This window comes from Rhodoblastus acidophilus (assembly GCF_009720655.1).
Classification (GTDB): domain Bacteria; phylum Pseudomonadota; class Alphaproteobacteria; order Rhizobiales; family Beijerinckiaceae; genus Rhodoblastus; species Rhodoblastus acidophilus_A.
Map to the genome: position 1 here is coordinate 166,822 of NZ_WNKS01000005.1, position 56,655 is coordinate 223,476.

General features: G+C 65.3%; 51 protein-coding genes (1 of these 51 only partly in view). 24 read left to right on the forward strand and 27 right to left on the reverse strand.

Translation table 11 applies throughout. From position 1 onward, the window contains the following. Positions 1-51: 51 nt before the first annotated feature. The 3 genes from GJ654_RS08350 to surE form a co-directional block, all read right to left on the reverse strand. A complete protein-coding gene (locus GJ654_RS08350) occupies positions 52-1,722 on the reverse strand; it encodes a LysM peptidoglycan-binding domain-containing M23 family metallopeptidase (RefSeq protein ID WP_155445694.1) in 1,671 nt (556 codons plus the stop codon). Positions 1,723-1,974: 252 nt separating this feature from the next. Next, positions 1,975-2,664 carry a protein-L-isoaspartate O-methyltransferase family protein gene (locus GJ654_RS08355; protein ID WP_155445695.1) on the reverse strand — a complete coding sequence of 230 codons (690 nt, stop codon included), beginning with the start codon at positions 2,662-2,664 and terminating at the stop codon, positions 1,975-1,977. Next, positions 2,665-3,417, reverse strand: coding sequence for a 5'/3'-nucleotidase SurE (gene surE / locus GJ654_RS08360; RefSeq protein ID WP_155445696.1), 753 nt, complete (start codon positions 3,415-3,417; stop codon positions 2,665-2,667). A 489-nt stretch (positions 3,418-3,906) separates the two neighbouring features. Here surE and GJ654_RS08365 point away from each other — a divergent pair, with 489 nt between their 5' ends. After that, positions 3,907-4,149, forward strand: coding sequence for a hypothetical protein (locus tag GJ654_RS08365; RefSeq protein WP_155445697.1), 243 nt, complete (start codon positions 3,907-3,909; stop codon positions 4,147-4,149). Between the two features lie 122 nt (positions 4,150-4,271). Here the strand turns inward: GJ654_RS08365 and serS are convergent, their stop codons facing one another. The 4 genes from serS to GJ654_RS08385 all read right to left on the reverse strand — a co-directional run bounded on the left by serS (position 4,272) and on the right by GJ654_RS08385 (position 7,186). Beyond that, positions 4,272-5,672, reverse strand: a complete 1,401-nt coding sequence (serS, locus tag GJ654_RS08370; RefSeq protein ID WP_155445698.1) for a serine--tRNA ligase — start codon at positions 5,670-5,672, stop codon at positions 4,272-4,274. 83 nt (positions 5,673-5,755) lie between these two features. Beyond that, positions 5,756-6,532, reverse strand: coding sequence for a twin-arginine translocase subunit TatC (gene tatC / locus GJ654_RS08375; RefSeq protein ID WP_155445699.1), 777 nt, complete (start codon positions 6,530-6,532; stop codon positions 5,756-5,758). Further along, positions 6,529-6,894 carry a Sec-independent protein translocase protein TatB gene (tatB, locus tag GJ654_RS08380; RefSeq protein WP_155445700.1) on the reverse strand — a complete coding sequence of 122 codons (366 nt, stop codon included), beginning with the start codon at positions 6,892-6,894 and terminating at the stop codon, positions 6,529-6,531. The genes tatC and tatB overlap by 4 nt, the downstream gene beginning before the upstream one ends. A gap of 46 nt (positions 6,895-6,940) precedes the next feature. After that, the gene (locus GJ654_RS08385; RefSeq protein ID WP_155445701.1) at positions 6,941-7,186 is read right to left on the reverse strand and encodes a twin-arginine translocase TatA/TatE family subunit; all 246 of its coding nucleotides are present in this window, start codon (positions 7,184-7,186) and stop codon (positions 6,941-6,943) included. 222 nt (positions 7,187-7,408) lie between these two features. Between GJ654_RS08385 and accB the strand changes: the two genes are divergently transcribed. From accB to GJ654_RS08405, 4 genes are all read left to right on the forward strand, one after another. Further along, a complete protein-coding gene (accB, locus tag GJ654_RS08390) occupies positions 7,409-7,897 on the forward strand; it encodes an acetyl-CoA carboxylase biotin carboxyl carrier protein (protein ID WP_155445702.1) in 489 nt (162 codons plus the stop codon). Next, on the forward strand, positions 7,898-9,256 hold the full coding sequence (accC, locus tag GJ654_RS08395) for an acetyl-CoA carboxylase biotin carboxylase subunit (protein ID WP_155445703.1): 1,359 nt from the start codon (positions 7,898-7,900) through the stop codon (positions 9,254-9,256). Between the two features lie 3 nt (positions 9,257-9,259). Then, a complete protein-coding gene (locus GJ654_RS08400) occupies positions 9,260-9,685 on the forward strand; it encodes a hypothetical protein (protein ID WP_155445704.1) in 426 nt (141 codons plus the stop codon). 190 nt (positions 9,686-9,875) lie between these two features. Beyond that, positions 9,876-10,079: a hypothetical protein gene (locus GJ654_RS08405; RefSeq protein ID WP_155445705.1), complete on the forward strand. Its 204-nt coding sequence runs from the start codon at positions 9,876-9,878 to the stop codon at positions 10,077-10,079. A 27-nt stretch (positions 10,080-10,106) separates the two neighbouring features. Here GJ654_RS08405 and GJ654_RS08410 read toward each other — a convergent pair whose 3' ends face one another. Beyond that, positions 10,107-11,777, reverse strand: a complete 1,671-nt coding sequence (locus tag GJ654_RS08410; RefSeq protein ID WP_155445706.1) for a tetratricopeptide repeat protein — start codon at positions 11,775-11,777, stop codon at positions 10,107-10,109. 201 nt (positions 11,778-11,978) lie between these two features. Between GJ654_RS08410 and aat the strand changes: the two genes are divergently transcribed. Next, complete coding sequence (aat, locus tag GJ654_RS08415) at positions 11,979-12,641, forward strand: leucyl/phenylalanyl-tRNA--protein transferase (protein WP_155445707.1); 663 nt, start codon at positions 11,979-11,981, stop codon at positions 12,639-12,641. Positions 12,642-12,710: 69 nt separating this feature from the next. Here the strand turns inward: aat and GJ654_RS08420 are convergent, their stop codons facing one another. The 3 genes from GJ654_RS08420 to GJ654_RS08430 form a co-directional block, all read right to left on the reverse strand. Beyond that, positions 12,711-14,906 carry a methyl-accepting chemotaxis protein gene (locus GJ654_RS08420; RefSeq protein WP_155445708.1) on the reverse strand — a complete coding sequence of 732 codons (2,196 nt, stop codon included), beginning with the start codon at positions 14,904-14,906 and terminating at the stop codon, positions 12,711-12,713. 105 nt (positions 14,907-15,011) lie between these two features. After that, a complete protein-coding gene (locus tag GJ654_RS08425) occupies positions 15,012-15,794 on the reverse strand; it encodes a DUF2155 domain-containing protein (protein WP_155445709.1) in 783 nt (260 codons plus the stop codon). A 7-nt stretch (positions 15,795-15,801) separates the two neighbouring features. Beyond that, positions 15,802-16,206 (reverse strand): NADH:ubiquinone oxidoreductase subunit NDUFA12, encoded by a 405-nt coding sequence (locus GJ654_RS08430; RefSeq protein WP_155445710.1) that lies wholly within the window; start codon positions 16,204-16,206, stop codon positions 15,802-15,804. A gap of 287 nt (positions 16,207-16,493) precedes the next feature. On the opposite strand from GJ654_RS08430, the gene GJ654_RS08435 reads away from it, so the two are divergent. From GJ654_RS08435 to GJ654_RS08460, 6 genes are all read left to right on the forward strand, one after another. Then, positions 16,494-16,850: a CidA/LrgA family protein gene (locus GJ654_RS08435; protein WP_155445711.1), complete on the forward strand. Its 357-nt coding sequence runs from the start codon at positions 16,494-16,496 to the stop codon at positions 16,848-16,850. Beyond that, complete coding sequence (locus tag GJ654_RS08440; protein WP_264586142.1) at positions 16,847-17,581, forward strand: LrgB family protein; 735 nt, start codon at positions 16,847-16,849, stop codon at positions 17,579-17,581. Before GJ654_RS08435 ends, GJ654_RS08440 begins: the two co-directional genes overlap by 4 nt. A gap of 384 nt (positions 17,582-17,965) precedes the next feature. Then, the gene (locus GJ654_RS08445) at positions 17,966-21,661 is read left to right on the forward strand and encodes a vitamin B12-dependent ribonucleotide reductase (protein ID WP_155445712.1); all 3,696 of its coding nucleotides are present in this window, start codon (positions 17,966-17,968) and stop codon (positions 21,659-21,661) included. 228 nt (positions 21,662-21,889) lie between these two features. Further along, entirely contained in the window at positions 21,890-22,528 is a 639-nt protein-coding gene (locus tag GJ654_RS08450) for an ImmA/IrrE family metallo-endopeptidase (RefSeq protein WP_155445713.1), read from the forward strand. A 180-nt stretch (positions 22,529-22,708) separates the two neighbouring features. After that, entirely contained in the window at positions 22,709-23,740 is a 1,032-nt protein-coding gene (locus tag GJ654_RS08455; protein ID WP_155445714.1) for a hypothetical protein, read from the forward strand. Positions 23,741-25,294: 1,554 nt separating this feature from the next. Beyond that, positions 25,295-25,567 carry a hypothetical protein gene (locus GJ654_RS08460; protein ID WP_246664663.1) on the forward strand — a complete coding sequence of 91 codons (273 nt, stop codon included), beginning with the start codon at positions 25,295-25,297 and terminating at the stop codon, positions 25,565-25,567. 231 nt (positions 25,568-25,798) lie between these two features. Here the strand turns inward: GJ654_RS08460 and GJ654_RS08465 are convergent, their stop codons facing one another. From GJ654_RS08465 to GJ654_RS08480, 4 genes are all read right to left on the reverse strand, one after another. After that, complete coding sequence (locus GJ654_RS08465) at positions 25,799-27,178, reverse strand: carbohydrate porin (RefSeq protein ID WP_155445715.1); 1,380 nt, start codon at positions 27,176-27,178, stop codon at positions 25,799-25,801. Positions 27,179-27,500: 322 nt separating this feature from the next. After that, the gene (locus GJ654_RS08470; protein WP_155445716.1) at positions 27,501-28,070 is read right to left on the reverse strand and encodes a hypothetical protein; all 570 of its coding nucleotides are present in this window, start codon (positions 28,068-28,070) and stop codon (positions 27,501-27,503) included. 138 nt (positions 28,071-28,208) lie between these two features. Then, positions 28,209-29,210: a hydroxyacid dehydrogenase gene (locus tag GJ654_RS08475; protein WP_155445717.1), complete on the reverse strand. Its 1,002-nt coding sequence runs from the start codon at positions 29,208-29,210 to the stop codon at positions 28,209-28,211. Positions 29,211-29,586: 376 nt separating this feature from the next. Next, positions 29,587-31,413 (reverse strand): PHA/PHB synthase family protein, encoded by a 1,827-nt coding sequence (locus GJ654_RS08480; protein WP_264586141.1) that lies wholly within the window; start codon positions 31,411-31,413, stop codon positions 29,587-29,589. A 353-nt stretch (positions 31,414-31,766) separates the two neighbouring features. Here GJ654_RS08480 and cydD point away from each other — a divergent pair, with 353 nt between their 5' ends. From cydD to GJ654_RS08510, 6 genes are all read left to right on the forward strand, one after another. Beyond that, positions 31,767-33,494, forward strand: coding sequence for a thiol reductant ABC exporter subunit CydD (cydD, locus tag GJ654_RS08485; protein WP_155445718.1), 1,728 nt, complete (start codon positions 31,767-31,769; stop codon positions 33,492-33,494). Then, entirely contained in the window at positions 33,491-35,170 is a 1,680-nt protein-coding gene (cydC, locus tag GJ654_RS08490) for a thiol reductant ABC exporter subunit CydC (protein ID WP_155445719.1), read from the forward strand. The genes cydD and cydC overlap by 4 nt, the downstream gene beginning before the upstream one ends. 413 nt (positions 35,171-35,583) lie before the next feature. Further along, a complete protein-coding gene (gene tyrS / locus GJ654_RS08495) occupies positions 35,584-36,840 on the forward strand; it encodes a tyrosine--tRNA ligase (RefSeq protein WP_155445720.1) in 1,257 nt (418 codons plus the stop codon). Further along, entirely contained in the window at positions 36,837-37,262 is a 426-nt protein-coding gene (arfB, locus tag GJ654_RS08500) for an alternative ribosome rescue aminoacyl-tRNA hydrolase ArfB (protein WP_425540379.1), read from the forward strand. The genes tyrS and arfB overlap by 4 nt, the downstream gene beginning before the upstream one ends. Positions 37,263-37,280: 18 nt before the next feature. Further along, the gene (locus GJ654_RS08505; protein WP_264586140.1) at positions 37,281-37,640 is read left to right on the forward strand and encodes a response regulator; all 360 of its coding nucleotides are present in this window, start codon (positions 37,281-37,283) and stop codon (positions 37,638-37,640) included. A 192-nt stretch (positions 37,641-37,832) separates the two neighbouring features. After that, complete coding sequence (locus tag GJ654_RS08510; protein ID WP_196305475.1) at positions 37,833-38,180, forward strand: response regulator; 348 nt, start codon at positions 37,833-37,835, stop codon at positions 38,178-38,180. A 91-nt stretch (positions 38,181-38,271) separates the two neighbouring features. Here the strand turns inward: GJ654_RS08510 and recQ are convergent, their stop codons facing one another. Together recQ and recF are read right to left on the reverse strand one after the other, a co-directional pair. Further along, positions 38,272-40,086, reverse strand: coding sequence for a DNA helicase RecQ (gene recQ / locus GJ654_RS08515; RefSeq protein WP_155445722.1), 1,815 nt, complete (start codon positions 40,084-40,086; stop codon positions 38,272-38,274). After that, positions 40,083-41,264, reverse strand: coding sequence for a DNA replication/repair protein RecF (gene recF, locus GJ654_RS08520; RefSeq protein ID WP_155445768.1), 1,182 nt, complete (start codon positions 41,262-41,264; stop codon positions 40,083-40,085). Before recF ends, recQ begins: the two co-directional genes overlap by 4 nt. A gap of 155 nt (positions 41,265-41,419) precedes the next feature. Between recF and GJ654_RS08525 the strand changes: the two genes are divergently transcribed. Then, positions 41,420-41,602 carry a hypothetical protein gene (locus GJ654_RS08525; RefSeq protein ID WP_155445723.1) on the forward strand — a complete coding sequence of 61 codons (183 nt, stop codon included), beginning with the start codon at positions 41,420-41,422 and terminating at the stop codon, positions 41,600-41,602. Positions 41,603-41,606: 4 nt separating this feature from the next. Here the strand turns inward: GJ654_RS08525 and GJ654_RS08530 are convergent, their stop codons facing one another. From GJ654_RS08530 to ychF, 4 genes are all read right to left on the reverse strand, one after another. Continuing rightward, the gene (locus tag GJ654_RS08530; RefSeq protein ID WP_155445724.1) at positions 41,607-42,674 is read right to left on the reverse strand and encodes an extracellular catalytic domain type 1 short-chain-length polyhydroxyalkanoate depolymerase; all 1,068 of its coding nucleotides are present in this window, start codon (positions 42,672-42,674) and stop codon (positions 41,607-41,609) included. Between the two features lie 19 nt (positions 42,675-42,693). Then, the gene (locus tag GJ654_RS08535; protein WP_155445725.1) at positions 42,694-43,110 is read right to left on the reverse strand and encodes a CopG family transcriptional regulator; all 417 of its coding nucleotides are present in this window, start codon (positions 43,108-43,110) and stop codon (positions 42,694-42,696) included. Between the two features lie 316 nt (positions 43,111-43,426). Next, positions 43,427-43,684 carry a GIY-YIG nuclease family protein gene (locus tag GJ654_RS08540; RefSeq protein WP_425540380.1) on the reverse strand — a complete coding sequence of 86 codons (258 nt, stop codon included), beginning with the start codon at positions 43,682-43,684 and terminating at the stop codon, positions 43,427-43,429. Positions 43,685-43,801: 117 nt separating this feature from the next. Continuing rightward, on the reverse strand, positions 43,802-44,899 hold the full coding sequence (ychF, locus tag GJ654_RS08545; RefSeq protein ID WP_155445727.1) for a redox-regulated ATPase YchF: 1,098 nt from the start codon (positions 44,897-44,899) through the stop codon (positions 43,802-43,804). 114 nt (positions 44,900-45,013) lie between these two features. On the opposite strand from ychF, the gene GJ654_RS08550 reads away from it, so the two are divergent. Together GJ654_RS08550 and GJ654_RS08555 are read left to right on the forward strand one after the other, a co-directional pair. Then, entirely contained in the window at positions 45,014-45,484 is a 471-nt protein-coding gene (locus GJ654_RS08550) for a hypothetical protein (protein ID WP_155445728.1), read from the forward strand. A 45-nt stretch (positions 45,485-45,529) separates the two neighbouring features. Beyond that, the gene (locus tag GJ654_RS08555; protein ID WP_155445729.1) at positions 45,530-46,042 is read left to right on the forward strand and encodes a YchJ family protein; all 513 of its coding nucleotides are present in this window, start codon (positions 45,530-45,532) and stop codon (positions 46,040-46,042) included. Positions 46,043-46,198: 156 nt separating this feature from the next. On the opposite strand, the gene GJ654_RS08560 is transcribed toward GJ654_RS08555, so the two are convergent. From GJ654_RS08560 to GJ654_RS08575, 4 genes are all read right to left on the reverse strand, one after another. Continuing rightward, on the reverse strand, positions 46,199-47,446 hold the full coding sequence (locus GJ654_RS08560) for a response regulator (RefSeq protein WP_155445730.1): 1,248 nt from the start codon (positions 47,444-47,446) through the stop codon (positions 46,199-46,201). 75 nt (positions 47,447-47,521) lie between these two features. Then, complete coding sequence (locus GJ654_RS08565; protein ID WP_155445731.1) at positions 47,522-48,505, reverse strand: NUDIX hydrolase; 984 nt, start codon at positions 48,503-48,505, stop codon at positions 47,522-47,524. Between the two features lie 242 nt (positions 48,506-48,747). After that, a complete protein-coding gene (locus GJ654_RS08570; RefSeq protein ID WP_155445732.1) occupies positions 48,748-49,314 on the reverse strand; it encodes a YfbR-like 5'-deoxynucleotidase in 567 nt (188 codons plus the stop codon). A gap of 29 nt (positions 49,315-49,343) precedes the next feature. Beyond that, entirely contained in the window at positions 49,344-49,949 is a 606-nt protein-coding gene (locus tag GJ654_RS08575) for a DNA-3-methyladenine glycosylase I (RefSeq protein ID WP_155445733.1), read from the reverse strand. Positions 49,950-50,149: 200 nt separating this feature from the next. On the opposite strand from GJ654_RS08575, the gene GJ654_RS08580 reads away from it, so the two are divergent. Next, on the forward strand, positions 50,150-50,506 hold the full coding sequence (locus GJ654_RS08580; RefSeq protein ID WP_155445734.1) for a carboxymuconolactone decarboxylase family protein: 357 nt from the start codon (positions 50,150-50,152) through the stop codon (positions 50,504-50,506). A gap of 145 nt (positions 50,507-50,651) precedes the next feature. Here the strand turns inward: GJ654_RS08580 and GJ654_RS08585 are convergent, their stop codons facing one another. Continuing rightward, entirely contained in the window at positions 50,652-51,467 is an 816-nt protein-coding gene (locus GJ654_RS08585) for a YgfZ/GcvT domain-containing protein (protein ID WP_155445735.1), read from the reverse strand. A gap of 120 nt (positions 51,468-51,587) precedes the next feature. Between GJ654_RS08585 and GJ654_RS08590 the strand changes: the two genes are divergently transcribed. Continuing rightward, positions 51,588-52,910: a dihydroorotase gene (locus GJ654_RS08590; protein WP_155445736.1), complete on the forward strand. Its 1,323-nt coding sequence runs from the start codon at positions 51,588-51,590 to the stop codon at positions 52,908-52,910. A gap of 210 nt (positions 52,911-53,120) precedes the next feature. On the opposite strand, the gene GJ654_RS08595 is transcribed toward GJ654_RS08590, so the two are convergent. Beyond that, positions 53,121-55,451, reverse strand: a complete 2,331-nt coding sequence (locus tag GJ654_RS08595) for an MASE3 domain-containing protein (RefSeq protein WP_155445737.1) — start codon at positions 55,449-55,451, stop codon at positions 53,121-53,123. Positions 55,452-55,653: 202 nt separating this feature from the next. On the opposite strand from GJ654_RS08595, the gene GJ654_RS08600 reads away from it, so the two are divergent. Further along, on the forward strand, positions 55,654-56,655 hold the 5' portion of the coding sequence (locus GJ654_RS08600) for an Nramp family divalent metal transporter (RefSeq protein ID WP_246664664.1). The gene runs 288 nt beyond the window's last position; the window shows 1,002 of its 1,290 coding nt (coding positions 1-1,002); its start codon is at positions 55,654-55,656; its stop codon lies off the right edge, out of view.

Genomic DNA, 56,655 nt, shown 5'->3' on the forward strand with positions numbered 1-56,655 from the left:
ACCCGCCGCTTCTTTCTTCCCGCTAGCCGTGTCTCGCGGTTAGGGAACTTTTTACAATCCCGCCAGGAAATTGGTGGGATCGACGGGCTTGTGGCCCTTGCGCAGCTCGAAGTGCAGCTGCGGCGAGGCGACGTTGCCGCTTTGGCCGGAGACCGCGATGACCTGACCGCGCTTGACCTTGTCGCCGCGCTTGACGTTCAGCGCGCTGTTGTTGGCGTAAACGCTGTCGAAGCCGTTGGGATGGTGGATCAGAACCAGATTGCCGTAGCCCTTCAGCTCGCTGCCGGCATAGGTGACCTCGCCGGCCTCCGCCGCCTTGACCGCCGTGCCTTCGGGCACCGCGATGTTGATGCCGTCATTGCCGCCGCCGCCATAGCCGCCGATCACCCGGCCGCGCGCCGGCCAGCGGAATTCCGGATTGGCGCTGTCGCCCTCGGGCGTGGTGCGCGCGGTGGGAACGTCCTCGGACGCCGGCGACTTCGGCTTGACGGATTCGGGCGCGGCTTCCGCGACCTTGGTCTTTTCAACCTTTTCGACCGCCGGCGCGGCTTGCGCCTGCTGCTGCGCCTTGGCCTGCGCCTTGGCGAGCTGTTCCGCCTTTTTCGCGTCGGCGGCGGTTTTCGCTTCGGCGACGGCCGCGTTCTTGGCCTCAGCGGCGGCTGTCTTTTTCGCCTCGGCGGCGGTCATTTTCTTTGCCTCAGCGGCGGTGATTTTCTTTGCCTCGGCAGCGGCCTGGACCTCCTGCGCCTTTTTCTTCTCGATGGTGGCGGCGGCCTCCTTGATCGCGGCGGCGCGGGCCTCGGCGATCTTCGCCTTGCGCTCGGCGACAGGATCGACCTTCGGCTTGGCGGGCGCGGCCGGCTTCGCGTCCTCTTCCTCCGCGGCGACGAGCGGTTGCGGGCCGGGCTTCATCACCATGCGGGGTTCGGGTTTTTTGGGCGCGGGCGCGGCCTGTTCGGCGTCGTCGCGCGGCCGGATCGGCTGCGCCTTGGCGAACTGCGGGGCCGGCGCCGCCTGGGGCGCGACCGGACGCGGCGCTTCGGCGCGCGCGTGGGCGCTGTAGACCGGGATCGTCAGGCGCGCTCCCGGCTGCACCTGCGCGGGCGAGCGATAGCCGTTCAGTTGCAGAAGGGTGTCGGTGGGCACGCCATAGCGGTTGGCGATCGCGGCGGCGGTCTCGCCCTGGGCGACCGTGACGGGTGCGCCCCCTTCGACCGACCAGCCGCCAACGCGGCCGGCGACGGCGCGAGGCGCAGGCGCGGCCACAGCTCTGACCGGCGCGGCTTGGATGGGCGCGGGCGCGGCCAGGACCGGCGCAGGCGCGGCCTGAATCGGCGCGGGCGCGGCGACTTGCGGCGGCGGCAGCGGCTGGCTGGTGATCGGCGCGACGGGAGCGGCGCGGCTCTGGAGCGGCAACGGCGCGACGGGGCGCGGCGCGGCGGAGCGGCGCAGGTCCGCGGCGGAATCGGTGCTCGGCGCGGGATCGTCGAAGGTGCGAAACGCTTCGGAGAAAAAGCCCTTGTTCTCGCCGGAGTCCGCGTATTTCGTCACTGGCGGCAGGGTCGAACCCGTCGGCGTTCGGTCATAGCGCGACGCGGAAGCCTTGAACGGATTGGACAAGGGATCATCGACCCGGGAGGAGTCGGCGCAGCCCGACAAGGCCAGGGCCGCAACGCCGGCCAGCAACAGGCCGAATTCTTTCCGCTTCAGCGCTTGCACCATGACTCAACTCACAAACCGAACATCAACACGTCGATTTAGAGCCATGTGGGTTAAAGGAGCGTTTAAGATGAATCGCTGTTCACCCTTTTTCGCTACGGCAGGGGGACAGACGTGCTTAACAAGGGCTTATACGGGTTCCGAACGATCCGTTCGGAACCCGTATTCCGCTCGCGCGGCAATCCGCCCCTCGCCTGGAGGATTTCCGCGCGATTTCGTTTTCGCGGATCGCGGAGCGATCTTGCGGAAACCGTATCAGACGTTGGCGAACAGGCCGCTCAGCAGAGTTTGCGCGCGGCAAGGCCCAAGCACGGTGGTTTCGATCCTGTCGCCGGCGGCGCGGCGGTAAAGCACCCGCTCCGTCCGCTCCCCATAAGCGCGGGCGGCGATGAGCGCCCCGCCCTCCCCCAAGGCGCCCAGAAGATGCGGCGGCGGGGTGTCGATGGCGGCGTGGACGATGATGCGGTCGAACAGGCCGAGCTCGGGCGAAATGTCATTGCCGTCGGCCCAGAGCGCCGCCACATTGGCGATCTTCAGCCGCTCCAGCCGCTCGCGGGCGGCGCGGGCCAGCGAATCGAAACATTCGAGCGTGACCACGCGGTTCGCCAGCCCCGACAGCACCGCCGCCGACCAGCCCGAGCCCGTCCCGACCTCCAGCACGCGCATATGCGGGGCGACGCCGAGCGCCGCCAGCGCCAGCGCCATCTCGGAGGGGCTTTCGATGGTCTGGCCGCAGGGCAGCGGCAAAGCGATGTCGCGCAGCGCCCGTTCGACCTGGGCCGCGCCGACAAAATTTTCGCGCGGCGCGTTCTCCATGGCGCGCAGAAGGTTGAGATCGTTAAAACCTTTTGAGCGCAGGCTCAGGAGCAGGCGCGCCGCCGCGAGTTTTTGCAATTCCACCCGCGCCAGGGCGGCGGCCGAGGGGAATGGCGGCTGATAGGCCATTCAGCCGAAGACGCTGGCGAAATGGGCCAGTCCCGGCTCGTCGGTGAGGTCGAGGCGCAGCGGCGTGACGGAAATGCGGTTCTGCGCCACGGCTTCGAGGTCCGTGCCCTCCCCCGCGATAAAGCGCGGGCGCTCGAAGGCGATCCAGTAATAGGGATTGCCGCGCCCGTCGTGGCGGGCGTCGATCTTCATCAATTCCTGCTCGCGCCGCCCCTGGCGGGTGAGGCTCACGCCCTGCACCTCGTCGGGCGGACAGGCGGGGAAATTGAGGTTGACGAGAACGCCCGGCGGAAAGCCGTGCGCCACGATCTTTTCGATCAGCCCGGCGGCGTGGGCCTCCGCGCATTCCCAAAAGGAATTCTCGCCCGCATAGCATTGCGACAGGGCGATGGAAGGGAAGCCCAGCAGCGTGCCCTCCATGGCGCCGGCGATGGTGCCGGAATAGGTGACGTCCTCGGCGACATTTTGGCCGCGATTGACGCCGGACAGGATGAGGTCGGGCGGGTTGTCCAGCATGATTTTGCGCACGCCCATGATGATGCAGTCGGTGGGCGTGCCTTTGACGGCGAAATGATTGCCAGAAATTTTGCGCAGGCGCAGCGGATCGGACAGGGAGAGCGAATGCGCGACGCCGGACTGGTCGCTTTCCGGGGCGACGACGACGACCTCGTCGGCGAGGTTTTGGGCGATCCGCTCCAGCACGCCGAGGCCGGGGGCATGGATGCCGTCGTCATTGGTGATGAGAATGCGCATGCTTTTGGCGCCCACGATTCGGATGAGAAAGATTGCGGGGGTTATAGCGTTTATCAACGGCGCGGACAGCCCCGGTGAGCGGAGGCAACGCCGCGTCATTGGCGTCGCCGTCCGAACTGCGCGTTCGTTCCAAGAGCCCAGAGCCTTTTCGAGCGAAGTGGATGCCGGTTCGCGTGAAGAAAATGCGTCAATACAAAAAGTTGGAGCCCGTTCGGTGAACGGGCTCTGGACCTGAAAATTGGCGAACCTTGAACTGATCGCCGCGCAACAGCGTTTTGGGTGAGCGCGCGGCGACCGGCGCGCCCATCGGAAACCGAAGCCGTTGCGCAACAGCAACAGCGCTTAGTCCTGCAGTATTTGGCCGAAAGGTGAGTCCTCATGCCGACAACCATCACGCAATCCTATCCCTCGGAAATACAGGCCCGCGAGGCCGCAGCCGCCCTCAGGAAAACGTTCAGAGACGATCTCGTCAAAATGGAAAGAAAATCCATGGGAAAAGCGACTGTGACCGTCGAAGCGGAACCGGACAAGGCGATGACGGCGATCCGCATCCTCAACGAACCCGGCGCGGCCACGAATTCGAACCCAACCAGCCTGCTTTACGACCCCGCGCCCTTGTCCAGACTTCTTCGACTCCCAGTTCTGTCGAACAGAACGCCTCGCGTAACCCTGATCGACGAACCGGCGCCCTTGTCCAAACTCCTGGGCCTGCCGACAATTCTCAAGAACTAACCGTCTCGACGCGCATCAGTGACCGACCAGGCTCCTTCGTTACGGAATTTTTGTCGGCGCGCCCGCCGACCGCTGCCCCTCGCCCCTCTTTGGGGGGCGAGGGGGGAGCGGGGATCGCGGCGTCAGAGCTTTGCGATCGTCTCCAGCCCGCCCATGTAGGGGCGCAGGGCCTCCGGGATGGTTACGGAACCATCTTCGTTCTGGTAATTCTCGAGGACCGCCACCAGCGCGCGGCCGACCGCCACGCCCGAACCGTTGAGCGTGTGAACAAAGCGCGGCGTCTTGCCTTCCGTCGGACGATAGCGCGCGGCCATGCGGCGCGCCTGAAAATCCCCACAAACCGAACAGGACGAAATTTCGCGATAGCGGTCCTGGCCCGGCAGCCAAACCTCGATGTCGTAGGTCTTTTGCGAGGCGAAACCCATGTCGCCGGTGCAAAGCAGGACGACGCGATAAGGAAGGCCCAGGCGCTTCAAAACTTCTTCGGCGCAGGCGGTCATGCGCTCGTGCTCGTCGATCGCCTGTTCCGGCGTGGTGATCGACACCATTTCGACCTTCGAAAACTGGTGCTGGCGGATCATGCCACGGGTGTCGCGCCCCGCCGCCCCGGCCTCCGCGCGGAAACAGGGCGTGCCCGCCGTCATGCGCAGCGGCAGGTTTTTCTCGTCCAGAATTTGCTCGCGGGCCAGGTTCGTCAGCGGCACTTCCGCCGTGGGGATCAGCCAGAGATAATCCTTATCGTCAATCAGAAATTTTTGCAGCTCCTTGACGTACGGCCCAGGCGCCGACACCTCAGCCGCTTCAACAAGCGACTGGTGCTCAGCCGCCGGGATTTTTCGCGTAGCGAGGAATTGATCTTCGGCGAATTTCGGCAATTGCGCCGTCCCAAACATGGCCTGATCCCGCACCAGCAGCGGCGGCGCGACCTCGGTGTAGCCGTGAACATCCGTGTGCAGGTCGAGCATAAACGCTTCCAGCGCGCGCTCCAGCCTCGCCAGCTTGCCCCTGAGCACGGTGAATCGCGCGCCCGACATTTTAGACGCCGCCTCGAAATCCATCAGGCCGAGCGCTTCGCCAATCTCAAAATGCTCCTTCGGCTTGAACCCGAATTTTTTGGGCTCCCCGACCCGCCGCACTTCGGGATTGTCGTTTTCATCGGCGCCGAACGGGACCTCCGGCAGCGGGCGGTTGGGGATCGCCGCCAGCTCCGTCTCCAGCGCCGCGATGGCCTCACGCTCCTCGGCTTCAAGAGCGCCCATACATTCCTTGAGCTCCGCGACTTCCGCCTTGAGCTTTTCGGCGAGCGCCGCGTCCTTGGCCTTCATCGCCGCGCCGATTTCCTTGGACGCGGCGTTGCGGCGCTCCTGCGCGGCTTGCGCCTTCTGGATCGCGTTTTTCCGCGCGTCGTCGAGCTCCACCAGTTTCGCGATCAGCGCGTCGGCGGCGGCCTCATCCGGCTTGCGCCTCAAAAGATCGGTTCGAAAACCGGCGAGGTCGTCGCGGATCGTCTTGATATCGTGCATGGCGGGCTCGAAATTCGTGAACCGCCCTCGCCCTTCGAGACGGCCGCAAGCGGCCTCCTCAGGGTGAGGGCTCCTCTGAAGGGCTATTCGGAAATCGACGTATCCGCCCGATTCTTCTCGATCAGGCCGACCGCGATGACCGCGCCTTCGTAAAGCAGCACCATGGGCAGGACAAGCGCGATCATGGAGATCAGGTCAGGCGGCGTCAGGATCGCCGCGATGATCGTGATCAGGACGATGGCGTAACGCCGCTTTTCCGTCAAAAACGCCCTGTCGATGATCCCCGCGTGACCCAGCAGGGTGAGAATCACCGGCAATTGGAAGGCGATGCCGAAAGCGAAGATCAGCGTCATGATCAGCGACAGATATTCGCTGACTTTCGGCAACAATTCGATGGTCGGCTCGCCCGCCACGCCCAATTGCTGAAAGCTCACCGAGAATTTGATGAGAAACGGCATGACGGCGAAATAGACCAGCAGCGCGCCCAGAAAGAAGAAGACGGGCGTCGCCACCAGATAGGGCGCGAAGGCCTGCCGCTCGTGGCTGTAAAGCCCCGGCGCGACGAATTTGTAGAGCTGCAACGCCATGATCGGGAAGGCGATGAAGCCGGCGCCGAACATGGAAAGTTTGAGTTGCGTAAAGAACTGCTCCAAAAAATGCGTCGCGATCAGTTTTGCTTTTTCCGGTCCCACCACCATCACATAGGGGCCGAGCAAGACGTTGTAGATCTCGTGCGAAAACCAGAAGCAGATGACGAAGGCGGCGACGAAGGCGAGCAGCGCCTTGATGAGCCGGGCGCGCAATTCGATGAGATGTTCGATGAGCGGCGCCTTGGTGGCGTCGATGTCGGCCTGCGTCATGATTTGACTTCCGTCGGCGCCGGCGGAAGCTCGGCCTTTTCGACAGCCGGAGCCTGTTCGGGGACAGCTTCAGCGGGGGGCGGCGGCGCGGCCTTTTCAGGATCGATCATGTCGGCGATGCGGTTCATCGTCCCCTCGATGGACGCTTTCTGCTTGATCTCGGAAAATTCGTCCTTGAGGTCGCGCATCTCGGATTCGCGTAAAACCTCGTCGAACTGGGCGCGGAAATCCGAAGCCATGCGCCGCGCCTGGCCGAGCAAGCGGCCGAGCTGGCGCAACGCATTGGGCAAATCCTTGGGCGGAATGAAAATCAGGGCCACCACCCCAATCAGGAGCAGTTTGCCCACATCGAAGTCGAACATGCAGAACCCTTACCTAGACCGCGACATGACAGCGCAGGTCCAGGCCTCAGCCGACCCTGTTGGGATCATGCGTCGGCGCCGGCGCCGCGCCATGATGGTCGATGGTCTTCGCCGGCGCGGCGGTTTCGGCGGGCTTGGGCGGCGCCGAATCCTCGTCGCTCAGGCCCTTCTTAAAACTCTTGATTCCCCGGGCGACGTCGCCCATCAGCTCGGAAATCTTGCCCTTGCCGCCGAACAGAATGAGGATGATGACCGCCGCAAGCAAGAGATGGGGCAAGGAAAGACCGCCCATGAGCATTGACCTCCGAGTTCAATTTTATCTGGAACCTAGTGCCGGTCGGGCGCAAAAACAAGGCGGCAGCGCAAGACGCGCGCCAAATCTTGCCGGGGCTTCACCTTGACGCGCCCCTTTCAATGCTTGCACAAAAGTACTATACGGCGTCGTTCTTTAGCGTAAGCGCGATTCAAGATCCGACGCCCGCCCGTTCCAGAAATTCAAGAGGCTCTCACAAGAATGCCCAAGACCCCCGGCTCCAAACCCGCCCGTGACACTTCATCCGACATCGACGCCGGGCTGGTGCGTGAAATCGCGCTGCTGCTGAGCGAGACGGACCTGAGCGAAATCGAGGTGGAGCGAGGCGATCTGCGCATTCGCGTCGCGCGGCAGACCTTTGCGGCGCCCGCCCCCGTCGCCGCCGCCTATGTCGCCGCCCCGCCGGCCATGGCCGTGGCCGCGCCCGCCGCGCCGGCCGCCCCCGAGCACGATCACGCCGACGTGCTGAAATCGCCGATGGTCGGCACCGTCTACCTGCGCCCGAGCCCGGAGTCGAAACCCTTTATCGAGGTCGGCTCCCATGTGACCGCCGGCCAAAAGGTGCTGCTGGTCGAGGCGATGAAGACGTTCAACGACATTGTCGCCCACAAGAGCGGCACGGTGACCGCCATGCTGGTCGATGATTCGAGCCCCGTGGAATATGACCAGCCGCTGATGGTGATCGCCTAAATGTTCGAAAAGATCCTGATCGCCAACCGCGGCGAAATCGCCCTGCGAATCTTGCGCGCGGCGAAGGAGCTTGGCATCGCCACCGTCGCCGTCCATTCGACGGCGGACTCGGAAGCCATGCACGTCAAGCTGGCCGACGAATCCGTCTGCATCGGCCCGCCGGCGGCGCGCGATTCCTATCTCAACATTCCCGGCCTGCTCGCCGCCTGCGAGATCACCGGCGCCGACGCCGTTCATCCCGGCTATGGCTTCCTGTCGGAAAACGCCAAATTCGCCGAGATTTGCGCCGATCACGAGATCGCCTTCATCGGCCCCAAGGCCGAGCACATCCGCATCATGGGCGACAAGATCGAGGCCAAGCGCACCGCGCGCGCCCTCGGCATCCCCTGCGTGCCCGGTTCTGAAGGCGGCATCACCGACGACGACGAGGCGATGCGGGTCGCCGAGCAGATCGGTTTTCCGGTGCTGGTCAAGGCCGCTGCGGGCGGCGGCGGACGCGGCATGAAAGTGGCGCGCACCGCGCTCGACCTGTCGGAGGCGCTGGCCACCGCCCGCACCGAGGCCAAGGCGGCGTTCGGCGACGACGCCGTCTATCTGGAAAAATATCTGGAGAAGCCGCGCCACATCGAGATTCAGATCCTCGGCGACGGGCTTGGCAACGCCGTCCATGTCGGCGAGCGCGATTGCTCGCTGCAACGCCGCCACCAGAAGGTGCTGGAAGAAACCCCCTCGCCGGCGCTCAACCAGGACCAGCGCCAGAAAATCGGCGAGATCTGCGCCGACGCGATGCGCAAGCTGAAATATTCCGGCGCCGGCACCATCGAATTTTTGTACGAGAACGGCGAATTCTACTTCATCGAGATGAACACCCGCATCCAGGTGGAGCATCCGATCACCGAGATGATCTCGGGCCTGGACCTGATCGTCGAGCAGATCAAGATCGCCAGCGGCGCGCCGCTCGCCTATCGGCAGGAAGACATCGACCTGCGCGGCCACGCCATCGAATGCCGGGTGAACGCCGAGCATCCCGCGACCTTCCGGCCCTCGCCCGGCAAGATTCTCTATTACCATCCGCCGGGCGGCGTCGGCGTGCGCGTCGATTCGGCGGCCTATCAGGGCTATGTGATCCCGCCCAATTACGATTCCATGGTGGGAAAACTGATCGTGCAGGGCCGCACCCGCAACGAGGCGCTGATGCGCCTGCGCCGGGCGCTCGACGAGTTCATCGTCGACGGCGTCGACACCACGTTGCCGCTGTTCCGCGCCCTGGTGCGCAATTCGGAAATCCAGGACGGCGCCTACGACATCCACTGGCTGGAAAAATTCCTGGCCGCCGGCGGCATGGACCATCACGAGTAGTTCATGCGTCTCGCGGTCGTCCTCGGGCTGGTGATCGCCGGGCTCGGCTGGTGGTTTTTCCGCGCGCCCGCCCCGCCGTCTCCAGACCTGATCGCCGGCCTCGCCAACGACGGTTTTTCCGGCGCGCCCTGCCCGGCGCGCTCGATTCTTGAACAGGACGCGCGGAAAAAGCGCGGGCCGCAGACCCCGACCGCCTTCGGCCAGCGCCTGCGCGAGCGTTTCGCCTTGGGGTCGCCGGGCGAGGCGCTGCAAAAAACCCTTTTCGAACAGGGGTTCGAGCCGATTTCGCCCTGCGCCAATGACGAAGGCGTGTTTGGCGCGCGCTGGCGCGGGAGAAACTGGGGCGATCCCGACGCCTATGTCTATTGGCGAGTCGACCTCGACGATCACCTCATCTTTGTCGACGGACATGTCAGCCGCACCCCGTGAAGCCGTCGATTCGACGCCGGAACGGCCCCGGGACGCCTCCGCATGGACGTTAAACGCCGCGATTAACGTGCCCTGACGCCTTTAACCTGTCATTGTCGCCGCGTATGGCCTAGCTCTGACACTATCGGCGAAAACCAGCGTTCCTATCGACGCAGGTGCGAGCCATCTCATACTCGGGCGAGGAAAACGCATGTTCGAGCACCTTGAGCGCGCCCTTGTGGAGCTTTACTACGCCGTCGCCGAATTCGAGCGGAACGAGGAGCTCAGCGCTCTGACGCCGCTGGAAGTCGAATCCGTGCGGGCGCGATTGATCGTGGCGCGATCCAACCTCGAACGCCTGATCATCGAAGACAACGAACGAAAAGGCGCGAGATCCAATCGGATGAGCGCCTGACCCCTTGCAAGGCCGCCGAGCGACGCGTCAACGGGTTTCGAGAGCCGATTGCACAGCGCGCCATTGCCCCATGAGTTTTGCCACGATTTCGGGCGCGAAGGCGTAACGATCGAGCGTGGCCGGCACGTCGGCGGCGACGCCAGGAAATTTTTGCCGCAACATCTGCGCGGCCGCGCGCGTCGCCTCCCGGTCGCCGGCGCGATTCGCGGCGATGGCGCGCAAGATCAGGCCGATGGCGCCTTTCTCCATGAAGCCCGCGCGCGCCAGCGAGCGAAATCGCGCCTCGTCGTCGCGCATGAAGGCGGCGAGACAGGAGAAGGCGTAAAGAAAGCTGGGCGCGGCGCGGTCGAGGGCGCTCAACGGCGCGAGCAAAGTCTCGCCACGCGCGTAGTCGCCACGTGAAATGTAGCTCGCGGCGATCTGCGCGACAAAGAGGGTGACATTGGGATTGAGCTCGAGCGTCCTGCGGGCGGCGACGAACGCCTCTTCAAAGCGCTTGTCGTAGAAGCGCACGAGGTGCAGCACATAGGCGGAGCGCGCCCGCTGCGGGTCACGGTCGAAGGACTCGCGGGCGAGTCGCGTGGCCCGCGACAGGTCGGCGGGCCCGAGATTGCCGGGCTCGGCGTCGAGGTAACGCCGCACCAGCAAGACGGACAGCAGCGCCTCCGCGTAGGCGCTGTCGGGATCGGCGGCGATCTCGGCCTCCAGGCAGTCGAAGGCGCGACGCAAATCGTCGGGATCGCGGTGCGTGATGGCGTCCAGAGTCGCGAGAATGCAAAGATGGCCGGACGGCCGCGCCGGCCAGGGCCGGGTGCGCGCCATCATGTCCATGTTCACGGCGGCATGGGTGTCGGCGACCGCGCGCGCCGCGGAGGCGATGATCGCGGCTTCCCCCTCCTCGTCGACCGGCGCCGGGTAATCGCCGGTCCAGACGACGGCGCCGCTCAGGGTATGCGACAGGTCGATGGACAGACGAGGCGGGCGGGCCGAAGGGCGCAGGTGGACGACGAGCGTGTAAGCGCCGGGCGTCTCCCGCCGGCTCTCGGCCGCCGGACGGGTCACGATCAAACCGTCGAAAGCGCCCAGCGCGCGCGAAAGCCCCTCGCTCAATCGCGCCAGGGCGAGCGAATCGGCGTCCGAACCGGGCGCGACCCCGACGGCGACCGTGGGGCGTCCCCGTGTCCAATCGAGTTGCTGGGGCGCTCGGCTGGAGGGCCACGACACCAGACACGCAAGCATCACGATCACGACCACGGCCGCGGCGGCGACGATCAGCGCTGAAAACATGGGGCGCGGCGACGATGGGACCGCCGGAGATTCAGCCGCGAGCGGCGGAGCGGGCGCACGTTCGGGCGACGCGTCGCACCTGCTGACCAAAACCCTATAGGCCCCGACGGGCATTTCGATGCGGATCGGGCTGGCGGCGCCGGGACCGGCGTAATAGGCCGCCAGCAATTGCCGCAGGCGCGCGGCCTGCACGCGCACGATGGAATTGTTCTGCGCGTCGAACGATTCGTCCCGCCCAAAAACCTCGACGGCGATGGTGAACGCCTTCAGCCGCGCCCCCCGGCCGTCAAGCGTCTCCGTCACCACGAAGGTCAGGAAACGGGAGACGCTCGGGTTTCGCTCAAATTCCGGGTCGCGCAAAATGGTCGCGAGTTCGATCTCGACCTCGCCGCGCGTCCAATCGTCCGACAAGGGCTCCATTGCAAAAACCAGTGCCGCCGCACGACACCCATGCGGCTCTGAAAGAGACTGATAACACGCAATCTTGTTCCGGAACGCCTTGTTTTCAATCAAGTCGATTCATGTTGCGAAACCTAAGGCCAAGTTCAGGCGCGCGTGGCGGGGCCGCTGCGCGGGCTTGTCGAAACGGGTTCCGGCGCCCACAATGGCCCGATGTCGTCTTCCGCCTCGATCACGCCCGAGCTCCTGCTGCACGCCTATGCCTCCGGCCTGTTTCCCATGGCCGAGGACGCCGACGACGAGGATTTGCGCTGGTACGACCCGTCGCGCCGGGGCGTCTTTCCGCTCGACGGTTTCAACGTCTCAAAAAGCCTGGCCAAGGCGATCCGCTCGGGCGCATTCGAGATCAGGATCGACACGGATTTTTTCGGCGTTCTGGCCGGCTGCGCCGAGAGCGCGCCGGGCCGCGAAAAAACCTGGATCAACGGCCGCATCGCCGAGCTTTACGGCGCGCTGTTCGCCCATGGTTTCGTTCATACGGTCGAGGCGTGGCGCGGCGAAGACCTCGTCGGGGGGCTTTATGGCGTGGCGCTCGGCGGCGCCTTCTTTGGCGAGAGCATGTTCCACCGCGCGACCGACGCATCGAAAATCTGCCTGACCTATCTGGTCGCCCGGCTCAATCGCGGCGGTTTTTCCCTGCTCGACACGCAATATATCACGCCGCATCTCGCCAGCCTCGGCGCCGTGGAGATTTCGCGCGCCGCCTATCATCGACGGCTGCGTGCGGCGCTGCCGCTCCAGAGCCATTTTCGCGCGCTGCCGGTCGATGCGCCCGCCGACACGGTGCTCGCGCTGGCGCGCGGGGCGGCGCGCTGAGGCGCGATGGCGGATTGGCGCTCACGGCCGGCGCGACAGGCCGTGAGCCTCGCTTGGTCCCGGCGATCCTCAGGCGGCGCGCACCGTCTTGAGGAACTCGCCCATCACTTTCCGCAGCGCCTCGGCTTGCCGCGCCAGGTCGACCACGGAGGTTTGCACCTGGCTGGCGGCGCTCGCGGAATCCTGCGCCGCCGCATTGATTCCGTGCAAGTCCTGCGACACCTGCTGCGTCCCGTTCGAGGCCACCACCACGCTCTGCGCGATCTCTTGGGTCGCCTCTCCCTGCTGCTCGACCGCGAGGGCGATGGCGCCGGCGATGGTCTTGAGCCGCTCGATCACATTGGCGATGTTGACGATCGCCGTGGCCGACCCCTCGGTGGACCGCTGGATGTCGGAGATCTGCGCGCCGATTTCGGAGGTGGCGCGCCCGGTCTGCGAGGCGAGATCCTTCACCTCGTTGGCGACCACGGCGAAACCGCGCCCCGTTTCGCCCGCGCGCGCCGCCTCGATGGTCGCATTGAGCGCCAGCAGATTGGTCTGGCCGGCGATGGAATTGATGAGATCGACGATCTGGCCGATGGTCTGCGCCGAATCCGTCAATTCCTTGACCTTGCTGGAGGTCGCCTCGGCCTCGCTCGCCGCGTTGACGCTGATCGCGGCGGATTCGTCCACCTGCTGCTTGATCTCGCCAATGGCGGCGGTGAGCTGCTCGGCGGCGGCGGCGACGGTGCGCACATTCTGCGACGCCTCCTCGGCGGCGCCGGCGGCGGATTGCGCCTGATCCACCACGCGCCCCGTCGCCTGCGCCATGGTCGAGGACGCCGATTGCAACTGGTCGGAGGCGGCGACCACGCCCTGGACGAGATCGCTCATGGCGCGCTCGAAATCGTCGGCGAGCTTCAACATGGCGTCGTTGCGCTCGCGCTCCTGGCGCAGCCGGTCCGACTCCGCGGCTTCCGCCTTGCGGCGGGCCTCCTGCTCGGCCCCGACGCGGATCTGTTCCACGGCCCGCGAAATGTCGCCAATTTCGTCCTTGCGCTGCGCCCCGGCGATTTCCTTGAGCGTCTCGCCCCGGGCGAGCGCGCGCAAAGCCTCGGCCAGCTTGGCGATCGGCGAGGAAATGCCGCCAGCGACGAAGGTCATGGCGACCAGCGCCAGGACGCCGACGATCAGCGAGGCGACGACCTGCGCCGTCACATCGCTTTTTCCACGCGCGGCGAGCGCATCCGTGAGCTTGCGCGCGTCCGCCATCACCACGGCGCGCGGTTCGGTGATGATCACCGACCAGGCGCCGCCGGTGCGTCCCAGCGCAATCGGCGAAAACACTTTCAGGACGTCATGCGCCGCATCGACGGACACATTGGCGCGCCCCTCGCGGATGGTCGCGACGTCCTGTTTGGCCGTGTCGTCCACAACGTCGAAGGGACCGCCGATCGCCTGCGGCTTGCCGCTGGCGGCGACAACCAGCCCGGAATTGGTGACGATGGAGACGCTGCCCTTGCCGCCGTAAATCGAGGAATTGACCTTTTCGGCCAGCGTCTGGATGAAATCGAGGTTGAAATCGGCGCCCGCCACGCCCGCGAACCGGCCGTCGACCATGATGGGAACGGACATGGTGGCGAGATGGACCGCCTTGCCCTGGACGATATAGGGCAATGGCGCCAGAATGCTTTCCTTGCCGGTTTCCTGCGGTCCCAGGAACCAGCCGCCCTTCATGACGCCGTTGGGATGGAGGTCGCGGCTGCTGTATTCGACCAGCGGCTGCAAGGCGATCTTGCCGGCGGCGTCACGCGTCCAGTAAGGCAAGGCGCGGCCGGTGTCGTCCGATCCCGCATCCTTGCGGTCGATGTATTTTTCGTCGAGACCGTCGAGAGCGTGCGGCAGCCATGCGCTGTAGGTTCCGTTGAAACGCGAATTGTCTTTCAGGTTCTGGAGCAGGATGTCGTTGAGTTGGGCGCGCCGCGCCTCGGACCGCGTTCCAAATTTTTCGGGGGGGCGCGCGATCATTTCGAGCGTCCGGGCCATGACGCGTGCGACGTTGAACGCGGAATCGACCTCGGTCTGGATCACGCCGGCCTGGGTCGCGGCGAGACGCGAGAGCGATTCCTTGCTCAGGCGATCAAGCAGTTCATCGACGCTTTCCGCGACATAGGCGGACGACTGGCCGGCGGAATAGATGCTGAAGCCGAGAATGGCGCCGGTGACAAGCACGACGCAAACGGCCGAGAGCGTGACAATGCGCACCCTGATGGAATGAATGTTCATGACCGCCTTCGCTGTAAAGGGTCGCGCATGCGGCGCGAGCAGGCAAGCGTAGCGGTCTTGGCTTATGCGAGGCTGGCCGTCGGAGGCGGCGCGAGCCGCCTCGTCTCAGAAGAGGTCGCGCAGGTTCGGGAAGCCGCCGCGCGGCTCGGGGGCTCGCGGCTGCGGCTGCGGCGCCGGCTGGGCCTGCGGCGGCTCGGTCGGCGGCGGCGGTTTGGGCTTCGGCTTCTTCTTCGGCTTTGGCGCGGGGGGCTGCGCGCCGGGGTCGGCGCCCGCCCCCGGAGGCGCGCCGACCTCGACCGGCGGCGGCAGCGGCGCGGGCCCTGCCGGCGGCGAACCCATGTCCACGGGCTCGGCCGGCGGGGGCGACTCGGCCGAGGAGGACGGCGCCTCCACCTTGGGTTCTTCCGGCTCCTGGGGTTTCAGGATGCGCGGTTTTTTAACCGGCGTGGGCGAGCTTTGCGCGTTGGGCGGGGTCGCGGCCGGGGTTCCTGGCGCCGGAGAGGCGATGACGTCCTTGCCGCCTTTGCAATCCTTCAGCCAGATGTCATAGACGGGATGCTCCACGCCATGCAGGCCGGGGCTCGCCGCGAACATCCATCCAGAGAAGATGCGTTTGGCGGTCTTGGCGCTTTCGACATCGTCGACTTCGACAAAACCTTCGGTGAGCGGGTTTTCCGTCTGCGGCCGGGTCAGGCACACGCGCGGCGTGATCTGCAGGGTGCCGAACTGCACGGTCTCGTCGATGGCGACGTCGAAGGAGATGATGCGGCCGGTGATCTTGTCCAGACCGGCGAACACGGCGTTGGGATTGCGGATCTGGTCGGCGCGCGCCGACGGACCGGCCAGCAGGCCAGCCGCGAGACAGAGCGCGAGAAAGGAAAGTCGCATGGACGGCTCAGGCGTCGGGCGACCAGGCCTGGTAATCGCCGGTCGCAGCCGGACGGACGCCGGAGCGCAGCGTCGAGCCTTGCGGGCGCCAGGCGTTGGGCGTGCCGGTTTGATTGAAAACGTAGGGCTTTTCCCATTCGCGCGGCGTGTAGTCGGCGTTGGGGATGTCGTCGGTCTGGTAGTGCAGCCAGCCGTACCAACCCGGCGGGACTTTCGAACCTTCGGCGACGCCCTTGAAAATCACCCAGCGGCGGTTGAACCCCAGCGCGGGATCGATTCTGCCCTTTTTCCAGCGGTAATAAATGTTTCCGAACTCATCCTCGCCGACGCGCTCGCCGCGCAACGCCGTGTGAATACGGGTCGCCAGGGTCTGCTCGTTCCACCAGGTGAAGAGCTGCAGGAGCCATTTCATCGCGCGAATCCAAAATTCAGGCCGGGAGATTTTTCGCGGCGGACTATGGCGGCGCCGGGTGAGGATGTCCAGTCGTTCATTGGGGCGATACGGGGGCGAAGCGTTGACGGGAGCGCAAGCACGGGCGTATCGCAGGGGCGGATGAGGGGGCGCCCGTCGCCAGGAAAGAACGACTCATCCGACGCCAAAGCGCGTCCGCAAGGACGGGCGTCTCTTGACGCCCTGTCGCGCCGCCTTGTCCCGCAAAGGGTGCAAGGATGGCGCCCTGAAACATGGGGAGTCCCGCCATGACCGTCGCCCTCGCCGGCATTTTCCTTTGCCAATTGCTCGGCGAATTGATTTGCCGCCTGTTTGCCCTGCCCCTGCCCGGCCCCGTTGTCGGCATGGGCCTGTTGTTCGCCTATTTGCTCGCGCGCGGCGGACAGGGCCAAAAAGCCGTTCCCAAGCCGCTCGGGGCCATCGCCGACCAGTTGCTCGGCCATTTGTCGCTGCTGTTCGTGCCGGCGACCGTCGGCATGATGCGCTATTTCGACATTCTCTCGGCCAACGCCCTGCTGCTGACCGTCACCCTGCTGGCCTCCACGGCGCTGACGCTGGCGGCGACCGCCCTCACCTTCCGCCTGCTGACGAGGGCGAAATCGTGATCGAACATCTTCTCCCCCATGGCGCGGAAGCCTGGGTCTATCTCGCCCACACGCCGCTGCTGTGGCTGACCCTGACCCTGGTCGCCTATGTCGTCGCCGACCGGATCTCCATTGCGGCCGGCCGCCACCCGGCCGTCAATCTGGTGGTGATCGCCGCCGCCATGATCATTCTGGCGCTCACTCTGACGGGAACCAGCTACGAGACCTATTTTGAAGGCGCCCAGTTCATCCATTTCCTGCTCGGCCCCGCCACCGTCGCCCTGGCCATTCCGCTCTACCGACATTGGGAGCGGGTGCGGGCCTCGGCCTTGCCGATCCTGGCCTCGCTGACGGTGGGCGCGCTGGTCGGCATTTTTTCCGCCGCCCTGATCGCGCGCGCGCTAAAAGGCTCCGACCTGATCGTCGCTTCGCTCGCGCCGAAATCCGTGACCTCGCCCATCGCCATGGGCCTGTCCGAAAAACTCGGCGGCGCGCCTTTCCTCACCACGGCGCTGGTGATCGTCACCGGCGTCGCCGGCGCGATGATGCTGTCGCCGCTGATGCGGCTGCTGCGAATCAAGGATTCGGCGGCCATCGGCATGGCGGCGGGGGTCGCCTCGCATGGCATCGGCACGGCGCGCGCCTTCCATATCGATTCGGTCGCGGGCGCTTTTGGCGGCATAGGCATGGGCCTGAACGGCGCCTTCACCAGCCTCGTCCTGCCGATTCTGCGGCCTTTGCTGGGACTCTAGAGCGTGATCTTTTCCGAAAACCGGTTTCCACTTTTCGGGATCATGCTCTAGCCAAGGTCCGGGGGCGTTAGCCGACAATGGCGGAAAAAGTAAAGAATTTCTTAAAAATCCGTCCAAACCATCCCCACAATCCTCAAATTGTGGTGGCGGTTGATAAGTCACCCACAACATCTTGACGGGCGGAGGGGGCGGTCTTAGCATCGCCTCATTCCTTCGAGAGGCGGTTTTTGCGGCTCCGGCCGCAAACTTTTGGCGCGCGCCCCCCTTGCGAACGGAGCGTTCAAATTGGTCGCGTAGCTGCCGCGTCGTCGGGTCTTTCCCGGCGCGAACGCGGTTGCGCGTCCGGCGTTATCGACACGACATCAGGCGGGGGCGGAAACACAAATGCGGATCGAGCGGCACTACACCAGGGCGGGCCAGTCTCCCTATCAATCGATCGAGTTTCGCGAAACCAAGAGCGAGATCCGCAATCCCGACGGCAGCACCGTCTTTTCACAGACCGGCATCGAGACCCCGGCCGCCTGGAGCCAGGTGGCCTGCGACGTGCTCGCGCAGAAATATTTCCGCAAGGCCGGCGTTCCCGCGCGCCTGAAAAAAGTCGAAGAGACGTCCATCCCCTCCTTCCTGTGGCGCTCCGTTCCCGACGAGGTCGCGCTCGCCGAACTCCCGGAAAAGGAGCGTTTCGGCGGCGAAACCTCGGCCAAGCAAGTATTCGATCGCCTCGCCGGCGCCTGGGCCTACTGGGGTTATAAAGGCGGCTATTTCGATTCCGACGAGGACGCGCAAGCCTTCTTCGACGAAATGCGCTACATGCTGGCCCGCCAGATCGCCGCGCCCAACTCGCCGCAATGGTTTAATACTGGCCTGCACTGGGCCTATGGCGTCGACGGCCCCGGCCAGGGCCATTTTTATGTCGACCACGAGACGGGCGTCCTCACCGCCTCGAACTCGGCCTATGAGCACCCGCAGCCCCACGCCTGCTTCATCCAGTCCGTGCGCGACGACCTCGTCAACGAGGGCGGCATCATGGACCTGTGGGTCCGCGAAGCGCGTCTCTTTAAGTATGGCTCCGGCACCGGCGCCAATTTCTCCAGCCTGCGCGCCGAGAACGAGCGCCTCTCCGGCGGCGGAAAAAGCTCCGGCCTGATGTCGTTCTTAAAAATCGGCGACCGCGCCGCCGGCGCGATCAAGTCGGGCGGCACCACGCGCCGCGCCGCCAAAATGGTGGTGGTCGACGCCGACCACCCCGACATCGAGGCCTTCATTGACTGGAAGGTCCACGAGGAAGAAAAGGTCGCCGCCCTGGTCGCCGGCTCCAAAACCCTGCGCAAGCACATGAAGGCCGTGTTCAAGGCCGCCGTGAACTGCGAAGGCCCCGGCGACGACTGTTTCAACCCGGACAAGAACCCCGCCCTCAAGCGCGAGATCAAACTCGCCCGCCGCGCCAACTGCCCCGACAGTTTTATCAAGCGCGTGCTGCAATACGCCAAGCAGGGTTTTACCAGCTTCGACATCGACGAATACAACACGGATTGGGATTCTGAGGCTTACCTCACCGTCTCCGGCCAAAACTCCAACAACAGCGTCCGCATCACCGACGCCTTTTTGCGCGCGGTCGAGCAGGACGGCGACTGGAACCTGACCCGCCGCACCGACGGCAAGACCGCGAAAACGCTGAAGGCCGCGGCCCTCTGGGACAAGATCGGCTATGCCGCCTGGGCCTCGGCCGACCCCGGCCTGCAATTCCACACCACCATCAACGACTGGCACACCTGCCCGGCCGGCGGCGAGATTCGCGCGTCAAATCCGTGCTCCGAGTACATGTTCCTCGACGACACGGCCTGCAATCTCGCCTCGCTGAACCTGCTGCAATTCCGCGACCCCGAGACGAAGAAATTCGACATCGCCGCCTACGAGCACGCGGTCCGTTTGTGGACGGTCGTGCTGGAAATCTCGGTGCTGATGGCGCAATTCCCGTCGCGCGAGATCGCCCAGCTTTCGTATGACTACCGCACGCTCGGCCTCGGCTTCGCCAACATCGGCGGCCTCCTGATGTCGTCCGGCCTCGCCTATGATTCCGACGCCGGCCGCAGCCTGTGCGGCGCGCTGTCGGCGATCATGACCGGCGTCTGCTACGCGACGTCAGCCGAAATGGCGCAAAAGCTTGGCGCCTTCGCCCGCTATGCCGGCAATGAAGGCGCCATGCTGCGGGTGATCCGCAACCATCGCAAGGCCGCCTATGGCGAGACCATCGGTTTTGAAGGCTTGGCCGTGAACCCGGTGCCGCTCGACGCCGCCTCCTGCCCCGAGCCGATCCTGATCGACCACGCCAAGCGCGCCTGGGATCGCGCCCTGACGCTCGGCGAAAAGCACGGGTTTCGGAACGCGCAAGTCTCCGTCGTCGCCCCCACCGGCACGATCGGCCTGGTCATGGATTGCGACACCACGGGCATCGAGCCCGACTTCGCCCTGGTCAAATTCAAAAAGCTCGCCGGCGGCGGCTATTTTAAGATCATCAACCGCGCCGTCCCCGAAGGTTTGCGCGCTCTCGGCTACACCGAAGCGCAAATCGCCGAAATCGAGGTTTTCGCCGTCGGCCACGGCAACCTCAACCAGTCCGCCGGCGTCAACCCGACGACCTTGAGAGCCAAAGGGTTTGGCGACGCCCAGCTCGCCGCCCTGGAACAGGCCCTGTCCGGCGCCTTCGACATCAAGTTCGCCTTCAACAAATTCGTCCTGGGCCCGGAATTTTTGGCGAACACGCTCAAAGTCCCGTTTGAAAAACTGGACGACCCCAGCTTCGAGCTCCTCCCCTTCCTCGGTTTTTCGAAAGCCGAGATCGAAGCCGCCAACATCCACGTCTGCGGCGCGATGACGGTCGAGGGCGCCCCGCATCTGAAACACGAGCATTACGCGGTGTTCGACTGCGCCAACCCCTGTGGCCGCACCGGCAAGCGTTATCTGTCGGTCGAAAGCCACATCCGCATGATGGCGGCGTCGCAGCCCTTCATTTCCGGCGCGATTTCGAAAACCATCAACATGCCCAACGACGCCACCGTTGAGGACTGCAAGAACGCCTATCTGCTCTCCTGGCGCCTCGCGCTCAAGGCCAACGCGCTCTACCGCGACGGCTCCAAACTGTCGCAGCCGCTGAACTCGCAACTGATCAGCGACGAGGACGAGGAGGAGGACGCTTTTGACGCCTTCATCGAGCAGACCCAGCCGGCGCGCGCGACGCAGATCGCCGAAAAAATCGTCGAGCGCGTCATCGAGCGCGTCGAGCGCCGCCGCGATCGCGAAAAGCTGCCCGACCGGCGCAAAGGCTACACCCAGAAGGCGGTGGTCGGCGGCCACAAGGTTTATTTGCGCACCGGCGAATACAGCGACGGCCGCATCGGCGAAATTTTTATCGACATGCACAAGGAAGGCGCGGCCTTCCGCAGCTTGATGAACAATTTCGCCATCGCGATCTCGGTCGGCCTGCAATATGGCGTGCCGCTGGAGGAATATGTCGACGCCTTCACCTTCACCCGCTTCGAGCCCGCGGGGTTTGTGCAGGGCAATGACGCGATCAAGAACGCGACGTCGATCCTCGACTACGTGTTCCGCGAGCTCGCCATCTCCTACTTGGGCCGCAACGACCTCGCCCATGTCGACCCCTCCGACATCGGCCACACCGCGATGGGCGCCGGCGACGACCAGGGCCGCGCCCCCGCCGCGCAACCCAATCAGACCCAGCGTTTTGTCTCGCGCGGCCTGGTGCGCGGCAAGACGGACAAGCTGATGCTGGTGCAGACGGAGCGGCCGGCGGACAAGCCGGCGACGGTTGGGATCACGACGGTGGGCGCCACGGCGCTGAAATCCGACGCCCTGGTCGAGCCGGGCGCGGCGAGCCTGATGGAAACGCTGACGTGGACGCCGCCAACAAAACTGCCCGACACCGCCCTGGACAGAAGGGCCGAAGCCCGCATGAAGGGGTACATTGGCGAGGCCTGCCCCGAATGCGCGAATTTTACGCTGGTCCGCAACGGCACCTGCATGAAATGCGACACGTGTGGCGCGACCACGGGGTGCAGCTGAAAATCCCAACAACACAGTGGTGGTGAGCGTCGCAAAGTTTTGTGAGGTTTTGTTTCAAGTGTCGCTGTCGCCGGGATTCCGGCGACAGCTCTAACAGCTACGGCACGACCTCACGACTGTGAAAACCGTCGAATCTCGCGCCGGCTACCTCTCCCTGCCCCCGATTCTCCGCAGCCGCGCTGCTATTGTCAGCGCGGCGCCTTTGAACTCGCGTTCGAGGCAAACTTCATGACAAGAGATTTTGAGGTTCTACCGCGCCGCGACGACGAGCTTCACGACAAGGCGATGTCCTTGCGCGAGTTTTTTGGGATTTCAAATCGTTTTCAGTTCGACCTTCCCTCGTTGATAGAGGAAAAGCTGGTTGGAAAAATTCTGAAATCCATCGGGGTGCTAAAATTAGTCCTGCTTGACGTATATAAACCAAAGGCGTCGGTAACATTCAAACACGGTGAGTGCATCCTAACGGTGGAAACCGAAGTCTGGGAATTCGCCAAACAGGGTGACAGCGAATCGATCTTTAAGCTCGCTCATGAGCTTGGTCACTTAATGCTACACAACAAACATGAGCAGAGATTTTCAGACCCCAAGCAGAGCTATGTGAACTTCATAAAACCAGATCGAAGCGCCGAAACACAAGCTAATAAATTTGCTGCATACTTCATGGCACCACGCCAATATATGCGCTTCTGCGATACGCACCAAGACCTGAATCAATCCTTTAATTTCCCACTAGCGTTTGCATACTTTAGATTCGGACTTCACCGTCAAGACCAAGACCGAAAACCAAAAATGCGATGCAACAACTGCTCAGCCGAGTATAGCCAGTACGATTCTGGCGACGCTGGTTGCCCATTCTGTTGCCAATAGCGTCGACCACCTGTCGGCACACGCCCGACGCCGAGACCATTTTCAATGAGGCATTCGCGGCTCTGACAACGATTTCGGCAGGATGCTTTGCAACCATTTACGGTGCCAGAAAGCCCTTTGGCAGAAACGCCGCGGAAGATATCCTGACGCGCAGAACGTCGAGATTGAATTGGGAACACCATGTCGCCGTCGACGGAAATTCCCCAAGGTTTCGTCAACGCCTTATGGGCGCACCTTGACGCGGCGATCCAGCCGTGGGTGGAGAAACGGCTTAGGTCGTTCGCAAAACGTCACGGCGTTCTGAAATGGATCATTTCAACCGACTTCTGCATCCGCGACCAGCACCGCCCAAATGACTCGTTCGCCTTCGTTATCCTGCCCGCAGACGAAAAGTTCGAGGAGACGCAGGATCTCCTGCGCGGCCTGCCGAGTCGCGACTTAAAGGACGTGAAACGAATTCCAGCTGAGATAAAAGATGCTTTGCGGAGAGGGCGTGCCTTCACGTTCTGCTTCGTGGCCGACAGGGATCGGCGTCTCTATGTCGATGTGGAAGCTGCCCGACGCAGCCTCGACGATACCATAGCTATGGCGGAGCATTGGGCGAATGCCGGCCGATGCGGCGAAACGATCGCGAAACTCCGGGCGATGCGCGCAGAAGCTTCAAAGGCAAACTTGAACTTGCGGCTACTGGAGGATCTTACGGTGACCGCCGCTCTCGCAGCGCACATCGTCACCCTCATCTGTCGCCTCGGACCAGTCGAACGGGTCGGGTGGGTGGCGGACAGGGACCGCATCACCGAGTGCTATTCCGGCATCGCCGCGACCCTATTTGCGATCAACGTGGCCGGTTGCTGCCACAACCTCGGCTTGCCAGAACCGAAATTAGGCATTTTCACGCAAACAAGCGAGGATCTCTGGTGCGACCCATTCATCCGACTGGCTGATTACGTCGCCGGCGTGGCAGCGTGGGATCCGCCCGTGACAAATCGGGTACAACCAAAGATCGCCGAACTCGTCCGGGACGTTTTCGCGGACAACCGGCATTTGTTTCTATTCCATTTGGCGTTCTACGTTCCCGACGGCAGGCCTGTAATAGAAGTGAGGCGAGTTGCGATCAGCACGAAGCCGCTGCCGCGGAAGCAACGCAAGAGCTCTAACGCCAGTTCGTTGCGTGGAAGATCACGGGACCTAAAAACGCGAAACGCCAATTGACTGCGCGCCGCCCCTCCTAGGCGCTCCGCGGCATCCCGGCAGCCGCCCCGCGAGCGGGGAGAGGGTTAGGGTGAGGGGGACGCTGGCGTTGGCCTCGATCCCTCCGACCCACCCATACGCTCCAAAATGCCAGCGTTTCGAAATTTGCGAGTCCCCCTCACCCCTGCCCTCTCCCCGCAAGCGGGGCGAGGGAGAGCAAACGTCGCAAGATTGCTCCACAACCGAAACCGCGCCGCTATACGCCCCGCATGCCCTCCGCCAGCGATCAACCACCCCACCACGACCTCACCCCGGAAGAACGCGCGGCCTACGACGCCGCCAATGGCGTCCTGCAAAACTGCGCGCAAACCCGCCCGCGCCCGCTCTGCCGCGCGCCGGACTGCCTCGCCCCCCTCTCCCCGCACGAAGGACGCGCGCAAAAAATAAAAAACAAAACTCTGCGCCAAATCCCCGCCACGGCGCCGTCCCCTCGCCCCGCGTGCGGGGAGAGGGTGAGGGGGACTCTGGCGTTGACCTCGATCCCTCCGAGGCGCCCATACCGTCCAAACCGGCAGACTTTTTCGAACGCGCGAGTCCCCCTGCCCTCTCCCCGCACGCGGGGCGAGGGAGAGCTAACGTCGCAAGACTGCTTCCCCGCCCGGCGCCGCCGCGTGCGACTCTCGCGTTTTTCGGCACGCCGCATCCGCACCTCGACGCGGTCTTTTTTGGCGCCTTCTTCACCGGAGCTGAGCGGGCGTTTTTGCGGAAAATCTACCTCCGGTTGAAACCGACTCGCGAAAATTGATCGGAAATCGCGTGTTTTCTTGCATTTTTGTGCAAAAAACGCGCGAAACACGCCGATTTTCGTGCATACAACCGCGCGGTTGTCGCGGCGGCGGCGCGGGGGAACGGGGGTGATCGCGTGGACTCACGCGCCTCAAATCAAGGACTTACGAGACAATGTTTCACGTGGAACATAACGAGAACAAAGTTTTGGCGTTTGTCAAGCCGCGCCTGTTCGTTTTCACTTTTTACAAAAATGCGGTTTTGGTCTGCGGTTTGTTCGCTTGCGAGGGTCATGCGTCGCTCGTGTGAGCCCTGGATGACGTCCTCGACATGACTGCGGGGGCGCGGTTGAAACCGCCGCATGCGCGCTGTCGCGCGCCGGACCGCCCCCCCTGCCCCCGCACGAAGGACGCGCGCAAAAAATAAAGAACAAAGTTTTGCGCCAAATCCCCGCCAGCGCGAACGCGGCCCTCCTGATACGGCTTCCGCAAGATCGCTGCGCGATCCGCGAAAACGCAATCGCGCGAAAATCCTTCAGGCGAGGGGCGGATTGCCGCGCGAGCGGAATAGGATTTCCGAACAGATCCTTCGGAAATCGTATGACAGAGCCCGTCCGCCGCCCCGGCGCCAGCCTCCGCGCCAACCCAAGACCTTTGGTCGATCAGGGCCGGCGCGTTGTCCAGCCCCCCGCCAAAGCGCAAATATCCAAACGCCACGGAACACAACCGGCGCGAGCGCGTTGAAATCTCAGAGGTTACAACGACCTGCGAGGAAAGAATGCAACACCCCATGTCCAATCGCGCGGCCATCGCGATCCTGATCTACATGATGGTCCAGGCGGTCGCGTTCGGCGCCGGCGTGATTCTGGTGCTGGCGACGCCGCTGGCGTCGATCGCCATGACGCTGATGCCCTACGTGGTCGCGACGACCCTCATCGCATCGGCGCCGCTGGCGTGGTGGATCGCGCCCCTGGTTCGCGCCCGACACGAGCGGAAACTGAACGCGCAAGATCCGAATCGCGGCCACGATCAGCCGCCGCGCGGTTACCACTTCACCGGATAGCGGCAAAACTGACCGAAGCGAACGCAAAATCCCGGCCTCAAGCCGGGATTTTTATGCGCCGGCCACCCGCCTGACACAGGATCATCGGTCGTCATCAAGCCAAAACGCGACATCGCGTCTTGGCGTCCGACGTCCGCGACGCCGCTCACCACACCGCGATCAAGACCCCCGTCATGAAGGCGAAGGCGGCGCAGACGGAGATGAATTCGAGTCGGGGCGCGGTCAGCATGATCAGAAATTGATCGTCGAGCGCAGGCCGAGAACCGCCGCGTCGCGCACGCGCGCGCCATAGGCGTCGGCGACGCCGCCCCCGGGGCTGATGATGTACTGGAAGTCCGGCTGCAACGTCCATCCCGACACGATTTGCGCCTGGTAGGTCAGCTCCAGCGCCGCCTCCGAGCGCCGCAGCACCGGCGCATTGGCGTCGAAATCGAAGCCGCGCGCATAGTCGGAGACGCGGGCGTAGGCGAGGCCGACGCCAAAAGCGTCGTCAGGCCGCCCCGGCACGAGACCCGCAAACGTCAGGCCCCCGTCGATATAGAAATTGACGGTGTTTCGGTCCTGCGGCGCGGCGCCGGCGCGCAGGAACAGGGCCGCGCTCGCGCCCGATTCTTTCCAGATCTGCTGGTCCAGGACGCCGTAAAAGCCCCAGTCGCCCTTCAGCACGGCGGGAACGCCGTTGCTGGCGAGACTGCCGAGCGCCATGCCCGCCGTGTCGTAACGCAGATTGGCGAAATTGCCGAAATTTTGGAACGCGCCCAGCTTGACCGTCCCCGCCAGTCCGTCCTTGCCCTGGTTGTAGCGATATTGCACTTCCTGCATGGCGAGCGGCGGGTCCTGCAGGCGGAAGTTGGTTCCGTAGCGGTTGCAGATCTGCGGATCCTGGCCGCATTGACCGGCGGGATCGCCGTCGAACACAGCGGCCAGGATATTGACCGGATCGGAATCGGAGCCGAGTTTTACGCGCACGCCGGGCGTGGCGAAGGGATAGCCCGGGCCGCCGCTCGGCAGGTTCACCCCGGTGAAGGCCGGCCAGCCGAAGGTGCCGTTGATGAACAGCGCGCTGTATTTGCTGACGAAGAATTCGGTGTCGGCGGCGATCTGGCCGACTTTTAGGCCAAGCCGGTCGTCAAAAGCCTTCTGTTCGAACCACAGCTCATACAGGCGCACCGTGGGCAGCGCCTCGATGTTGCTGACCGTCAGGATGTTGCCCGTGTAAAGGCGCGACAGGCCAGCGCCCTGAATCCAGTAGCCGTTGGCGTGGATCAAGCCGCCCTTCCAGCCGGCGATCTTCTCCATGTCGGCGTCGATGGCGAGCTCGACGCGCCCGTCATAGACCGCCCCTTGGCGCATGCCGCCGGAGGGATTGCCGAGAACCTCGCCGATGTAGTTGAGCTGGAGAATCACCCCCTTGTCCATCAGCTGCTTCTTGACGTCGGCGACCGGGGCCAGCGCCGGAATGCTGGTGAGGACCGAGGGCAGGTCGGCAGCGGCGGCCTCCTCCGGCTTGGCCTCCTCGGCCGCGACAGCGGGTCCGGCGGCAAGCACGGCCAGCAGGCTTACGCCAACAGCCCAATTCCGTTTCGTCGCGTTGAGCCGTGGCCTTGTCATGTGAGCTCCGTTCTTGCCCGGCGTCTCCTCAGGCCTGCTTGCGCGCGCCGTCGGAATTCTCCCGAACCATCTGTTTCAGTGATGAAAAGGAGACCGCTTTCGGCTCAACGTTGCAATTAATTTATCGCTTATTGGAACAATTCTAAAAAAACAGCTCCGCTTACGTCCGCCAACACGACGCCGGGGCAGCCAAGGCCTCGCCGAAATGCAGGCGCGGGATGGGGAGGTCAGACGAAAAAAGCCGCGTTCGGTGAACCGAAGTTCGCCGAACGCGGCCTCAATCTTTGCCGATTGGCAATTCGCGCCAGGGCTGGCGCTGTCCTCACCTATTCAGGCATTGATCATATCTGATGACGCATTGCGCCCGCTGTGAGGGATAGCGGGTAAACGGTCCGACGTTCTGCAGGCAGTCAGACTTCGACTGGGCGCAATACGCGACCTGTTCCGCTCGCGACTGGCGCCCCCCCATTGGGAAGCCGCCCTCCAAGGCGAATGCCTGAGACACGCTTCCGAGGAACAAGGCGGAAAGTAGCAAGTGCGCACGCACCGTGATTTCTCCAAAGACGATGTAAACACGAGGGGACTCGTGGCGTCGCTGTGGCGACACTGATTCTCTAGAGGGCGCCAGCTGTCGAAATGCTGTCAAACTTGAACTTTTATCGCGCGGCGGCGGATGATGGATGAGGCGGCGCGGCGTATCGGCGGGGAGCGCCGAGCCGGAATCGCGGATAGCGCCGAAGGCGTCGAACAGCCGCCCGAACGTCGCTTCGCCGACGGGCGCGGTCACCGGCTTGCCGGACGAGCGCGCCGCGACGCCGCGCGACAAGCCCGATGTCGCTGGAAGCGCGATGGCGCGCGCCGCAGCAGCCAGATGCTCCAACTCCGCGAACACGTTTGGAGCCGGAGGCCAGCGGCCATCGATCTCATCGCATAAAGGCGCGTCTAGAGCGTTTTCGAGCGAAGTGGATGCCGGTTCGCGTGAAGAAAACGCGTAGAAACAAAAAACTGGAGCCCGTTCGGTGAACGGGCTCTAGCCCACCCGGTTCCTGGGCCGGCCGGCTGCAAAGGCTTCGATATTGTCAACCGTGGTCGCAATGATGCGCGCCACGGCTTCGCGCGTGTTGAAACCGCTGTGAGGCGTCACGATCACATTCGGCATGTTCAGCAGCACGTGGCCGGCGACGAGATTGCGCAGATCGTTCTGGCCCGCGAAGGCGGAGCTGATCAGCTCCGCCTCCTCGCGGATCAGGGGCTCGTCGGGCAGAACGTCGAGGCCGGCGGCCGCGACCTGACCCGTGCGCAGCGCCTGCACGAGCGCGATGACATCGATGAGGCCGCCGCGCGCCGTATTGATGATGACCGCGCCCCGCTTCATACGCTGGAAGGCGCTCGCGCCGATCAGATGCTGGGTCTGCGGCGAAGCCGGCACATGCAAGGTGATGATGTCGGAGCGCGACAGCAATTCGTCGAAGCCGACATAACGAAAACCCAGATCGCCCTCCAGCTCCGGGTCGGGTTTGGCGTCGAAGGCGACGACGTCCATCAAAAACCCCCTGGCGATCCGGATCACGTGCCGGCCGATATTGCCGGTCCCGATCACGCCGAGCGTCTTGCCCTGCAAGTCGAAACCTTCGAGTCCCTGGGGGGAGAACCAGCCGGACCGCGCGCGCTCCATCGCGTCCCGCAGCCGGTGGCTGAGGGCGAGGAGCAAGGCGAACACATGTTCGGCGACCGTGTTCTCGCCATAGGTGGGAACGTTGCAGACGGCGATTTTTCGCCGCGCGCAGTCCGCCATGTCGATATGGTCATAGCCGGTGGAGCGCGTCGCGACCAGCTTGGTCGCGGGAAGCTGATCAAGCACGTCCCGGTCGAGCTTCGAATAGATGAATGTGGAAACGACCTCGGCGTCGGCGAAGTGCGAGGCGTTGCCCGCCTGCAAGGGCTGATCCGTCACGACGAGATCGTGGTTCGCTCCGAGAGCGTCGAAGGCCGCGGCCTCCCTCGGCTCGACCTCGAAAATCACAACCTTCATCGGCGGGTCTCCTGGCGGCGACTTCCGGGCGCGGAGGTCGGTCGAACTCTATCACGGTTTCAAGGGCGAAAAGCGCCGCGCGCGGCGAGGGTATTCGATTCGTGGCGAAAGCCGAACATGATCCGGCGCGCATCGCGACTGGCGAGGAAGAAATTCCCTGGAATCCCAACGACGCCCCGCGTCATCAGCACAAGGCCGACCGCCTGGCGGCCTGAAGCGCCCCCTCTCGCCCATTGCTCCCGCAACGCCATGGTTTCGGCCAGCGGATGATCGGAGACCGCGCATCCGCCGCTTCGCGCGTTCGCGGGCAAGGCTCGGATCACAGGCCGCAACTGACCTTCGTCCCTGCGCCAACTTCGGGGTCGCGCGCCTCGCCTCAAGCTTGCAGCACGTAGGTCCCGGGCGCCGGCGCAAGCGGCGCATAGCCTCGGTCGGGACAGCCGAGGCCGGGCGCGGCGACCTGTCCGCGCGATCGCCCCTCCAGCCATTCCAGCCATCTCGGCCACCACGAGCCCTGGGCGACCTCGGCGCGGGCGAGCCATTCGTCGGGTCCGCTGAAGCGGGTGTGGGCGGCGCGGCGCCCGACCCGCAAGCGCCGGCCGTGATGGCCGGGTTCGCTGACGATTCCGGCGTTATGGCCGCCGCTGGTCAGCACAAAGGTGATGTCGATGCTTTCGATCAGATGAATTTTGTAAACGGAGCGCCAGGGCGCGACATGGTCGCTTTCGGTGGCGACCACGAACACCGGCGCCTGGATGTCGCCGAGCGAGACCGGCCGGCCATCAACGGGGTAGCGCCCCTCGAACAAATCGTTGTCGAGGAACAGGCGGCGCAGATATTCGCTGTGCATCCGATAGGGCATGCGCGTCGCGTCGGCGTTCCAGGCCATCAGGTCGCTCATCGGCGGGCGCTGGCCCATGAGATATTCGTGGACCATGCGCGACCAGATCAGATCGCCCGAGCGCAACAGCTGGAAGGTTCCCGCCATTTGCCGCGCGTCCAAAAACCCCTGGTTCCACATGATGTCTTCGAGAAAGCTGAGCTGGCTCTCGTCGATCAACAGGGAGAGTTCGCCGGCTTCGGTAAAATCGGTCTGCGCGGCCAGCAGCGTGATCGTGTTGAAGGCGCGCAAGCCTTCCCGCGCCAAATAGGCGGCGGCGATCGAGAGCAAGGTGCCGCCCAGGCAATAGCCCACCGCGTTCACCGGCGCGTCGGGGACGATGGCGTTCACCGCCTTCAGGGCTTCGAGCAGGCCGAGCCGGAGATAATCGTCCATGCCGATGTCGCGATCCTCGGCGCCGGGATTGCGCCAGGAGATCATGAACACGGTGTGGCCGTGATCGACCAGATATTTGACGAGCGAGTTTTGCGGCGACAGATCGAGAATGTAATATTTCATGATCCACGCCGGCGCGATCAGCACCGGCTCGGCCGCGACCTTGGCGTTCACAGGCGCATATTGGATCAGTTCGATCAGGTGATTGCGAAAAATCACCTCGCCGGGCGTCACCGCCACCTCCTTGCCCGGCCGGAAGCGCTCGGCGCCGAGCGGCGGCTTTTCGCCGAGGGCGCGCTCCCAGTCCTGCCAGAAATTCAGCGCGCCGCGCGCCAGATTCAGGCCGCCCTCGGCGAAGGTCGCCGCGAGCACTTCGGGATTGGTGGGGACAAAATTGACCGGCGACATCGTGTCGAGCGCCTGACGCGCCATGAACGTCGTCAACTGCTCATGATGAGCGGAAACGCCGCTCACGCCGGTCGTGGCGCTGTGCCACCATTGCTGTTGCAGCAGGAACGCCTGGTGGAACAAGTTGAACGGCGGCTGGCGCCAAAGTTCGGAATCGAAGCGCCGATCCTGCGGCAGCGGCGCGATGCACGCCTCGGCGTCCGGGCGCCCGGCGGAACTGGCGGCATAAGCCACAAAGCGAATGAACTTGCGAAACCCCTTTTCCGCAAGCTCGGCGCGCTTGCCGGGCGAAGCCGCGAGATGGATGGCCCAGTCGGCATAAGCGAGCCCGAGCGCCGCCGGGGACAAACCCAGGGTATAGCGCGCGAGCCCGGCCCGCAGCAGGCGGTCGAACGGCGTCGGCGGATCGCGGTCGTTGCACGCGGCGGCGTCGCCGTCGCGATGGATCGCCTCGGCGCGGGCGGGCGTTTGCGACGAAACCAGGGGCCGCCGCGGATCGAAGTCTGTTTCGCGCGCCACCTTCGCTTCTCCTTGCCCGGAGCTCTTTTTCAAGCGCCCGCGACCGTTCGCTCAAGCGACAGGCTACTCCCGCGGCTCCGGCGCGGCAACAGGCGGCCTGCGCGCGCGTTTCGGCGGCGTCTGGTCCGACGCGCATGTTGACGACGGCTTCCGTTCGTGGAGGATGGCGCGGCCGATCACAAGCATTTGCCGCCGCGCCCAGCCGCTTCCCGTTCGGTCTTCCGCAGGCGCAATCCCATGTCGCCATCGGGGTGATCAATGTGATGTGGTTTGAATTTCAGCACAGCCTGGATCGACATGGATCAAGCTCTCAGACATCGGATTGATCCGCCGCGCGCGCCTGGGCGCCTGCCATGACCGACGCGGCGTCCCTGCTGAAGGGAACGGCGCAGGCGAACGCCGCGCTGCGCCTCACCATAGCAGCGGGTTTTTCGCGCGGCGCGGTCGCTATTCCCTTCGCCTGGCTGCTGTCGGAGGCGATTTCGACGGCCGCATTCGGCGGCGCCGATCTCGCGGCGCTCACGCCCACGCTCCTGGGCCTGGCGGGTCTCGTCGTCCTGCGCGCGCTTTTGACTTATGTGGCGGAGCGCGCCGGGTTCGCCGCCTCGGCGCGGGCGCGATCCGCGCTGTTCCATCACCTTCTCGACCATGTGCGGGCGCTGGGACCGGTGCGCCTCGCCGGTTGGCCGACTGGCGAACTGGCCGCGCTGCTGACCGACGCTGTGGCGGCGACCGACGCCTATTGGCGACGCTATCTGCCGGCGCGCGCCGCCAGCGCCGCTCTGCCAGCCCTCGTGCTGCTGGCCGTCGCCTTCGCCGATTGGCGCGCCGCGCTGGTGATCGTCGTGGGCGCGCCGGTCGCGCTGCTGTTTCTCGTGCTGGCGGGACGCGGCGCCGAGCAGGCGAGCCAAAAACAATGGGCGCGCCTGCTGCGCCTCGGCGGCCATCTGCTCGACGCGATCCAGGGCCTGCCCGAGCTGAAAATCTTCAACGCGTCGCGACGCGAAATCGCGCTGGTGCGAAAAATGGCCGACGCCTATCGCAAGGACGCCATGGCGGTGCTGCGCATCGCCTTCCTGACCTCGCTGGTGCTGGAATTTTTTTCCGCGCTCGCCATTGCGCTGGTCGCCGTGCTGGTCGGCTTCCGCCTGCTTTGGGGCGAACTCGATTTCCACACCGGCCTGTTCGTGCTGCTGCTCGCGCCGGAATTTTACGCGCCGACGCGCGCGCTCGGCGCGGAACGCCACGCCAAGATGGAGGCGCAGACGGCGGCGGACAAGATGTCTTCGCTGCTGAGCCAGACGGCGCCCGACACGCCCGCGACGCCGACGCCCGCCCCAACCCGAGACATCGCCCTGCGTTTCGAGGATGTGCGCTTCGCCTATGGCGACGGGCCGCGCGCGCTCGACGGCCTGTCCTTCGAAATAGCGGCGGGCGAGACGGTCGCGCTCGCCGGACCGAGCGGCGCCGGCAAGAGCACGGTGTTTTCGCTGCTGTTGCGCTTCATCGAGCCGGACGGCGGGCGAATATGGGTCAATGGCGCGCCGCTCGCCGCCTTCGATCCGCGCGCATGGCGCGGCCGCATCGCCCATCTGCCGCAACGCCCGCATTTCTTCGAGGGCGACGTGACCGAAAATGTCGCCATGGGCCGCGACGCCGGAGCGGCTGTCGAGGCCAGCGTCAGGGAGGCGCTGGCGCTGGCGCGCGCGAAACAGCTGGCCGTCGGCGCGCCCATCGGCGAAGGCGGCGCCGGCCTATCCGGCGGCGAGGCGCAGCGGCTGGCCCTTTCGCGAGCCTTCTATTCTCCCGCCCCGCTGGTCCTGCTCGACGAACCCACCGCGCATCTCGACGTCGACACCGAGCGAGACCTCCGCGCCAGTCTGGCGCGGCTGTGCGCGGACCGCACCGCGCTGATCATCGCCCACCGGCTCGCCACCGCCCAAATGGCCGACCGGCTGATCGTGCTCGACCGCGGCCGGGTGGTCGAGACAGGAACGCACGCGACCCTGTTGGCGGCGGGCGGGTTTTACGCCCGCATGGTCGCCCCCGACCTCGCTGCCGCCGAGGGGGCGGCGCGATGAAAAACCTGCTGCGCCTGCTGGCGCTCTATCGCCCCTACGCGCTTTGGATCGCCGCGTCGCTGCTCGTGTCGCTGGCGAGCCTGCTGGCCAATATCGGCCTGCTCGCCGTCTCCGGCTGGTTCATCACGGCCATGGCGGCGGCGGGGCTCGCCGGCGCGACCATCGATTATTTCACCCCGGCCGCCCTGATCCGGGCGCTGGCGATCCTGCGCAGCGGCGGACGCTACGTCGATCGCCTGATCAGCCACGAAGCGACCTTTCGCCTGACCGGCGGACTGCGCGGCCACCTGTTCGCGCGTCTTGAGCCGCTTGCGCCGGGCGCGCTGGCGGACCTGCGCTCCGGCGACGTCACCGAGCGGTTGCGCGGCGACATCGAGCGCCTCGAACATTTTTTCCTGCGCATGGTGTCGCCGCTGATCGTCGCCTGTCTCGTCGGCGCCTGTCTCGTCGCCGCGCTGGCGCCATGGAGCCGCGAGATGGCGCTCGCCGCGGCGGCGATTTTCCTGCTCGCCGGCGTGGCGGCGCCGGCGCTCGCCGCGTTTTGCGGCCGGGCGCCGAGCCGCGCTTTGGCGCAACACTCGGCGCAACTGCGCGCGCGCCTGAGCGACGACCTCAAGGGTCTGGCGCCGCTGCTGGCGACGGGAGCCGACGCGCGCCATTTCGCCGCGCTGGAGCGGACAATGGCCGAGTTGCTCGCTGCCGAGTCGAAAGTCGCGCGCATCGGCGCCCTTGGCCAGGCCTGCGTCGGCGCCACGGGCGAACTGGCCGCGCTCGCGATCCTGGCTCTGGGTGCCCCAATGTTGCGCGATGGCGCGCTCAAAAGTCCCGACATCGCCATGGCCGTTCTGGCGGCGCTCGCGGCGCTGGAAGCCTTCGCGCCGCTCGCGGGCGCGTTCGGCGGCCTGTCCGGCGCGCTGACCTCCGCCGATCGCGTCTTCGCCCTGATCGACCGCAAACCTGTCGTCGCGGAGCCCGAAAGACCGGCGGCGCCGCCGCAACGCTTCGACCTCCGTTTTCGCGCGGTGTCGCTGACCTATCCCGGCGCCTCGCGTCCGGCCCTCGCAGGGATCGATCTCGACATTGGCGAAGGCGCCCGCGTCGCCTTTGTCGGCGCGAGCGGCGCGGGAAAATCGAGCCTCGCCGATTTGCTCGTCCGTTTCCGCGACCCCAGCCAGGGCGAGATCCGCCTCGGCGGCGTCGCGCTGCAAAACCTGTCCGGCCGTTTCCTCCGCTCGCGCATTGTGGTCGTCCGGCAGGATCCGCATCTGTTCGCCGCGACGGTCGCCGAAAACTTGCGCCTCGCCCGGCGGCGCGCCAGCGATGACGAACTCTGGGCCGCGCTCGCCTGCGTCGGCCTTGCGGAAACCATTGGCGCGCTGCCGCTTGGCCTTGAGGCCCCGGTCGGCGTCGCCGGGGAAAAGCTTTCGGGCGGACAGGCCAAGCGCCTCGGCCTCGCCCGCGCGCTGCTGAGCGACGCGCCGATTCTGTTCCTCGACGAGCCCACGGAAGGCCTCGACCCCGAAACCGCGCGACAGGTCCTCACCGCCTTCCTCAAGCGCGCGGAGGGCCGCACGCTGCTGATCGCCACCCATCGCCCGGCCGAAATGGCCTTGATGGATCAGGTGATCACGCTCGACGACGGCGTCATCTGTCGCGCGCGTCGCGCCTCGGACTGAAGCCGGTCTATCTGGCGGCCATGCGGGGCTCTGGGAGAAAATGAAACAGGCGTCGCAGCGAAGGGCGCGATCCCGAGGGCGCGACAATCGCGAAGGGCCAGAGACGCGCCGCCCTCGCGTTTCCCGGCGCTTCCGCGCGCAGGCCAGAATCGGCGCGTTCGCCGAACCGAAAAGAGTATGCGGTTCAGCCTTTTGATCGGTCGCGGTCGCCATCGAACAGCCGCATGATTTGAGTGGCGGTTCGTCCGGGGAATCGCTCCCGGCTCGTCTTCGCCCCCCAATGAAGTTGCGCCGGCGTGAATGGCCCGCTCCAGTGGAGTCACAGCGCTGGGGCGGGTTTTTATGCGGAGCCGCGCCTCTGCTTGCGCCAAGCGCGGCAAAACCCTAAAACCTCGCCTCAAGCGAGGGGAAAAATGTCCGAATTCCAGCCGAAATCCGATTTTCTGCGCGTGCTCACCGAGCGCGGCTTCATCCATCAATGTTCCGATCTCGCCGGCCTGGACGAAAAAGCCGCCAGCGGCGACCTGATCGCCTATATCGGCTTCGACTGCACCGCCCCCTCGCTGCATGTCGGCTCGATGCTGCCGATCATGATGCTGCACTGGCTGCAAAAGACTGGCAACAAACCGATTCCGCTGATGGGCGGCGGCACCACCCGCGTCGGCGACCCCTCCGGCAAGGACGAGAGCCGGAAGATGCTCACCATCGCGCAGATCGACGCCAACAAGGAGTCGATCAAGAAGGTTTTCGAAAAATTCCTGACCTTTGGCGCGGGAAAAACCGACGCGGTGATGACCGACAACGCCGAATGGCTGACGACGCTGAACTACATCGATTTCCTCCGCGATGTCGGCAAGCATTTTTCCGTCAACCGCATGCTGGCGATGGACTCGGTCAAACTGCGGCTGGAGCGCGAGCACGAGCTGTCCTTCATCGAATTCAACTATATGTGCCTGCAGGCCTATGATTTCGTCGAATTGAACCGCCGCTACGGCTGCCTGCTGCAAATGGGCGGCTCCGACCAGTGGGGCAATATCGTCACCGGCCTCGACCTCGGCCGCCGCATGGGAACGCCGCAGCTTTACGCCCTGACCTCGCCGCTGCTGACCACCGCGTCCGGCGCGAAAATGGGCAAGACCGCCGCGGGCGCGGTCTGGCTCAACGCCGACATGCTGCCGGTCTATGACTACTGGCAGTACTGGCGCAACGCCGAGGACGCCGATGTCGTCCGGTTTCTCAAGCTTTTCACCACCTTGCCGATGGACGAGATCGCCCGGCTCGCCGCCTTGCAGGGGGCTGAGCTCAACGAGGCCAAAAAAGTGCTGGCCAACGAGGCCACGACGTTGTTGCATGGGCGCGAAGCCGCCGAGCTTGCGGCCGAGACGGCGCGCAAGACGTTTGAAGAGGGGGTGTTGGCGGACAGCCTGCCGACCGTGGCCGTGGCGGCGTCCGAGGTGGCGTCCGGGATGGGCGTGCTGACGGCCTTCGTCAAGGCGGGGCTCACCCCGTCGACCGGCGAGGCGCGGCGCCAGATCAAGGGCGGCGGCCTCAGGCTGAACGATTCCGCGCTCACCGACGAGCGCTACGCGCTCAGCGACAAGGATTTTGTCGATGGTTTCGCAAAACTGTCCGTCGGCAAGAAGAAGCACGTTCTGCTGAAGGTGGAGTGATGCTCAGGGTCGGCCGCATTTTTGTTGACGAAAGCGAGATCGCTTTGTCGTTCATGCGGTCGTCCGGCGCCGGCGGCCAGAACGTCAACAAGGTGGAGACCGCCGTCCAATTGCGCTGGAACGTGGCGGCGTCCCCCGGCTTGACCGAGCGGGTGCGCGCCAATGTGATGGCGCTGGCGGGGCGGCGGCTGACCAAGGACGGCGTGCTCGTGCTCAACGCCCAGCGGTTCCGCACGCAGGAACTCAATCGCGCCGATGCGCTTGAACGCCTTGCGGAGCTGGTGCGGGAGGCGGCAAAACCGCCGCCGCCCGTGCGCCGCGCCACGCGGCCGACCAAGGGCTCGGTGGAGCGGCGCCTCGAAGCCAAGAAGACGCGGTCCTTGCACAAGCAGGGCCGAAAGTCCGTCCTCGACCGGGACTGACGAACCGAGGGGTGAACAGTGAGCCCGCGAGCCCGAATTCTTGTCGTCGAGGATGAGGCGCTGGTCGCCTTCGCGCTCGAAGAGATGCTGAGCGACTTCGGCTATGACGTGGTCGGGCCGGCGCCCAACGTTCAGGCGGCGCTCAAACTGGTGGGCGACGAAAAAATCGACGCGGCCATACTCGACGTCAATCTCGGCGGCGAAACCGTCGAACCCGTCGCCGAGGCGCTGGCCGCGGTCGGCGCGCCCTTCGTCTTCACCACCGGCTACAGCAGCGCCTCGGCGCTGCCGCCGGCTTTCAAGGACCGCCCGTCGCTGAACAAGCCGTATCAGCCAGAGGCTCTGCGCGAGGCAGTGGCGCGGCTGCTGGGCGACTGAATCCCCTCTTCGGTGGAACGCGTCGCGGACCCGATTGGCCCGACGCGCCAGCGCCGATTTCGACGCGGTGCGGCGGGGTGTGAAGATTTGCAGCTCAAGTGTTTCATATTTAGGCAAAAAAGATTACAGTGAGGCATCCGGCCGCGTAAGATCGACCCGCGCGCCGAATCTGGCGCGAGGATGAACAGGCGAATGCAACGAATCCTGGTGATCGAAGACGAGTTTTTCGTAGCAGCCCATATCGAACATGTCCTGGAAGGCGAAGGGGTTGAGGTGATCGGGCCGGTGGGGTCGCTGCAAGAGGCGATGCAGCTGGCGTGCAACGAAGCCGTGGACGGCGCGCTGCTGGATGTGAACATCGACGGCGGGCGGATCGACGCTGTCGCCGAAATCCTGGCGCGGAAACAAATCCCGTTCGTGTTCGTCACCGCCTATGGGCGGGACAATCTTCCGCCGGCGCATCGCGGCGTGACCATTGTGGAAAAGCCGTTCACGGACGCGGACCTGATCCGCGAGGTGCGGCGGTTCGGGGTGAATTGAGGGCAAACCCTTCTCCCCATCGCCGGTCTTTAGACGGGCGTTCTGACGAACGCCCTGCGGCGGGAGAAGGAAGAAGCGCCGCCGCTTCGCCTCACACGGAAGCCTGCGCGATCGCCTCCAAAAACACATCTCCGTAAAGCGCGATCTTGCGCTCGCCGACGCCGTGGATGCCGCGCAGCTCGTCCAGCGACGCCGGGCGGCGCTCCGCCATGTCCAGCAGCGTGCGGTCGGCGAACACCATGAAGGCGGCGATGCCCTGGTCGTTCGCCAGTTCGCGGCGCAGTTTTCGCAAAGCCTCGAAAACCTTGCCGTCCCCCGTTGCGACATCCTCGAAATCCCGCCCTTTTCGCAAGACGGGTTTTGTTGCCCCTTTCTCGCGCGGCGGGTCGGCGCGCAGCACGAAAGTTTCGCGCCCGCGTAAAATGGCGTCGCCCTTTTCGGTCAGCGCAAAGCCGCCGTGTTCGGCGCTGGCGGTGCGCAGGGCGCCGGCGGCGAACAGCTGGCGAAAGGTCGAGGTCCATTCGGCCTTGCTGCGGTCGGCGCCCACGCCAAAAGTTTTCAGCTCGTCGTGACGGTTGCGGCGCAGCGCCTCGCTGTCAGCGCCGATCAGCAGGTCTGACAGGTGGTTCAGGCCGAAACGCTGTCCGGTGCGATAGACGGCGGCCAGCGCCTTTTGCGCCTCGACCGTGCCGTCTCGCGTCAAAATTTCGCCGCGACAAAAATCGCAGGCGCCGCAAGGCTCGGATTTTTCGTTGAAATGGGCGAGCAGCAATTGACGGCGGCAGGCCACCGCCTCGCACAACGAGGCCAGCGCGGAAAAACGCGCGTGCTCGACCCGGCGGCGGTCGTCCGAAAGGTCTTTTTCGTCGATCTGGCGGCGGCGCAGCGCCATGTCGTCGAGGCCATAGAGGCATAAGGCTGCGGCGGGCAGGCCGTCGCGGCCGGCGCGGCCGATCTCCTGATAATAACTTTCGATCGATGACGGCATGTCGGCGTGGGCGACGAAGCGCACGTCCGGCTTGTTCACCCCCATGCCGAAGGCGATGGTGGCGAAGGCGACCACGCCGTCGTCGCGCAAAAAACGGTCCTGGTTGGCGTTGCGCCGCCCCTGTTCGATTCCGGCGTGATAGGCGAGCGTATCAAACCCCTGTTCGGCGAAGAAATCGGCGAGTTTTTCCGTCCCGGCGCGCGAGGCGCAATAGACGATGCCGCTCTGACCCCGGCGCACATTGAGAAAGCGCAACAATTGTTTTCGCGGCTGGTCCTTGGCGGCGAAGGCCAGCGAAATGTTGGGCCGGTCGAAGGAATGCAGAAAAATTCTTGGCGCGCGGTCGAACAGGCGTTCGGCGATTTCCGCTCGCATGGCCGCGTCGGCGGTGGCGGTGAAGGCGATGGCCTGGACCGCGCCGAGCTTTTCCACGCTCTGCCGGATCAGGCGATATTCCGGGCGGAAATCATGGCCCCATTCGCAGATGCAATGGGCTTCGTCCACGGCCACGCGCGAAATTTTTCCGCGAGACAGGGCTTCCGTCAGGCCGTTCATGGCGAGCCGCTCCGGCGACACGAACAGCAATTTGAGCGATCCATCGCGGATCTGCCGCCACGTCTCCCCCGACTCCTCCTCGCTGCTTTGCGAATTGAGCGTGGCCGCCGGCAGGCCGAGCGAACGCATCTGCCCGACCTGGTCGCGCATCAGCGCGATCAGCGGCGAGACCACAAGGGTCAGGCCGTCGCTCATCAGCGCGGGGAGCTGGTAGCACAGGCTTTTGCCGGAGCCGGTGGGCATGACGGCGAGCACCGGCGCGCCCGACAGCACGGCCTCGACGATCTCCCCCTGGCCCGGACGGAAATCGTCGAATCCGAACACTTTTTTCAAGGCTTGGCGGGTCGCCAAAACATCGCTCATGCGCTGTCCTTCCAGCGGAAAAGGTTTGAGACCCGGCCGTTGGCGACTTCAAAAAGGTCGGCGCGTCCGAAAAGATCGGCGAAAAGAGCGGAATCCGCCCCGGTCATCCAGATCTGGCCGCCGAGCGCGTCGAGCGCGTCGAACAGCGCGCGCCGCCTCAAGGGATCGAAATGCGCGGCGATTTCGTCGAGCAGGACCAGCGGCGCGATGCCGCTCATCGCCGCCACCAGCCGTGCATGGGCGAGCACCAGCCCGACGAGCAAAGCTTTTTGCTCGCCGGTGGAGGCGCGCCGCGCCTCGCACATTTTGGGACCGTGGCGCACGCAAAAATCGCTGGCTTGCGGGCCGATCAGGGTGCGCCCGGCGGCCGCGTCGCGGGCGCGGCTGTCGCGCAGCAGCGCGCGATAGGCTTCCTCGGCTGCGAGCGCCGGGTTTTCGGCGACCAGCCGGTCGATTTCGCCTTCGAGCGCGATGTCGGCCCAGGGGAAGGGCGAGGCTTCGTCCGATGTGGCGGCGATCAGGGCGGCGAGACGCTCGACGGTTTCGCGCCGGGCGCTGGCGACGGCTATGGCGAGTTCGGCGATCTCGCGCTCGGCGGCGTCGAGCCAGATTTTCTCCGAAAAGCGCTCTTCCAGCAGACGGTTGCGGCTCCGCAGCGCCCGCTCCAACCCGCTGACCCGCGCGCCATGCTCGCTGTCCACCGCCAGCACCAGACGGTCGAGAAACCGGCGGCGGTCGCCGGCGGGGCCGGTGAACAGGCCGTCCATGGCGGGGGTGAGCCAGACGATGCGGATGTGGTTCGAAAAATTTTTGGCGGAGCCGATGGGCTCGCGATCCAGGCGAAATCGTCTTTGCGCCACGCCCTCGATTCGCTCAAGGCCCGCCCCCATCTGCACGGGGCCGCCGGCCTCGCCCTCAAGCTCCAAAGACACGGCGAAACCGCCGGCGCCGCCCTCGCGCGCCATGTCGGACATTTCGGCGCGGCGCAGGCCCCGCCCCTGAGCGAACAGGGAGAGGGCTTCAAGCAGGTTGGTTTTTCCCGCCCCGTTGTCGCCTGAGAGGGCGACGAGTTTCGCCCCGGTTTTCAGGTCGAGCGCGGCATAGCAGCGGAAATCGGCCAGCACGACGCGCCGCGCTTTTGGCGCGCGCTGGAGGGAATCGTCGGCCACAAAAGTCATGGGGGCGTTGTAGCGACTCATCGGTCCCGGGAAAACCATGCGTTGCGACATCGCGTCACGATGCGGAAAGATTAAGAAGGCGTATACAGGCCAACGATTACCAATGCGCCGCGCCTCAAATGTGAGCAGGCTCGCGCCACGTCCCGGAGGCCCGCATGACTCTGCCGCCCGTCCCCACCACCGATGCCGACGAAGACAAGAAGCCGCGTCGCGCCGCCTTCCCGCCGGCCGGTCCGCACGCCCGCCCGGAACTGACCAATTGGGACGCCTGCCCCGGCTGCGGCGCCCTGCCCGACGAAATGGAATTCGGCTTCGAGACTGATCCGGGCGCCGGCTGAGGTTTTACGACCGCTCGCGAAAAAACCGCATCATCTCGCGGCTGGCGTCGGGGCCGCGCGGATCGGTGAACGAACCCGACGCGCTGCCGCCCGACCAGGCGTGCCCCGCCCCGTGCAACACCCAGTGCTCGTGCGCCGGGCGCTCCGAACCGTCCTCGTAGACGATGCGGGTGTAGCGCATGCCGCCTTGGGACACGCCGCCCTCCACGCGCGGTTTTTGCGCGCCGTTTCTGGATTGCGCGATGACGTGATCGCCATTGACCGGATTCACGGTCCTGTCGCCATCGCCATGGAAGACGATGGTCGGGACGGCATGGCGTCGTGACGAGGGCGCGCCGGTCTTCATGGCGGCGAGCGCCGAAGGCAAGTCGCGCGCCGCGCCGCAGGCAAGGCCCGAATGCACGCCGATCCCCTTGAACACGTCGGGATATGTCGCGCCGAGCACCGCCGCCGCCGCGCCGCCCGCCGACAGGCCCGCGACATAGACGCGCGCCGGATCGACGGCGAGGTCCGCGACCAATTCACGCGCGATTCCCGCGATCAACGAGGGCTCGCCCTGGCCGCGCTGCTGGTCGGCCTCGTTAAACCAGTTCCAGCATTTTGAAACGTTCGCGGACTGGGCCTGCGCGGGATAGGCGACGAGAAAGCCTTGCTCCTCCGCCAGTTCGTTCATGCGGGTGCCCAGGGCGAAATCGTCGGGCGACTGCGTGCAGCCGTGCAGCATCACCACCAGCGGCACGGGCTTTTGGCCATAGCCCGAGGGAATGTAGAGCTTGTAGTTTCGACGCCCCGCCGCGCCCGTGTGAACCCGCGTCTCGTAACTCGCGCCGCTCGGCACGGGGACGGGAATTTTTGGCCCGCGCCCGACGAGGCCTTCGAGGCCGCTCAGGCCATCGCCAAGCCGGTCGCCGAGGCCGTGCAAAAAATGCTTGGCGCCCCGGAGGTCCAAAGGCGCGGCGTCGCGCGCGAGGCCGGGCAGGACGTCCTTCAATTGCGCCATCGCCTCCTTGAGACGGCCGGAGCGGGTGAGGCGGGTCGCCTCGGTGAGGTCGAATTTGGGAAAACGCGGCATGCGCCTGTCCTTCTAAAAGTTAGAGCAGACGGTCGCGCAGCGCCGCCTTGACGTCCGGGCTGGCCTGCAAGGCGCCCAGCACCTTGAGCGAGCCGATGGTTTCGCGCGCCAATTCCGGGGACACATCGGGGTCGATGGTGGCGAGCCCGAGCACCTGGATGTGCAGCATCTGGCCGGCGGCGCGCGCCGCCTCCAATTCCTGCCGGCCGAAGCGGCGCAGGCCGAGGTCAAGCTGATGCCGCGCCACCGACTGCTTGAGCGCATCGGTGTGGCGGTCGATCTGGTTGCGGATCGCGGTGCGGATGAAATCCGTGCGGTTGGAATAAAACCCCTCCTTCACCAGGAGGTCGATTTGCCCGAGGTCGACATAGCCGAGATTGATGGTGATCTTCTCGCTGTCGGTTTTCGGGCGAAGGTCCTGAACATTTCCTGCCATTTTTCCATCCCTGGGCCATCCGTATGGATGGTAAATGGGAGTGGATGGCGATGGGCGCAAGAGCGGGCGGGGCGATTTCTTGGGTTCGGCCTTGCCCTGTCCGCACCCATCATACGGTTTCCGCAAGATCGCTTCGCGATCCGCGAAAACGAAATCGCGCGGAAATCCTTCAGGCGAAGGGCGGATTTCCGCGCGAGCGGAATACGATTTCCGAACTGATCCTTCGGAAATCGTATCAACCGTCATGGCCGGGCGTCGTCCCGGCCATCTACGCCGGGCCGTGAGACGCGCAGCCGGGCGCGTCAGGCGAGGTCTTCTACAGGTCTCGCCAGGACTCGTTGAATTCCACGATCAGTCGCGCCTTCCACGCTCGCGGCCAGTGCTTGATGTTTTTCTCGCGCTGGATCGCGGCGACGATGTCGCCGTGGCGCTCGTAATATACGAGGCGCGCAAGTCCATAGTGCTTGGTGAAGCCGTCACACGCGCCAGTACGGTGCTGATGAATGCGGCGCGCCAAGTCCGCAGTGACGCCCGTGTAAAGCACGCCGTTCGGCTTGTTCGTGACGATGTACACCCATCCGCCCTTCATCCCTGCATGGTGAACGGCGTGGATGCCCGGGACAAGCCCGGTCATGACGGTGGAGAGGGTGCGGCGGGACGGCGCGGAGCCGGGCGCTAAGGATAGCCGCCCTTAATTCGCGAACCTGAAATGCAGCACATCGCCGTCGGCGACCGTGTACTCCTTGCCTTCCAGCCGGAATTTACCGGCTTCACGCGCGCCCGCCTCGCCGTTGCACGCCACATAATCGTCGTAGGCGATGGTTTCGGAGCGAATAAACCCCTTTTCGAAATCGGTGTGGATCACCCCCGCCGCCGCCGGGGCTTTGGTGCCCTTCTCGATGGTCCAGGCGCGGGCCTCCTTGGGGCCGACGGTGAAATAGGTGATGAGGTGCAGCAGGCCGTAGCCGGCGCGGATCACGCGGTTCAGGCCCGGCTCCTCAAGGCCGACGGCTTCCAAAAAGTCCTTTTGCTCGGCGGCCGGCATCACCGCGATTTCGCTTTCGATCTGGGCGGAGACGACGACGGCCACCTCGCCCTCTTCTTCCGCCCGCGCGAAAACCTTTTGCGAGTGCTCATTGCCCTTGTCGGCGGAGGCTTCCTCCACGTTGCACACGTAGAGCACAGGCTTGGACGACAGCAGGCCGAGCTGCGAAAAAACCTTTCGCTCCTCGGGCGCACGCTCGACCAGACGCGCCGGTTTGCCCTCGCGCAGCAGCACGAGGCAGCGGTTGACGAGATCGAGGAGCTCCTTGGACTCCTTGTCGCCGCCCTTGGCCTTCTTTTCCAGGTTGTTGACGCGCTTTTCCAGCGAGTCCAGATCGGCGAGCATCAGCTCGGTCTCGATCGTGTCGATATCGCGGATCGGATCGACCTCGCCGTCGACATGGGTGATGTCGCCGTCGACAAAACAGCGGACGACATGGGCGATGGCGTCGCATTCGCGGATGTTCGCCAAAAACTGATTGCCAAGACCCTCGCCCTTGGAGGCGCCGCGCACCAGGCCGGCGATATCGACAAAAGTGAGGCGGGTCGGGATGATTTCCTTGGAGCCCGCGATTTTGGTCAAGACTTCCAGGCGCGGGTCGGGCACGGCGACGTCGCCGACGTTGGGCTCGATGGTGCAGAAGGGATAGTTCGCCGCCTGCGCCGCCGCCGTCTGCGTCAGAGCGTTGAAAAGCGTCGACTTGCCGACATTCGGCAGGCCGACGATGCCGCATTTGAAACCCATTTGAGCGCTCGCGTGTGGGAGGATTGACCTGCCTATGCGGCGCTCGGCCGCAAAAGGCAAGGGGGCGCGATCTCTTGCTGAAACATTGCCGCAATTGTGATTTACCGATGGGGCATGAACAGGACGCTCGCTCTTTCCCTCCTCGCGCTGGCGCTTGCGACCGGCGCCGCCCAGGCCGGCTGCCCGCGCGGCCAGATCTACCGTGTGTCGAAGCACGCGTGCATCGACCACGACGAAGCGGTGAAGCTCGGCATCGTCCACGGTCCCGCGCATAACGCCGACAAGGCGAAGCCGGAGGCCGAGGCGGCGCAGGAGCCGGCGCCTCAGGACTCCGCGAGCCCGGCGAGTCCGCCGGCGGCGGCGCCCGAACCGCCCGCCGTCGCCGAACAGCCCGCGGCCGTCCCCGAGCCAGAGGCGACGCCCTCGGCCGCGCAGGTCAAAACGGTGCGCACGGTCAAGATCACGGCGCCCAAGCCGGCGGCGCCCGCTCCCGGCGACCCCGCCGCGGTGAAGACGGAAGCGTCGGCCGCGAGCCCGTTCGGCGCGCTCGACCCCGGCGGCGTCCCGATGTCGCAGCCGCGATGAGTTCGCCCGCTTGCGCGGAGCGCGGAATCGTCTAGTTATGCGCCCATGACGCAAGACATCTGCCCCTGCCGAGTCCGCGAGGACGACAAACGCGAATTCGCCGCCTGCTGCGGTCCCTATCTCGCCCGCGCCGCCGCGCCGCCCACGGCCGAGGCCCTGATGCGTTCGCGCTACAGCGCCTTCGTCAAAGCCGACATCGATTATCTCGAAGAGACGCTCTCCGAGGACCAGCGCGCCACCTTCGATCGCGAGTCGACGGAGAATTGGGCCAAGTCGGAATGGCAGGGCATCGACATCCAGGAGACCGAAGAGGGCCTGGAAGGCGATGAAGCGGGCACGGTGACCTTCACCGCGCATTTCATCCACAAGGGCAAACCGCTCCCGCACAAGGAAAAATCCCGGTTCGTCCGCGAGGGCGACGACCGGCGCTGGTATTTCGCCGGCGAAATCAGCATCAAGAACGCGCCGGTGGTGCTCGGCAAGCAGCCCGGCCGCAACGACCCCTGCCCCTGCGGGTCGGGCAAAAAATTCAAGAAATGCTGCGGGGCGGCGGCCTAAATCCCCTCATCCGGCGCTGCGCGCCACCTTCTCCCGCAAGGGGAGAAGGATTCGCTTCCGCTGCGCTCGGAAGATAAAATCAGGGGTCGGTGAATCCGCCTGCTTCCTTCTCCCCTTGCGGGAGAAGGTGGCCCCGAAGGGGTCGGATGAGGGGTTTTACGGCTTCCCCTCCTTCGCCGCGCGCAACGCGGCGACGATCTTGTCGATCTTATAAGGTTTGCCGACGATCGGTTTTCCCGCGAAGGCCAGGGGCAGGTCGAGATCGTCGCCATGGCCGCTGGCGAAAACAAACGGTTTTCCGCGGGCTTCGAGCTCACGGGCGACCGGGATCACGTTTTCCCCGCCCAAGGAATAATCCAGCAGGGCCGCGTCAAACGTCTCGTCGAGCGCATCGAGCGCCGAATTGACCGTGCCGCAGATGCGCACCACGATTGCGCCCGCCTCGCCCAGCGCGGCGGCGAGTTGCGTCGCCACCATATGCTGGTCCTCGACGATCAGCACGCTGAGCGGCTCGGTCTGCGCATCGGGCGCCCAGGCCTCGTGGTGGGCCGGCAGCACCAGCCGCAGGCGCAGGGCCAGGGCTTCAGCGAACAGTTCCAGCGCCGCGCGCAGGCCGAGGCTGGGGAAGCGCGGCTGGCGGCCGAGGCCCGCGATCATGGCGAGACGCAATCCATCCGACGCCACCGGCAAAAAGGCCGCGGAACGGAAGCCGGCGTCCCGCAGCCATTGCCGCAGCGGATCGCCCGGCGCGCGCAGCGCGGCCATGCCGTCGTCGAGCGGCAGCATGTCCGGCGCGGAAATGATCGCGATTTCGGGCGCGTCAACATCCCCCAGCGCGTAGAGCCGGCGCCCCGGCCAGAAGGCGTTCAGGCTTTCCGGCGCGGAGGGCGGCGCGCCCAGGCGCCGGTAGGTCCCGGCGACGCGCACGCTATCGGCCTCCAGCAGCAGAAAAAAAGTCTGTTCCGCATCCAGCGCCGCGCCCGCGAGCATGGCGGCGCGCTGGCCAAGTTCGTCGGGATTGCCGAGTTCTTCAATCCGGTCGATCAGCGCGGCGGCGCGGTCGAGCGCCGACAGGCCGCTGTGGAGGTCGCTGGGCTCCAGCTCCAGCACCATTTCCTCGCCGTTGAAATGGACGGCGGCGTCGAAGGCGAGGTCCACGTTGGGAAAGCGGCAGCCCGACACCAGCGCGGGGCGCGCCGGCGCGGCGAAGCGTGACAGCAGGTTGCGCAGCCGGTGCGATTCTTCGGAACCGAGCAGGTCGCGCAGCCGCGCGCCGACAAAAGGTTCGGACCAATGCGGAAAGATTTCGGCGAGATTGGCGGAATGACGACGGATGATCCGGGCCTGATCGTCGCATGCGATCAGCCAGCCATGGGTCTGAATCGCCTCGCCCGGCTCCGCCATATCAAATCCTTTTGATTTGCCGAGCTGCGACTATAGCGCGAATCGCGACGGCGACCAGAGCGGAGTTTGCCCAAATCAGCCGCGAATGCCCACGCGCAGCCCCGGCGCCGGGCGCTCCTGCAGCACTTCCCGGCGGAATCGGAACAGGGCGGCGGGGCGGCCGCCGGTCGCGTGCGACATTTGCCCTGTCGGCTCGACCACGGCGGACGCTTCAACCAGCCGCCTAAAATTCTGCTTGTGCAGATGCCGTCCGGAAATGGCCTCCACGGTGGTCTGCAATTCGGTGAGGGTAAAGGTTTCCGGCATCAGCTCGAAAATGACCGGGCGGTACTTCAGCTTGGCGCGCAGCCGGCCCATGGCGGTCGCTAGAATCCGGCGATGATCCGCCTCCATGCTTTCGCCGAGCAGCGGGGTGTCATAAAAAGCCGGCGCGGGGTCGCGGCCGTCGCGCACGCTTTCCTCGACGAGGCCGGCTTCGTAAAGCAACTCGTAGCGGTCGAGAACGTTTTCCTCGTCAAAACGCTCGCCTTCGTCGCCGAACAGGGCGCGGACGCGCTCGGCGCGGGTCAGGCCGCGCTTCAGCGGGCCGCCGTCGCTATGTGCGACAAAAGCGCGCAGTCCGGGCATGATCGCGGAGTCCAGCAGGCCGGGCCGGCCCTGCCGCCAGTCCTCCCAGGGAAAGAAGCGGTACCATTCGCGAAAGCCCGCGCCGGGGGCGATGGCCTCGCCGGTTCCCGACAGCCGCGTCAGCGCGAGATAGCCGACGGAGACCACATGAGGGGTGCGGCTCTCGGCGCGGCTGTGGCGGCCACGATCGCCGAACGTGTAGAGCTGCTCGACATAGCCGACGGGCGCGCCGGTCTGTTCGGCGACCCAGGCGCGCAGGCCGATTTCGAACGTGCGGTGATTGACGGGGTCGAACGGGCCAGACGGCAGCGCCGCCGCCGCCGCCCCGGTGGCGGCGCGCGCGACCAGAATGAGCGGCGCGTCGCCTCGCAGCGCGACAATGGCGGCGGTGAGGCCGATTTCGACGGCGATGGGGGGACGGGCCTCGTTCATGGGTTTTGCGCCCGAGAAATGGGAGCCCGCACTTTTGGGCCGTCATGGCCGGGCTTGTCCCGGCCATCCACGCCAGCATGGAACGCATGGCGCTGCAGAATGGGCTTTATCGTCCGTCCAGTTCTAAAGCGTGGTCGCAACGGCTCGGCGTGGATGCCCGGGACAAGCCCGGGCATGACGGCGTTCGTCTTGGCGATCAGGATGCGCATGCCATCTTCATAGCGAAAATTTTGACCGGGCGGTTAGAGACGCCCCTCGATTTCGGCGAATTTCCCCAAGAACTCGGCTTGCGCCGTTTCGGGCGCGCGCGGCGCGAACAGCGGCGCGACCCGCTCCAACACGATTTTTGGCGCGCCGAACAGGGACTTCGCTTCCTCCTCGGCAAAACCGGCGTAAAGCGTGGCCTCGAAATAGGCGGAGATGCGGTCGGCGGATTTGGTGATTTTCGTCAATGCCGCCGGCGCCTCCGGCTTGAGCGAAAACCGTTGCAGGATCGCCCGCGCCAATCGCGATTCGACCTCCACATAGACCCCGCCCAGCGCCGCCTTGAACGGCGAGATCATGTCGCCGATCACATATTCCGGGGCGTCGTGCAGCAACGCGAACAGCAGCCAGCGCGCCGGGGCGCCGGGGTCGAGCAGGCGCACGATCTCCGCCACCGCCACCGAGTGCTGGGCGACGGAGAAAATCTGGCCGCCTTGCGTCTGGCCGTTCCACCGGGCGACACGCGCGAGGCCATGGGCGATGTCCTCGATCTCCACGTCCAGCGGCGAGGGGTTCAAAATGTCGAGACGGCGGCCCGACAACATGCGCTGCCAGGCTCTTGCGGGTTTTGAGCTCACGACTGGCAGGCCTGATGGCGCCAGCACTCCACCAGATGGTCGTTGACCATGCCGACCGCCTGCATAAAGGCGTAGATGATGGTGGGGCCGCAGAATTTGAGCCCGCGCCGCTTGAGGTCTTTCGAAAGTTTTTCCGACAGCGGCGTGGCGGCGGGGACTTCGGCGAGGGTGCGGAACTGGTTCACGATGGGGCGACCGTCGACAAATCCCCAAAGATAGTTCGAAAACCCCTGGGCCGCCTCGATTTCGAGATAGGCGCGCGCGGAGGCGACGGCGCCGGTGATCTTGGCGCGGTTGCGCACGATGCCGGCGTCCTGCATCAGGCTCTCGATTTTCACCTGATCATAGGCGGCGATTTTCAGCGGGTCGAACCCGTCAAAAGCATTGCGAAAATTGTCGCGTTTTCGAAGAATCGCGATCCAGGACAGGCCCGCCTGAAAACCGTCGAGCACAAGTTTTTCGTAAAGCGCGCGCGAATCGCGCTCGACCACGCCCCATTCCTGGTCGTGATAGGCGAGATAGGCGGGGTCGAACCCCGGCCAGGGGCAGCGGCAAAGGCCGTCCTGGTGCAGGATCGCCCGTTTCTTTGACTCGTCGTTCATGGGACAGATTTAGAACATGTCATGGCGGGAGAAAACCCAAGCGCGCAGAACCGGCGGGATCGCCGCGTGTTGCGCAAGCGCGGGCAGGCCTCGCCGTCGTTGTCCTGTGCGGGCGACTCCAGCAGCCTATGCGATCGTCTTATTGCGTAATTACGAATAATCGAATATATTATCACCAGTCGATAGCAATGAGGTTGGCGATGTTTTCCGATTGGCCCAAGGCGACCCAGACCCTTTCCGCCATGCTGCGCGACCTGCGCGGCGGGGCGGCCTCCGACACGATGAAGAGTTTTTCGGCCCTGGCGCAGACCGCGACCAAGGCGGGCGCGCTCGACGCCAAGACCAAGGAGTTGATCGCGCTCGCCATTGGCGTCGCCACGCGCTGCGACGACTGCATCGCCTTCCACACCAAGGCCGCCGCGGCTCTCGGCGCGACCCGCGAGGAGGTCGAGGAAACCCTGTCCATGGCGATTTACATGGGGGCGGGTCCCTCGGTGATGTATGCGAGCCACGCGCTCCAGGCGTTCACCCAGTTTTCCGAGCCGAAGGCGGGTTGAGTTTCGTGGACCGCCCTCGCCCTTCGAGACGGCGCCTGCCGCGCCTCCTCAGGGTGAGGGCTGCTTATAGGAATCCGCCTCATGGTGAGGAGGGCGCGTCAGCGCCCGTCTCGAACCATGGCCATGTGAACGGCGCCTTCGCCGCTCACGCCGGCCGCAACTCGGTCTCGCCGCTCTTCAAGGGCAGGCCGGCTTGCGCCGCCTCTTCGACGCGATCGAGGCGCAGCAGGGCGAGGCCGACGCCATTGGCGCTGGAGCCCATCGTCCCCACGGACTTGTCGCCCGCCGTGATGGGCGCGCCGGGCGCGGGCGCGGCGCCGTCCAGCAACAAAACCTTGGTCACCCGCGTGCGAACCGTGCTGCGGTAGTGCATGCGCGCCACCACCTCCTGCCCGACAAAACAGCCCTTTTTGAAATCGACGCCGTTGAACAGGTCCATGTCGGCCTCGGCGGGAAAGGCGTCGCCATAGGCGAAATCGACCCCGCCCTCGGGAATGCCAAGGGCGATGCGGTGCGCGGCATAGTCGGCCGCGCCGTGGTCGCCGCCGAGGGTCAACAGGGCGGCGTCGGCTCCAGCGGCGGGGACGATCAGGCGCGCGCCCATCTCCGCGTGACGCGAATCCGTCGCCCCCTCCCCGACCGGGCCGCCATAAAGCGCGATGACAACAAAATCGGCGCCGACATTGGCGATCTCGACCTTTGCCCGCAATTTGTAGAGGGTGAGGCGCTTGGCCAGTTCGGCGACCTTGTCGGCCTTCACGTCAAGCAGCAGCGCGTCGCCGTCCACGCTCATCAGGAAATCGAACAGGATTTTGCCCTGCGGCGACAGCAGCGCCGCCCAGCGCGCCTCGCCCGGCTCCAGCGTCAGGACATTGCCGGTCACCAGACCCTGCAGGAAGCCGCGCGCCTCCGGTCCGCTTACCCGAACCAGGCCGCGATCGGAAAGTTTCGCCGCTTTCATGTCCCCTCCCCCACACTATATTTTTGACTGTTGCGCCGGCGCGCGGACGCGCTTAAGCCCGACCATAACGCACTTATGCAAAGTTTGGTCCGCGACCCCTGAAAAAATCGGAGAACGCCCTTGACGAGCTATGACCTGATCCTGCGCGGCGGAACGTTGGTCAACCAGGACGGCGTTTTGCCGCGCGACATCGGGGTTTTGCGCGGAAAGATCGCGTTTATCGGCGATCTCTCCACCGCGTCGGCCGGCGAAGTCGTGGATTGCCGGGGCCTGCACATCCTGCCGGGCGTCATCGACAGCCAGGTGCATTTCCGCGAGCCCGGGCCGGTCCACAAGGAGGATTTGCAGACAGGATCGGCGGCGGCCGTGCTCGGCGGCGTCACCGCCGTATTCGAAATGCCCAACACCAACCCGCTGACCACGACGCCCGAGGCCGTCGCCGACAAGGTTTCGCGCGCCACCGACCGGATGCATTGCGATTTTGCCTTTTGGGTGGGCGGAACGCACGACAACGCCAGGCACGTCGCCGAACTGGAGCGCCTGCCGGGCGCAGCGGGCATAAAAGTGTTCATGGGCTCGTCCACGGGATCGCTGCTGATCGCCGACGACGAAGGCGTCGCCGAAGTCCTGAAAAACATTCGTCGCCGCGCCGCCTTCCACAGCGAGGACGAGGCGCGGCTCAACGAACGCATGGGCGAGCGCGTCCCCGGCGACGCCGCCTCGCATCCGGTCTGGCGCGACGAACTCACCGCGCTGACCAGCACAAGACGCCTGATCGCTCTGGCGGAACGACACCGGGCGCGCGTCCACGTGCTGCACGTGACCACGGCCGAGGAAATCGAATTTTTGGCGGGGCACAAACATATCGCCAGCGTCGAGGTGACGCCGCACCACCTCACCCTCAGCGCTGACGATTACGCCCGGCTGGGAACGCTGATCCAGATGAACCCGCCGGTGCGCGCCGCGCGCCACCGCGACGCGCTGTGGGCGGGCCTCCAACAGGGCGTGGTGGACGTGCTCGGCTCCGACCACGCGCCGCACACGCTCGAGGAAAAGGCAAAGCCCTATCCCGAGAGTCCCTCGGGCATGACCGGCGTGCAGACCCTGGTTCCCACCCTGCTCGACCATGTCAATTCCGGGCGGCTGACGTTGCAACGTTTTGTCGACCTCACCAGCGCGGGACCGGCGCGGCTGTTCCAGATCGCTGGAAAGGGCCGGATCGCGCGCGGCTATGACGCGGATTTCACCGTGGTGGACATGAACCGGGTCGAAACGATACGCAACGACTGGATCGCCTCGCGCTGCGGCTGGACGCCCTATGACGGCAAAACCGTGAAAGGTTGGCCGGTCGGCACGTTCGTGCGCGGCGCGAAAGTGATGTGGGAGGGCGAACTTTTGACGCCCGCCACCGGACGGCCGGTGAGGTTTCTGGAGGCGCTCTGACCCGGTCCACGCTCTCCCGGGGCTCTTCGGTCAACCCACGGATGTCATGCCCGGCCTTGCGCCGGGCCTCCGCGCGGCGCCGCGTGGAGATGGCCGGGACGCGCCCGGCCCCGACGACATCGGGGTGCATGGCTTTCGAGTTGGGCTTGCAATGGCGGAATCGGCGCTTTCCCGGACAGCCGTGCGCAATTCCGCGCGGAAGCCGCGTCGTCAATTCACCGCGCCGCGCGGTTCGCGCGCGCAAACCCGCGCCAAAACCGACCGCAGCTGCGACGCCGTCACCGGCTTGTGCAGCATTTCGGCCTCGCTCGCGCCGATCTCGGCGATGCGTTCCTTGGCGGTGTCGCCGGTGAGGATCACCGTCGGCGTCTTCGCCCCGGCGCGGCGCGCCAACGCGCGTGCGGTCTGCAATCCGCTCATGCCCCGCCCCAGGCTGTAATCGAGCATATGGGCCACAAAAGGCTCGTGCGCCTCCGCCAGCGCGAGCGCCTCCTCGCCGCTCGCCGCCGTCACCGTTTCATAGCCCCAGTCCCGCAGCATGGCTTCGAGGCCGTCGCGGACGATGGCGTTGTCCTCGACGACCAGGATGCGGCCCTGGCCGGGCGCGCTCGGCTCGGGCGCCGCTGTCTTGGCCGCGAGCGGGGCGGCCGCCGGCAGCACCAGGGAGAATCGCGAGCCGCGCCCGGGCGTCGACGCCAGCTCCACCGTCGCGTTCATCAGCCGCGCCACGCGCGACACGATGGCGAGGCCGAGGCCGAGGCCTTTTTCCATGTCCCGCCCGGGATTGTCGAGCTGGACGAACTCCATGAAAATTTCGTCCCTACGCTCGGGCGCGACGCCCACGCCGGTGTCGACCACGTCGATGCGAACCCGGTCGCCGCGCCGGCGCGCCCCGACCAGCACGCCGCCCGTGTGCGTATAGCGCAGGGCGTTCTCGATGAGATTGCGCAGCGCGCGCTCCAGGAGCGTCTCGTCGGCGAGGACGAAGCGTTTTCGCGCGCCGATGCGGAATGTCAGGCCGCGTTGCGCGGCCTTGGTCGCGTATTCGTTGGCGAGACGCCCGAGCATCTCGTCGAGATCGACGGAGACGAGGCTTGGCGCGATCACGCCGGCGTCGAGGCGCGAAATGTCGAGGATCGCGGTGAGCAGATTGGAAAGCCCGTCGAGCGCCCCCTGCATGCGCTTCACCGTCTCCTTCGCCTTGGGCAGGTCCTGCACTTGCCGGCCGATCATCGAGAGATAGAGGATCAGCGCCTGCACGGGCTGGCGCAGGTCATGGCTCGCGGCCGCCAAGAACTTGGACTTGGCCTGATCGGCGCGCTCCGCCCTGCTCTTGGCGGCGACCAGCGCGTCGCGCGCGCGAACCCGCGCGGTGATGTCGAGATTGGTGATAAAAAGGCGCGCGTCCCCGTCCGCGCGGACATTGGCGGCGCTTTCGATCCAGCGGATGCGCCCGTCGTCGCCGATGACCCGCAGTTCGACCCCCGACCTGGGCACGGCGCCGCGCCTCTGCGCGTCGAGAAAACGCACGTGGTCCCCGGGATCGATGTGGGCGACAAGTTCGGCCTTGATGTCGTTCGCACTGGCGCCCGCCTTGGGCTGGTAGCCCATCACCTCGGCGAAATTGTCGCCCAAGCGGATCGCGGGACGGGCGAGATCGATTTCGATATAGGTCAGGCCCGCCGCCGCCATCGCCTGCCGCAGCCGTTTCTCGCTGTCGCGCAACTCCTGGGCCACCAGCATGAGCGGATTGCGCACGCTGCCCACCACAATGGCCTTGTAGAGCGCGTAAAACGAGAAAATCTTGATGATATGGCCGAGTTCGTTGAGCGCGTCGTCCATGAGGGGCGCGGTGTAGAACGAGAAGCACAGCTCCATCATCATGGCCGCGACCAGCCAAATGCGCAGCAGGCGAAAAACATCCGCGTCAAACAGCGCGCGCCGCCGCTGCAAGATCACGAGAGCGGCCGTGTAAATGGCGATGATGACGAATTCGCTGGCCACCTTGAACGGCGTCAGGCCCTGACCCGCGATGAAGCAGACCGGAAAGCTCTTGTAATGGAAGATGGAGAGCAGGAAGGCGGCGGTGATGGCGAAGCCGATCAGGAACACCGCCGCCGCGCTCACCTTGAGGCGCGCGTTCAGGGTCAGCAGTCCAATGAACGCCGCGCTGGATTCGAGATAGCGCGCGGCGACCCACAATTGCGGCGCGTAATAGTCGTAATCCGTGAAAATCGGCATGCCCTTGTAGGCGAAGGCGTGCAAAAGGTCGATCAATCCGACGAACACGTAGGTCACGCCGATGATCTTCAAAAAGTTGTTCTGGCTGATGTCCTGGGTGGTGGCGAGGATGACGAAAATGTTGAAGCAAATGCAGGCGGCGAAAAATTCGACGGCGGTGTGAAACAGCAGATAGTTGTATGCGCCCGCCAGATGCGCGAGGGCGGCGCCGAAAGCCAGCGCCGCCCATTCCAGCGCGGAAAACGCCCGGATCGTCGCGACGATCTCGCTGGAAGCGGAGGTTATGCGCGGTTCGGGCAAGGGCGCCTTTCTGAAGAGCCGGCGGTCCAGCCGGCCTCACTTTGACGGAGATTAGGCGTCCAGGCGGCGCCGCGCAACGGCGTTCACCCAGGCAAATCAAGGGGTAGGCTTGAGCTTGACTGCGGACGCGCCAATGCGCGGCGGAAACCCAAACGCCGCATCGCTCGTTGTCGTTCGAAACGCTCGGCTCGAGGAGGCGCCTTTGCGCGACACGGCGGGTTGGACCGACAAGACCATAGCGGCCGGACGCGAGTCCCTCGCGGGGCGGCGGCGGGGGCTTCGCGCGCTGTTCCCCTTCGCCGGGCCGGCCGTGGTCGCGTCCGTCGCCTATATGGACCCTGGCAATTTCGCCACCAACATCGAGTCGGGCGCGCGATACGGCTATCTGCTGCTGTGGGTCGTGGTGCTCGCCAACCTCGTCGCCATGCTGTTCCAGAGCCTTTCCGCGCGGCTTGGGATCGTCACGGGAAAAAGTCTGGCCGAGCAGTGCCGCGACCATTTTCCGAAACCTGTCGTGTGGGCGATGTGGACCCTCAGCGAGATCGCCGCCATGGCCACGGATCTCGCCGAATTCCTGGGCGCGGGCATCGGTCTGTCGCTGCTGTTCGGCCTGCCGCTGATGGCCAGCCTGGGCGTGGTGGGCGTCGCCACCTATGCCGTGCTGCAATTGCAAGGCTTTGGTTTCCGCCCGATGGAGCTGGTGATCGCCGGTTTCGTCGCCGTGATCGGCGGGAGCTACTTCATTGAACTTGTCATCGCGCCGCCCGACTGGAAGGCTGTCGCATACCATTCCATAGCGCCCGCTCTGGCGGGGCCGCACAGCGTCATGCTCGCGGTCGGCATTGTCGGCGCCACGGTGATGCCGCACGCGATCTACCTGCACTCAAGCCTGACGAAAAACCGCGTGCCCGTCCACAATGACGAGGAGCGGCGGCGCGCGCTCAAATTCTCCAATGTCGAGGTGCTGGTGGCGCTGGGGCTGGCGGGGCTCGTCAACATGGCGATGACGGCGATGGCGGCGGCGGCGTTCCACCCGGAGCACGCCGACGTCGCCAGCATCGAGACCGCCTATAAAACGCTGATTCCCCTGCTGGGCGGCGCGGCGGCGGGCGTGTTCCTGACCTCGCTGCTGGCCTCGGGCTTTTCCAGCTCGGTGGTCGGGACCATCGCGGGACAGGGCATCATGCAGGATTTCGTCCACTTC

What these genes read in the sequence shown, in the direction of transcription:
- GJ654_RS08350 (WP_155445694.1), bottom strand. Translation starts at nt 1,722, where the DNA reads ATGGTGCAAGCGCTGAAGCGGAAAGAATTCGGCCTGTTGCTGGCCGGC.
- GJ654_RS08355 (WP_155445695.1), bottom strand. Translation starts at nt 2,664, where the DNA reads ATGGCCTATCAGCCGCCATTCCCCTCGGCCGCCGCCCTGGCGCGGGTG.
- surE (WP_155445696.1), bottom strand. Translation starts at nt 3,417, where the DNA reads ATGCGCATTCTCATCACCAATGACGACGGCATCCATGCCCCCGGCCTC.
- GJ654_RS08365 (WP_155445697.1), top strand. Translation starts at nt 3,907, where the DNA reads ATGGGAAAAGCGACTGTGACCGTCGAAGCGGAACCGGACAAGGCGATG.
- serS (WP_155445698.1), bottom strand. Translation starts at nt 5,672, where the DNA reads ATGCACGATATCAAGACGATCCGCGACGACCTCGCCGGTTTTCGAACC.
- tatC (WP_155445699.1), bottom strand. Translation starts at nt 6,532, where the DNA reads ATGACGCAGGCCGACATCGACGCCACCAAGGCGCCGCTCATCGAACAT.
- tatB (WP_155445700.1), bottom strand. Translation starts at nt 6,894, where the DNA reads ATGTTCGACTTCGATGTGGGCAAACTGCTCCTGATTGGGGTGGTGGCC.
- GJ654_RS08385 (WP_155445701.1), bottom strand. Translation starts at nt 7,186, where the DNA reads ATGGGCGGTCTTTCCTTGCCCCATCTCTTGCTTGCGGCGGTCATCATC.
- accB (WP_155445702.1), top strand. Translation starts at nt 7,409, where the DNA reads ATGCCCAAGACCCCCGGCTCCAAACCCGCCCGTGACACTTCATCCGAC.
- accC (WP_155445703.1), top strand. Translation starts at nt 7,898, where the DNA reads ATGTTCGAAAAGATCCTGATCGCCAACCGCGGCGAAATCGCCCTGCGA.
- GJ654_RS08400 (WP_155445704.1), top strand. Translation starts at nt 9,260, where the DNA reads ATGCGTCTCGCGGTCGTCCTCGGGCTGGTGATCGCCGGGCTCGGCTGG.
- GJ654_RS08405 (WP_155445705.1), top strand. Translation starts at nt 9,876, where the DNA reads ATGTTCGAGCACCTTGAGCGCGCCCTTGTGGAGCTTTACTACGCCGTC.
- aat (WP_155445707.1), top strand. Translation starts at nt 11,979, where the DNA reads ATGTCGTCTTCCGCCTCGATCACGCCCGAGCTCCTGCTGCACGCCTAT.
- GJ654_RS08420 (WP_155445708.1), bottom strand. Translation starts at nt 14,906, where the DNA reads ATGAACATTCATTCCATCAGGGTGCGCATTGTCACGCTCTCGGCCGTT.
- GJ654_RS08425 (WP_155445709.1), bottom strand. Translation starts at nt 15,794, where the DNA reads ATGCGACTTTCCTTTCTCGCGCTCTGTCTCGCGGCTGGCCTGCTGGCC.
- GJ654_RS08430 (WP_155445710.1), bottom strand. Translation starts at nt 16,206, where the DNA reads ATGAAATGGCTCCTGCAGCTCTTCACCTGGTGGAACGAGCAGACCCTG.
- GJ654_RS08435 (WP_155445711.1), top strand. Translation starts at nt 16,494, where the DNA reads ATGACCGTCGCCCTCGCCGGCATTTTCCTTTGCCAATTGCTCGGCGAA.
- GJ654_RS08445 (WP_155445712.1), top strand. Translation starts at nt 17,966, where the DNA reads ATGCGGATCGAGCGGCACTACACCAGGGCGGGCCAGTCTCCCTATCAA.
- GJ654_RS08450 (WP_155445713.1), top strand. Translation starts at nt 21,890, where the DNA reads ATGACAAGAGATTTTGAGGTTCTACCGCGCCGCGACGACGAGCTTCAC.
- GJ654_RS08455 (WP_155445714.1), top strand. Translation starts at nt 22,709, where the DNA reads ATGTCGCCGTCGACGGAAATTCCCCAAGGTTTCGTCAACGCCTTATGG.
- GJ654_RS08460 (WP_246664663.1), top strand. Translation starts at nt 25,295, where the DNA reads ATGTCCAATCGCGCGGCCATCGCGATCCTGATCTACATGATGGTCCAG.
- GJ654_RS08465 (WP_155445715.1), bottom strand. Translation starts at nt 27,178, where the DNA reads ATGACAAGGCCACGGCTCAACGCGACGAAACGGAATTGGGCTGTTGGC.
- GJ654_RS08475 (WP_155445717.1), bottom strand. Translation starts at nt 29,210, where the DNA reads ATGAAGGTTGTGATTTTCGAGGTCGAGCCGAGGGAGGCCGCGGCCTTC.
- cydD (WP_155445718.1), top strand. Translation starts at nt 31,767, where the DNA reads ATGACCGACGCGGCGTCCCTGCTGAAGGGAACGGCGCAGGCGAACGCC.
- cydC (WP_155445719.1), top strand. Translation starts at nt 33,491, where the DNA reads ATGAAAAACCTGCTGCGCCTGCTGGCGCTCTATCGCCCCTACGCGCTT.
- tyrS (WP_155445720.1), top strand. Translation starts at nt 35,584, where the DNA reads ATGTCCGAATTCCAGCCGAAATCCGATTTTCTGCGCGTGCTCACCGAG.
- GJ654_RS08510 (WP_196305475.1), top strand. Translation starts at nt 37,833, where the DNA reads ATGCAACGAATCCTGGTGATCGAAGACGAGTTTTTCGTAGCAGCCCAT.
- recQ (WP_155445722.1), bottom strand. Translation starts at nt 40,086, where the DNA reads ATGAGCGATGTTTTGGCGACCCGCCAAGCCTTGAAAAAAGTGTTCGGA.
- recF (WP_155445768.1), bottom strand. Translation starts at nt 41,264, where the DNA reads ATGACTTTTGTGGCCGACGATTCCCTCCAGCGCGCGCCAAAAGCGCGG.
- GJ654_RS08525 (WP_155445723.1), top strand. Translation starts at nt 41,420, where the DNA reads ATGACTCTGCCGCCCGTCCCCACCACCGATGCCGACGAAGACAAGAAG.
- GJ654_RS08530 (WP_155445724.1), bottom strand. Translation starts at nt 42,674, where the DNA reads ATGCCGCGTTTTCCCAAATTCGACCTCACCGAGGCGACCCGCCTCACC.
- GJ654_RS08535 (WP_155445725.1), bottom strand. Translation starts at nt 43,110, where the DNA reads ATGGCAGGAAATGTTCAGGACCTTCGCCCGAAAACCGACAGCGAGAAG.
- ychF (WP_155445727.1), bottom strand. Translation starts at nt 44,899, where the DNA reads ATGGGTTTCAAATGCGGCATCGTCGGCCTGCCGAATGTCGGCAAGTCG.
- GJ654_RS08550 (WP_155445728.1), top strand. Translation starts at nt 45,014, where the DNA reads ATGAACAGGACGCTCGCTCTTTCCCTCCTCGCGCTGGCGCTTGCGACC.
- GJ654_RS08555 (WP_155445729.1), top strand. Translation starts at nt 45,530, where the DNA reads ATGACGCAAGACATCTGCCCCTGCCGAGTCCGCGAGGACGACAAACGC.
- GJ654_RS08560 (WP_155445730.1), bottom strand. Translation starts at nt 47,446, where the DNA reads ATGGCGGAGCCGGGCGAGGCGATTCAGACCCATGGCTGGCTGATCGCA.
- GJ654_RS08565 (WP_155445731.1), bottom strand. Translation starts at nt 48,505, where the DNA reads ATGAACGAGGCCCGTCCCCCCATCGCCGTCGAAATCGGCCTCACCGCC.
- GJ654_RS08570 (WP_155445732.1), bottom strand. Translation starts at nt 49,314, where the DNA reads ATGTTGTCGGGCCGCCGTCTCGACATTTTGAACCCCTCGCCGCTGGAC.
- GJ654_RS08575 (WP_155445733.1), bottom strand. Translation starts at nt 49,949, where the DNA reads ATGAACGACGAGTCAAAGAAACGGGCGATCCTGCACCAGGACGGCCTT.
- GJ654_RS08580 (WP_155445734.1), top strand. Translation starts at nt 50,150, where the DNA reads ATGTTTTCCGATTGGCCCAAGGCGACCCAGACCCTTTCCGCCATGCTG.
- GJ654_RS08585 (WP_155445735.1), bottom strand. Translation starts at nt 51,467, where the DNA reads ATGAAAGCGGCGAAACTTTCCGATCGCGGCCTGGTTCGGGTAAGCGGA.